Source organism: Paenibacillus sp. PastF-3, assembly GCF_029893135.1.
Lineage (GTDB): Bacteria > Bacillota > Bacilli > Paenibacillales > Paenibacillaceae > Paenibacillus_AQ > Paenibacillus_AQ nitricinens.
This window is the reverse complement of record NZ_JARXWM010000011.1, coordinates 173,014-219,349: the sequence shown is the minus strand read 5'-3', so window position 1 is coordinate 219,349 and position 46,336 is coordinate 173,014. Positions and strand designations below refer to the sequence as shown.

The window sequence follows — 46,336 nt, the reverse complement described above, 5'->3', positions numbered from 1 at the left end:
CTTGAAGACGACGAGGTAGATAGGTTGGAGGTGGAAGTGCAGTAATGCATGGAGCTGACCAATACTAATCGGTCGAGGGCTTATCCTATACTTAAGACGCAAATTCAATTCGGATTCAGTTTTCAGGCGACTCAAGCCTGAGCATTTACGCTGTAAATGCCCGTTTGGTGGCGATAGCGGAGGGGTTCCACGCGTACCCATCCCGAACACGACCGTTAAGCCCTCCAGCGCCGATGGTACTTGGACCGAAGGGTCCTGGGAGAGTAGGACGTTGCCAAGCGGATATTCCCTGATAGCTCAGTTGGTAGAGCACTCGACTGTTAATCGAGTTGTCACAGGTTCGAGCCCTGTTCGGGGAGCCATGCTCTCATAGCTCAGCAGGTAGAGTGCTTCCATGGTAAGGAAGAGGTCACCGGTTCGAATCCGGTTGAGAGCTCCACAGATTTGCAAGGCCCGTTGGTCAAGGGGTTAAGACACCTCCCTTTCACGGAGGTAACATGGGTTCGAATCCCATACGGGTCACCAACTTTTACTTGTACTTACCCTTAGAGGGTCCCATAGATATGGAGGCTTAGCTCAGCTGGGAGAGCATCTGCCTTACAAGCAGAGGGTCGGGGGTTCGATCCCCTCAGCCTCCACCATAATCTTCCTGAGAGATTGTGGGCAACATAGAGTTACCATCAATGGGGATTAGCCAAGTGGTAAGGCAACGGACTTTGACTCCGTCACTCATAGGTTCGAATCCTATATCCCCAGCCAAGTGCGAGCCATTAGCTCAGTTGGTAGAGCACCTGACTTTTAATCAGGGTGTCGAAGGTTCGAGTCCTTCATGGCTCACTTTTATTATTACATGCGCGTGTGGCGGAATGGCAGACGCACCAGACTTAGGATCTGGCGTTTCACGACGTGGGGGTTCAAGTCCCTTCACGCGCACCACTTATTGCGGACGTGGCTCAGCGGTAGAGCATCGCCTTGCCAAGGCGAGGGTCGCGGGTTCGATTCCCGTCGTCCGCTCCATAATTTTGCGCCCTTAGCTCAGCTGGATAGAGCGTTTGACTACGAATCAAAAGGCCGGGAGTTCGAATCTCTCAGGGCGCGCCATTTTTATTAAGCACTTATAGTATTATAACGGGATGTAGCTCAGCTTGGTAGAGCACCTGGTTTGGGACCAGGGGGTCGCATGTTCAAATCGTGTCATCCCGATTTTTCACCTTTGCGGGTGTAGTTCAATGGTAGAACTTCAGCCTTCCAAGCTGATAGCGTGGGTTCGATTCCCATCACCCGCTCCATAATTTTATAGTAACGGGATGTAGCTCAGCTTGGTAGAGCACCTGGTTTGGGACCAGGGGGTCGCATGTTCAAATCGTGTCATCCCGATACTCAGCTTAATTGCTCTTAGATAGCTCTTACTTCGGTAAGAGCTTTTTTTGTTATGTATAGAATTAAAACACGCATAAATTCATATAACATATGTTTTATCATTCTTCCAAAAGAAACTGTACTTCTGATGGAATGCCAATCCGTAGATAATAACTTTTACAGGATTCTTCTTGCTCAGGATTACTGCCTATGGATAGTAGCTTTACAGCAAAAACGTTAGCTTGACGCTCAAGCTTGCCAGGAGAGAAGTAAGAGCTTTCTTCCAGGAAAAAGCGGTTAATCCCCTTGTGAAGGCGATCATGACCTAATTCATGCGCACAAACGAAGCGCTGCCACTCAACTGGCAACTCATTATGAATGACGATAAATCTTCTTCTTAGTTTTCTGTAATATAATCCCTTTGTGCCTGTCCCAAGGTTCATGAAACGAATGTGAATACCTAGCGCTGAGGCTAGCTCGAATGGACAGTTGGTTTTATATTTTTTAATCAGATTATTAATCAGTTCATCCATATTCTTCACCTGCAGCATGTTAGTGTAGTTATTAAGTGTTGTTAGATTTATTTCTCTTGTTCATCTGTTTGGCTTCCCAGAATAATCCGGTTAGTACATCTTTTATCCTCTGCTTGTCATCCTTGTCTAATGGAATTCCATCAAACATCAGCTCTCCATCATCCTCCAACATTTTACGAAAGTCACGCTTATCCTTGCTTGTAGCCCACTCTGGGACAATCTCTTCGCTTGGAAGGGGATGTTCCTGTAAATAGCCTGCCTGATCCATTAACTCCTCGTAAGGGACGCCTGTAGCCTCAGCAATTTTGCGTAAAGTAGTTGGCTTAGGCACGCCTCTTAGACCATTTTCAATTCGTGAGATTTGTGAACCGCTAATCCCCGCTGCTGCTGCCAATTGATTAATCGTTAATCCCTTTGCTTCGCGAAGTCCCTTCATGTAATCCCCAAATTCTATTGTCATCTCAACCACTCCTTATAGAATGATGCTTATATTATTAATATAAGTCATTTTTGCCAATTGGTAAACAACAAAGCGCATGTTATTGCCAAAAGGCAAGATAATGGAGGGAAATCTATTCTATTTCGCCCAAAACAGACGAATACGGGGTTTTACGAGATTGGTAGAGAAGTGGTATATTATAGAAAAATACGAACAGAATACGAACACTAATATATTTTAGCACATTGCTTAGGAAACTTCCGCAATTTAATCTCATTCTGTCAAACCTAAAGGAGTGCATAAAATGATGAACTTATCCGCCTTACCAGAGTTGGACCGTCGCCGAACCCAGGTCGCTATAGAGAGCATGTTAGAGAAATACCGTATTTTTAAGACCGTTACATTTGAAGCTAAGGAAGCCAGTACTACTTATTCTTACACAGAAAGATTTCATGGCCCTACGAATACAGTTACTGATCAGACTGCTGCGTTAGCTTCTTATAATGTGGATGTACCGGCTGCTAGAAGAGCTTTTTGTTCAGCAATGGACTCTGTGGTAGAGAGACTCGATACGAGGGAACAGCAATTAGTAAGAGAGCGTTATATGAAAAGAGATGAAACATACGATTATACGATCTACAATCATGTGTTTGATCCACCGGTAAGTAAGGACACTTACGTGAAGATACGCACGAAGGCTTTTTACAAGATGGCTTTGGCTTTAACGGATCTCGGTCTACTGTCCCTTAACACCTTAATAACAGCACCTAGAGTGAAAAAAGAGAAGGTTAGTATTACCTAAGAAATATAGAGGGTTACTTAAGACTGTATCGTCCGAGCGGATGATGCGGTCTTTTTTTATGGATAGAACGATTCTCCGAAAAACCGCCCTATACCATCCCAAAGTTAGCGTAAACCTCGTCGGTCTACCGTCTCTGCAAGGCAAATAGGGGTGTATATTTATAACATGGCAAATGAAGCAAAAAGAACACCGCAAGAGCATGAATGCTCTGCTAATCGTTCAGCCCTACTGGTGATGTGAACAAATCTAGCGGTGAAAGATTCTTTTGGCATGGGCCTAGTGTAGAAGGGTATTATCCAACAGCGGATAGTATCCTTTTTTGTTCTTAAATTTAGTAGAGGGGGTGTCTTCTTAATGTTAATGCGATTGAAGGTTAACACCATCAAGGATTGGCGAATCGTCGCCCTTCAGAAAGGAATGGAGTGATGTCGGTACAACAATTACGAAAACACATTACGAGTACGCTGGAACGATATTTTCCAGATGTGCCTGTGTATGTGTATGGGGAGAAACCTCAGACGGCTTATTTTTACCCCGGACTGATTTCAGCGACATTGGATCGCCAGCGAGAAGGCAGATATTTAGCGGTATACCGTTTTGGTATCCGTTATGAGCAAGGCAGCCTGCTGGAAGCTGAGACAATGGCAGATAAGCTGAGTGAGGCAATGGCAGGGATGGAGCAGGATGGCGGAGCCTTTCGTGTAGCTAGGCAAGCTTGGGAAGCTGGAAAAGAGGGGCATGGGCCGCTTTTTACAACGGACTATATGGTGTATTTGCAAAGTGAGAAGCCTGACCCCATTAATATGGGTCAAATGATAGGAGGAGAAAGACTGAAATGAGCACAAAGATGAGTAGTGGAGATCGTTTTGGTAAAGAGCAGATTGTGAATTCATCGCTTTTTACGGCTAAGGAAAAGGATGTGCTGAACGTTATTTTGCAGAATGACAAAAGTTATACGATCGAAGAAGCGAAGCAATCTATGCGATTGTTTATTAATAAGGAGGTTTTGAACTAATGGCAGGCGGAACATGGACAACTCAAAACAAAGTGCGCCCAGGGGTGTACGTAAATGTAGCATCGAATCAAGGTGCCATCGGCAAAATGGGAGAACGCGGGATTACTGCTTTGGCACTTGCCTTATCTTGGGGAGAAGCTGGAGTGATCATGAAGATTACCCCGCAGGACGATGTGAAAAAGCTGCTAGGTGTTGATTTGGAGCATCCTACACTGTTACTAGTACGTGAAGCACTGAAACGGGCAGGAACCTTGCTGCTTTATCGATTGAATGAAGGGGTTAAAGCGGCGGTAACCAATAGCGGTCTTCAGGTAACTGCTAAATACGGCGGTGTGCGCGGAAACGATCTATCTGTTGTTATAGAGAAGAATATTGAGAATAATGCTCTTTTTGATGTGAAGACCTTGCTTAGTGGAACTGAACTGAATAAGCAAACGGTTGGAACGGCTGAAGAGTTGGTCGCTAACGATTATGTACAATTCCAGAAAAATGGCGCAGAAGGCTTGAAGCTAACCGCAGGGATGCCGCTTATTGGCGGAGCTAATGGTACGGTGACAAATGGTGCGCACAGCGATTTCTTATCTGCTCTTGAGGTACTTGAGTTCCAAACCGTTGGGTTAGTATCGCAGGATAGTACGCTTAAGGCGCTGTATAGCTCTTGGGTCAGACGACTGCGGGATACGGAAGGAAAGAAAGTTCAGGCTGTATTATCGGATTATGCTACTGCGGGTCATGAGGGTGTGATCAGCGTGAAGAATGGGGTAGTACTGAGTGACGGAACTACGATTGATAAGACCAATGCTGTGGCTTGGGTGGCCGGTGCTACGGCTGCTGCTGCGGTGAATCAATCGCTGACTTATCAGGGATATGACGACTCCGTTGACGCTGATGTGCGGTTTAGCCATTCTGAAACGACAGCAGCTTTGCTGCAAGGCGAACTGCTCTTTACTTACAGTGGAGGGCGAGCTGTGGTGGAACAGGATATTAACACGTTTACGGCATTCTCTCCGGATAAAGGCAAAGCGTTCTCCAAAAATCGTGTGCTGCGTGTGCTGGATGGGATTGCGAATGATCTGAAGCGTATTTTTGAGAACTACTACATTGGTAAAGTAGCCAATAATGAAGATGGACGGGCTCTGTTCTGGTCACAATGTGCGACTTATATGAATGATTTGCAGGATATGGGTGCGATTGAGGGCTTTAACGCGCAGACAGATGTTGTCGTTGTGGCTGGTGCGGATAGTGATAGTATCGTGCTGGATGTGGCTGTGAAACCGGTAGATTCCGTAGAAAAAGTATATATGAAAGTGAAGGTGGTTTAAGATGGCATTTTTAAAAGCTAGTGATACGATTTCCGGCCAGGAGGGCCGTGCGTATGCCGTGATTGGTACGCAAGCTGAAGAGATGTTCTATGTGAAGACGCTTGAAGCTACGGTAGAAAAAACAAAGGCAGAAGTGAAGACACTCGGTCGACGTGGTGTTCAGCATAAAGCGACTGGATGGTCGGGCAGCGGTTCGATGACGATTTTTTATATGACTAGTCGTTTCCGCCAGATGATGCTTGATTATATGAATACAGGTGTCGACCAGTATTTCGATATTGAGGTTACGAACGAAGACCCATCGTCCAGTGTGGGAGCCCAACGCATTATTTTAAAGGGCGTGAACCTTGATAGTGTCATCATGGCCTCCCTCGATACAGAGTCAGATGCGCTGGAAGAAGAAGTGAGCTTTACCTTTGAAGATGTGCAGATTGTGCAAGCTTTTGGCGCTCCGGCAGGCTCCGGAAATTAATAAAGACAACTAGATAGGAGCAAGTAAGGCCCGGGCGTGCAGTTAGCGGCGGGTCCCTTCTCTGTCTATTTTAGTAGTACTAGAAGAAACTAAATTATTTTAGGAGGAAGACAATGAGTGAATTAAGTTTGTTTTTTGCGCAAAATGTAGCATGTGACACGACCGAGGAGTTTGTGGTATCGCAGCGTTTTAAGGATAAGGAAGGGAATGCAGTAGCCTGGAAGTTACGCAGTATGAACGAGGATGAGAATCAGGAATGCCGTAAAGCGGCTACCCGTAAGGTCAAAGGGAAAAATGGAGTGTATACCTCCGAGATCGATCCGAATGATTATATGGCTAAGCTGATGACTTCAAGTGTGGTGCATCCGGATCTGAAAAATGCTGAATTGCAGCGTTCGTATGGTGTTCTTGGTGCCGAAACGCTGCTGCGTAAAATGCTGCTTCCAGGTGAATTCGCTGCGCTGGGTGAACGGGTACAGGCCTTGAATGGCTTCGGTACAGATATGAACGAGCTGGTGGATGAAGTAAAAAACTAATCAACGGGGGCGACAGTGAAGCCAACCTGGCTTACTACGCCCTCCACGAGCTGCACATTTTACCACATGAGCTGATGAAGCTGTCTACACGTGAACGCGCCGCAATTTATGCGATGATCGCTGTTCGGGTGGAGAAGGAGAAGCGGGATCAGGCGAGGAGTAAAGCAAGGAAGAGATGAGGGGGTGAATGAATGAAGATAGAAGCATCTAAAGCCGTAATGCTACCGATGAAATCCCTGGCAATCTGGAAGAATGTCAATAAACAATGTGTTCGTCTAAACAGTAATCTGGATATCATTAATCGTTTGGTCAAGGGAATGCAAGTGGTTATTAAGCGGTCAAATGATGAGATGAGCCGTTCTCTGAATCAAGTAAACCAGTCTTTGCAGGACATCAACGATACTCTATTTGAGGGCTTTAAACGTCTCCTTCCTAAAATTGTAGTTTCCAGGGATATAGTTATTGAGCAAAGCCAACAAGCTGGGCAATCACAACAGCTAGCTCTACGAACGCTAAGTATCTCCCCTAGTGAGCAAATGGGCAAGAAAGAAGAAGAAAAAGCGAAGAAGGTAAATTGGTGGAAGGGATTAAAAGCAAAAGAGAAAAAGAAAGAAGAGGAGAAAAAGCCCGAGACGAAGGCTGATCCAGTCCCTACTCCTAAAATTAATCTGAGAAAGGAACCGCCGACTCCACCATCTCCACCATACCCTGACTCAAAAATCATGAAATTTCTTAAGACAGCAGATGTGGTAAAACCATTTAACGCGGTTAAGTCTTTGGGGGAGAAAGCTGTAAAAGCTGCAGCAGAACCAGAAGATATCGCCAACTGGAATAAGCTGAATGACAATACAGACGCTGCGCTTAAGAAAATCGGTGAGAAAGCAATGGGAGCCTTGAGGCCAGTGATGGATACCTTGAACGAGGCGCTGACTTCAGGTCAATTGATGCCGATTATAGATGCTATGGCTAATGGGTTTCTCTTCATAGCGAATGTGATTGGTATGGTAGTTAATGGAATATTATGGTTGGTAGGAGTGGTGCAGGAGAACTGGTCCTGGATTAAACCGTTCCTAGAAGCGATAGCATTTGTCTATCTAGCAGCTATGATTGTGCAGGTGTATTCGCTTGCAGCAGCATGGATGGTAGCCAACTGGCCTATTTTAGTGGTCATTGCTGTTATTGCAGCACTTATTTATATTTTTCAACTGTTAGGTGTTTCTGCGGGCGATGTTGTTGGAGCTATAGCGGGGGCATTTGGGTGGTTAAAGGTCTATATACAGAATGTTATTATATATTGGCAAAATATATTTATCATATTTAAGGATTTCCTTCAGAACTTGTTCATAGATCCAGTATATGCCATTGATAAACTCTTTTATGACTTGGCTGTTAACTTCTTGGATCTTATGTATCAAATGGCGGTTGGTGCTGAAAACTTTGCAGGCGGTTTTATGAAGGTAGTAGCGGATGCTATTAATAAGATGTTACCAGGTGTTAAGAAGCTACTAGATTTCTTGAGCAATATACCAGGATTTGAAGGATTAGCTAATATAAAAATAGATTATATAACTCCTGAAGTACCCCGTGTTGTGAGCGGAATGATTAAAAATATGAAGGGCCAATTGGTTGCCCCAACAAGTAATAAAGCTGTAAAAAACACTGAGAAGAAAGAATTTTTAGAATATGAGGATACCGTTAATGCTTACACCCAAAAGGGAAAGGATTTCGCTGGGAAATTTGGTGATATGGGAAGGAAAGCGAAAGAATTAATAGAAAATCCCATCGGGAAAATTAATGGATCAAAAACCTCACAATCAGGACTATTAGCTAACCAAAGCAACAACCTCAACACCGTCAACCGAGTGAAACAACTCGACTCCATCAACGACACTGTAGACATCTCCAGTGATGATCTGAAAATGCTGCGTGAGCTTGCCGAGATTCAGGCGATCCAGAATTTTGTGGAGCTTACGCCGACGGTGCAGGTGACGACCGGGAATATTAACAATGCCGGAGACATTGATTCAATTATCAACAAGATCGGGCAAAAGCTGAACGAGGAGTTTGTCTCTACAGCGCAGGGGGTGTATACGTAGCATGGAAGAGTACGGGATTTTTCTTGGTTTTAATAATCAGGCGGATGCATTCCGGCTGCCAGTCAACCCGGAGACCTTGGAGATCAAGGAGAGCGGGGATGGAAAAAGCTATACCATTATCGATTTGGGTGAGATCAATACGATTGCTTATCCGAAGCTGACGGAGATCACCATCGAAAGTATCTTTCCGGCACAAAGGTATCCGTTCGTATTGGTACAAGAGGACGGGCTGAAGAGACCCTTTGAATATGTGGAGCTTATTAAGAAGTGGATGACGAGTCGCAGACCTATTCGTTTTGTATTCTCCGGGGTGAGCTATGCGGATGACACGAAAAAAGCTGAGGGGAAGCTAAACGACGCCAAGAAATGGTTAAAGGAATCATCGACTAGTGAGGATAAATCCATAGAGATTGATTTCGGTGTGAATATGGCTATGAGTATTGAAAGCTTCTCTTGGAAGCTCAGTGCAGGTACATCAGGGGATATTGAATATTCGTTATCTCTCAAAAAGTATGTATTTTATCAGGCGGTAGCTGTTAAAGTCGTCAAGGATGAAGTGAAGGTAGAACAGAAGCGGGCGAACGAAACTCCCAAACCTAAAACGTATATCATGAAATCTAAAGATAATCTATGGAAAATCGCTAAAGAAATCCTTGGAGATGGTAATAGGTGTTGGGAAATCCAGAAACTTAATGGCATTAAAGATAGTGAGCTGAGGAAGCTTCCAATCGGTAAGGTCATTAAGCTGCCGTAGGAGGATGTTATGGAACTGCTTGTGAAGAATAAGGAAGGTAATCTATGGGATATTTCTGGCATCGTCTCCGATATTTCTTGGAAAACGGCCCGCTCAGGAAAACCGGCAACGCTAGAGTTAACACTTGTGGACAGTGGAATCTATCAGCATCCTAAGTTCGGTATCAGCAACGGTGATATTATTCAGTTCAGCAAAGATAATGTGGATGTATTCTACGGGTTTGTGTTCAGTATTGATACAGGCTCGGATCAGGAGATTAAGCTGACTGCCTATGATCAGATGCGTTATTTGCTGGGCAATGGCAGTTATGTTTTGCAGGATGTTACGGCTAATGATGTTATAAAAAAAATAACGCAAGACTACGGCCTGCAGACAGGTGTGCTGGAGAATACAGAGTACCGAATTCCCTCATTAATTGAAGATGACAAAAAACTGCTGGACATCATTATGGGAGCGATCGGCAGTGAGCTTCAGTATAAGGGGCGGTTGATGGCCTTTTACGATGATTTTGGTAAGCTAACGCTGCGAAAACCGGAGTCTATGCTGCTTAATCTGGTGTTGGGAGCGGGGCATTATCTGTATGACTATTCGCTCAAAAAAAGTATTGATGATGATACGTACAACACGATCTTTTTATACAAGGATAATGAGAAGTCTGGTAAGCGTGATTTCTTTCCGGTTAGCGATAAGGATAATGTGAAACGCTGGGGTATCCTCCACTTGTATCAGAAGGCTGATGACAAAGCGAATGCTGCCCAAATTCAGGAGAAGGCAAATAATCTGCTGAAAATGCACAACCGTGAAAAGCTTAGTCTCTCCGTACAGGCGATTGGTGATATGCGCGTAAGGGCTGGTAATTTCATTTATGTCCTGCTTGATGAATTTAAGACTCAGGTGTTTCTGGTGGATCAATGCAGTCATAAGATTTCCGGTGGGGAGCATACGATGTCCCTCGATATAAAGGTGGTGTAGAGATGATGTTGGATATTATAAAAAAAGCAAGCTTAGGAGCCGTGGGAAATACAAATCCCGTGGCTTTTTCTTATGGGACGGTAACGGAGGCAGCTCCTTTGCAGATCCAGGTGGATCAACGTTTTATTTTATCGGGGAATGCGCTAGTACTGCCTGAATCGGTAATGGAAAGCAAAATCGAGCTAGAGGGTAGAGAAGTAGTAGTGCGTCGAGGACTTGCCTCTGGTGATCGGGTTCTGATGGTTCGGATGCAGGGTGGACAAAGCTATATTGTACTGGATCGGCTGGTGAGTCCGATATGATTCCTGCGATTGGAAAAGCTGGACCGATAACTGCTCTTCTTGAAGGCGAGGTCAACCTTGAGCGTGGGGAAAGCCCCAGTCTAACCTACCGAATGGATTGGGACAGAAGAAGGATTACTGGCCAAGCGGATGGACTTGAGGCCGTGCAGCAGGCAGCGGCCAAAATTCTGCGAACCGATAGATTTGAACATCTGATTTACAGTGCGGATTACGGAACAGAGTGGCAGCTGGTTCTGGGTAAGGATCGGCTGTTGGTCAGAGCTGAAATCAGACGTGTCATTAGTGAGGCCTTACTTCAGGATGAACGAATCCTTAGTTTAGAAAATATTGAGGTTTCTTTTAACGGGGATAATCTAACTTTTGATTGTAAGGTGGTCACACGTTATGGCAATTTTCAGCTGAGAAAGGAGTGGAATGAGGATGTATGAGGATCAGACGTATGAGGCTCTTTTGGAGCGAATGCTGGACCGGGTTCCGTCAGGTTTGGATAAACGCGAGGGCAGCATCATTTATGACGCGTTTGCTCCAGCAGCAGCAGAGCTTGCGCAGATGTACATTGAGCTGGATGTGAATAATAATCTGTATTTTGCAGATACGGCTACCGGAGAGTACTTGGAGAGAAGTATCGCCTGGTCAGGAATTGTAAGGCGTGAAGCGAGTAAGGCGCAGCTGAAGGGGATTTTTTATAAAGCGGATGGAGGATTTGTGGATGTTCCTCTAGGCAGCCGCTTCTCTCTCGATATGCTGAATTATATTGCCGTGGAGAAGTTATCTCTTGGAGTGTATCGGCTGGAAAGTGAAACTGCTGGAGAAGAAGGAAGTCGATACTTCGGCTCTTTGCTGCCAGTGGATTATATTTCAGACCTTGCGCGTGGGGAAATAGCTGCTCTATTGATTCCCGGAGAGAACGAAGAAACCGATGAATCGCTACGCCAACGTTATTTGGATTCAGCCAGGCGCCCAGCTACTAGCGGCAATAAATATCACTATATGGAGTGGGCGATGCAGGTTGTGGGGGTGGGAGGTGCACGTGTTTTTCCGTTATGGGACGGCCCTAAGACGGTGAAAGTGATTGTTGTGGATGCCGAGAAACTTCCTGCTTCTGAGCTGCTGGTGACTAAGGTTCAGCATTACATTGATCCGGTCTCTGGAGCGGGTGAGGGACAAGCCCCCGTAGGTGCAGTTGTAACAGTAGCATCGGCAACGGGAAAAAGTATTAGTATAAGCGCAAAAGTAACCCTTGCTTCAGGTTATGCACTGCAAGCTGTAAATGATGAATTCAAGGGGATTCTTGAGAGTTATCGCAAGGAGAAAGCTTTTTCAGCAACCTATATTAGCCAGTCTGTAGTCGGGGCACTATTGCTAGCTACTGAGGGAGTCGCGGATTACAGTGAGCTGAAGCTGAACGGTGGAGCGGGCAACGTAATGTTGAACGAAGAAGAAGTACCGTTGTTCGGCAATGTTTTACTGGAGGTGTAGCATGGGGTATCCAGAACAAATTGATATATTTCAAGACAAGCTAAATAAAAAAGCTAATGGTAGCAGCTATGTTATCGAAGAGAGATTATCGCTTGTAAATGGCGCTTACAGTGGTTTGCTTGCACATGACAACATTAATAACCAAACTATTGCGGTGTACACGGGGTCACAGTATTCCGGGATCGAGCTACGCAATTTCACTGTGTCTTTTCCGGATGAGGCGCCGTGGCGGCGGTTGATTAAGATTTTTGCCGATGTGCCCGAGGTATATGTAACTTATGAAACCCCCGGGGATACCGTTGAAGCGGATGATATTAATGGTTTGCAAGGTAGCCTTACAGCCGTACAAAGTGAACTAGAGCGTTATAAGAGCAAGGGTCAGATTGACGGAGGATCATTTAGAAGAGAGGTGTAAAATGGCTCAGACCATACAAATAAAGCGGGGTACTAAGGCTGAACTAACGAGTTATGGAGTCTTGAAGGCGGGTGAGCTTGGTTTTTGCAGTGATACTAAGGAAGTTTATATTGGTGACGGCACGTCTAATTCCATGGTCGGAAGGGCGCTATCGGGTCCAGAAGCTTCGCGTCCGGTTGCAGGAGCCGTTGGCCGTTTGTATTACGTGACTACGGGTACCAATAGCGGATATTTATATTTTGATGATGGGGCAGCTTGGCGGCGAGTGAACGCGCAGAAGCTTAGCGATCTGACAGGTACAATTGACGATATCGCTGATGGAGCAACTTATGGGAAGGTGCTTAAAGCGGATATTAGTGCGGGACATATCAACAAAGTATCAGATGGTACGAACGTAAAGACTGCGGCTGAGATTAAGACTCACATTGACGATGTGACCAAGCATCGGACGATCAATGATGCCGGGACTACGATTACAGACTTGTGGTCTGCACAGAAGATTAAAAATGAAATTGAGCTGGCCAAGCATAACATCGAACCGCAAGCGTCGGTAAAAGATCAGAACCTGCTGGCTCCACCTGCCAGTCCGGTTGAGGGGGATCGATATATTATTCCAGCAGGGGCAACCGGGGCATGGGCGGGGAAAACGAATCAAATTGTTGAGTACCAATCTGCTGCATGGGTATTTTATGTTCCTGCCGTAGGCTGGACCGCTTATGTCGATGATGAGCAGAAGATTTATAGCTGGAATGGCAGCGCATGGGTTCGCACGGGTGGTGCGTTACAGACCATTACAGCTGGAAACGGACTGATTGGTGGTGGTCAGGCCGATGCTGTGACGCTGAATATTGGTGCAGGCAACGGGATCACGGTTACTGCAGACGCGATTGCGGTTACAGCTGGAAAAGGGATCACTGTAGATGGAACCGGTGTAGCTGTAAGTGTGGATGGAAGCAGCATCATTTATGATGCTGCGAATGGCAATAAACTTACTGTAGCCAGTATTGATGGCGGAACATTCTAGGGGGCGGGACAATGGCTTTAAAGACATTGATTCAAATACGCCGCGGCTTGGAAAGTGCGATTGGCGCACTGGCTATTGGTGAACTTGGCTACTGTACAGACAGTGGCAAGCTGTACATTGGTTCTGCTGCTGGTAATGTCTTACTGGTAGCCGCGCAGAGTACCGGGGATATGCTGAAAAGCATTTACGATACGAATAACAATGGCAAGGTGGATTTCGCGCAACAAGCAGATAGCGTAGCTTGGGCGGGGGTGGAGGGTAAACCAGCGGTATTCCCACCGGCGGCGCATACACATGATTATTTGCCCAAAGGACCCCTAACCTGGAATCAACTGAAGGGGGTGTAGAGGATGAGTTACGGCAGCTCTTTATACAGCGAATTGCAATATTCCGCAGATAAAGATTCGAGCCATCCGGGTGAAGTCGAGGCACCTGATCTAATGCAGTATTTGCCGGATTATTATAAGGATGTCACCGAAATGGAGAAGCTTCAGGAGACCATCGGGATTGAAATTGGTGGACTGAAGGTTGGCACTATAGATGTTCTGGATCAGGCGTTTGTTGAAACAGCGACGGTGAGCCTTGGACGTTGGGAGGCTGAGCTTGGACTAAATATCGATTCATCCAAGTCATATGCCACACGCCGAGAGATGATTAAAGCGAAGCTGCGTGGAAATGGGACCACAACGCCGGAGATGATCCAGCGGACGGCGTCTGCTTTTTCAGGTGGAGTGGTTGAAGTTAAGGAAGTGCCTGAAGAGTACCGTTTTGAGATTCATTTTGTAAGTACGCTGGGCATTCCTCCTAATATGGCAGGGTTGATTCAAATTATTGAAGAGATTAAACCCGCGCACTTAGCTTATGAATTTGTGTTTAGCTATACCTGGTGGGACTCCGTTAAGGTTTTGACTTGGGAGAATGCTCACAGTAAAACATGGAACGAATTAAGAACTTATAGATAGGAGAGTGACACATGCAAACCACAGGAAATTTGGGATTAAAGAAGCCCGAGGGAACAGATATCGTTGATATCGCCGATCTGAACGGAAATATGGATATCTTGGATAATGCAGTGAATGGCAAAGTTGATAAGGTTACTGGTAAGCAGCTGTCTACGAATGATTACACCGCAGCTGAGAAAACGAAGCTGGCTGGTATTGCTGCGGGGGCGAATAATTACACGCACCCTAATCACACGGGGGATGTTACTAGTAACGGGGATGGAGTTACGGCTATTGCGGCTGGAGTGATTGTGAATGCTGACGTTAATGCTGCAGCCGGAATTGATGCTTCAAAGATCGGAACTGGCGTGGTATCGAACGCGGAGTTTGGGTATTTGGATGGGGTGACTAGTGGGATTCAGGGGCAGTTAAATAATAAGCTGCCAGCAGGTGGTGGTACAATGATCGGTGATATTTCTATGGACCCTCTCTATATCGATGCAAATTCTCCATCTCGACTTATTCGTTTCTCCTTCAGGAACACGCTTAATGTGCTGAAAGAGAAATTATTTGGTGTAAATGCAGCGGGAAAGCTAAACCTAACTGTACCGGGTGAGGGAGAGTATATTGTCCCCTTGGCTACTTCCGCAGACATTACCTACTATGTCCGTACAGATGGTAATGATAGTAATAACGGTCTTGCCAATACAGCGGCAGGGGCGTTTAAAACCATTGGTAAAGCTATTAGTTCGATTCCGTCGGTTGTAAATCATGCAGTGTATATCAATATCGCATCCGGAACATATGCTGAAACGTTAAATATGGGTGGTTTCAGCGGAGCGGGTAAAATATATATTAACAACGGAATTAGCGCCCTCAGTACAAGCTATAACATACAGTCGTTGCGAATAATTAATTGTGGTGTAGTTGTGTCTATCTCTGGATTAAACGCCCAAACAACAACGACAAACGCATTCATGGTTGAAAGTTGTCTTACCGTGGAGTTTTACTACTGCCAAGCTACAGCAGCCACAGTCACATATCACGGTTTTGTGGCGCACTCATCTAAGGTTTACACATACGCATGTCGGGCATCTAATAGATATGTTGGATTCTACGCAGGGCAAAATTCAAATTTCTTGGTTTGGAGTACGGACGGAACGGCTAATAAAGTGGCTTTAATGGGCGCTGAAGGTGGGCTTTTATCGTACAACGGGACTTATCCAACCGCTTCAACCCTCAAGGATATAGCCTATCAGAACAGCGGAAGTGTAACATCGGGAGTTCTTAACCCATGGGGAGATAATACGACGGGCAACCGCAGTGCGTTCAGGGCTTGGAATCAGAGTACGCAAACTGTTTCGGCGACGACATTCACAAAGCTAAGTTTCCCTAACTCAAATATGGACAATTTAGGAAACTATAACGTCTCCACAAGCAGGTTTGTGGCACCTCAAGGCGGCATTTACCTGATAGCGGGAGCGGTCAGCTTTTCAGGAATGCCCGTGGGTACTTATTTAACCTTATCCGCATTCATAAACGGTTCCAGAGGGGTGGACCTTGGAAGTTACACGCCTAACTCCAATCCCGGAACTATGTTCACTCAAGGCGCGTCAGCCGTATACTTGGCGGCTGGTCATTATGTGGAATTGTACACATATGTAACAAGCGCCGGAACAACAATAGCAACGGGCTTCGGGGAATTAAACCACTTCACAGTAACCAAAATAGCTTAAGGAGGGAATGACAGTGAATATAACACTAGCAATAATGTATCTATACCCTGATGCAGAACCAATGCGGGATTACATGGTGCAGGACAACGGACCGGAGCAAGTACTGCTATCCGGAGCCGAAGAAAAAGGCCGTGTCTGTTACGAGATCAAGCCTGTGGAAGAAGGAGAAGAAGCAATTGAGGGTGTACACTACCGTTACGGCATCGACTATAACCTACTAGTCGAGAGCGTAGATTACGACATTATTGAACGTGGCCCATACATCGCCGCCTGGAACCTAGACGTACCACAACCTACAGAAGCGGAACTCGAAGCAGCGTGGCAGGCGCATCTAGAAGCTGAAGCCAAAAAGCCGCCAGAGTTAAGCGAGGTCGAGCAACTGCGAGTAGAGAATACTGCTTTGCAGAATCGGCTTCAAGACGTAGAAGTCATTATGGCTGAATTACTCAGCATATAAACCCAAAAGGAGGTGAGTTGTAATCATGACAATCAATTCATTAACTGCCGCCAAAATTAGGTTGATGGCCAATGCCTGCATCACACGTTATGATCGTGAGGAAGGTCCGATAGAGAGCATTATCGCTTCATATAACATGCAGCCGGATAATGAGATTTTGGTAAAGGAGCAGATTATCGATAAACGATCAGATATACCATTTACTGAACATATTTTATCTGAGCAATCGTCGTCAGCTATATAACTAGCACGCATCCAAACAGGAGCGTGTTTTTTGTGCCCTCGGTGGTGCCGGGGGCTATTTTGCATCAACATTATTACAGAAAGGAGCGGACGAATGAAAGAGGGGGATATTGCGCAATTGGAGAAGCTGCTGCCGTTGGCGGATAAGTATGGGCTGGCATATATTGTTGCGTTTATTTTAATGATCGTGCTCATGGTATTATTGCGTGCGATTGTCAAAGGGAACCTTGTACCGCGAGAAATGCTGGATCGAGCAGAGGAGGATCGGGATCGTCTGCAAGCGATTTTGGATAAGGAGCGCTCGGAGTTTATGCAGCCCACACTGGACGTCTTAAAGAAACTGAAGATTGACCATACGGAAGACAGGGGGAGTTAGGAATGCTGTCACAATGGATTCGGCGGCTGCTTCTCCCCCGGCATGTTGATAAAGAGATGGAGCTCCGCAGAGCCTCTACCAGCGTTACGCTGACCATAAGTCATTATAAAAATGTCTCTCAGGAAATCCAGGAGGAGATTGATCGTAACCGATTCGCCAAATATTTAGTCTATGATCGAGGGGATCATGATGCACATGATTGATTTTTTATTATTGTTGCTATATAGCATTACTGCAGCCTGCGGATTATATATCATTTATCGCCACAGGCAATATTTTTACGAACGACTCCAAAAAGGTGTGGTCAGCGTGTTTATGCTGGCTATGCTTTTTTTCTTAATGGCCTATACATTCAATATGTTAATCATTCTACTTTTCCGTTTGGTAGCTCTACTAGGAGTGGACTCGGCAGCATGGCTAATTTGGCTGAACTATAGCTGGGCTATTGCCCAATTCGGTACAACTGGTGGGATCATCATACTCGCAATATTGACGCGTTCCGGGAAATATGACCAATTTATTTATCTGAAAAAGATAGAAAGAAAAGAGGATCATCATGCTGACTCTAACGCAGGTAAAAAATAAATCAGCCTCCCGCCTAACGGGCCTACACCCCGTAGTCCGTTCCGCTGCTACTGCTCTAATCGAACGTTGCTACAAACTCAACATCCCCATTCTCATTACACAGGGACTTCGCACAATTGCCGAGCAGGATGCTCTTTACGCACAAGGACGCACCAAACCCGGAGCGATTGTCACCAATGCGCGGGGTGGGTATAGCTATCATAATTTTGGGTTGGCCGTAGACTTTGCTCTTTTGTTACCCAGTGGATCGAATGTGTCATGGGATATGTGCCGGGACGGCAATAACAATCAGATCGCAGATTGGCAGGAGGTTGCGAAAGAGGCGAAGGCGCTGGGCTTTGAGTGGGGTGGCGATTGGACGAGCTTTAAGGACTACCCACATTTTCAAATGACGTTTGGCTTAACGCTCACACAGTTACGTGCAGGGGGCAAGCCCTCTACATCCGCAGTGGAGGCCGCGTACAAGATCATCAATCGGAAGGTGGAGGAAGAATTGAAGAGCGAGGTTATTGCTGTCGTAAAGGTTAACGGGGTTAAGGTTGCAGATGGAGTGCTTGAAAAAGGGGTCACCTACGTTCCTGTACGTGTTATTGCAGAAGCGCTAGGTGCACAGGTAGGTTATAATTCCGCCACTCGAACGGTTGAGATTACAAGTACCCACTAAGGAGGGTTATATCATGGAAACTAGAGAGATTTTAGATGATGTTATAGCATTCGCTTCTATATTAGCTGTATTCGTGCTGGCACTTGTGCAATTGGTCAAAAATAGCATTAACATCCCGCGTAATGCAGTCCCAATTATCGGATTGGTTATAGGTTTGCTCATCGGAGCGGCAGCGTATCCTTTTACCGAACTGGATATCGTCATTCGCCTTTGGGCTGGGGGATTGGCTGGTTTATCTGCGACGGGGTTATTTGAGCTAGTCTTTAAGAATCGTCCGGGGACGACGAAAGAGTAGATGGATATTAGGTTCAAATCATAAAAAAGGGCTGTTCCAAAAAGTCTGAATAGACCTAAGGAAGAGCCCCATTGTTTCCATCACAAGATTACATAGTTAAGCTTCAGAACGAAAGCGTATTACCCGGAAGTAAAGAGTACAGTCCTGCAAAACCTTCTCCTTCTAATATAGAAGTAACATGATCGATATGCGATTTGGGAGCATGAACGAGTACCGTCCGGCGGCTGGGAAGCGTTTGGAGCATGTCTCGAATGTCTGGCAAGCCTTGATGGACTTTATAGCGTATGAGTGAAACTTTACATCTCGTGTTGCTAGATTGCTCTACCATAGATTGTTTAACGAGACGGTGTCCGAGGCTACCCGCTGCCAAATGTCCCGTAAAAATCACATGGTTGTCAGGAGAAGAAGAGAGCTGATGAAAGTACTCTTGTGCTTTTGCCGACTGCATCATCCCATCATTGGTAAATACGATTGCGCCCTTGAGATTCAATAATGCCTTTGCGCGGTCGTCTGGGTTAGATACAATACACAAGTTCTTTCTATTAAAAAGCATATCTACGCGCTGAATAGCGTCCTCTTTCAGCCATTCGGCCTTATCGCTCAAACCTCTTAACGGTGCTACGAGCTCTTCTTCGACGATCAGCTGCTCATCGGGGAAGCACTCGCTTGCCCATACGATCAATTCCTGGCTTCTGCCATGGAGAGGTACCGGAAGGAGGATTGAACCCCCTTTTTGCAGAGTGCTACAGATAGCTGACTCTAATTGCTGTAACTTTACAAGCTGCTCATCAGGATCCGCGCCGTAGGCGGCATCGATAATGGATAGATCGACGGCATCTTTAGCTCCGGCTTCCACAATCGTTGGTGAATCTGCCATGAGCAGCAGCGACTCCTTCGTATAATCCCCTGAGAAAAATACGATTGTTCCATCCCATTCGAGGATCAGCCAAACCGAACCTGCTAAATGTCCGCTTCGCCCCCATTGTACTCGAAGATTAGGTGCAACCCTCAGCCAAGTCTGAGGGGGGATATGCTCCTCCAAATACATGAACTGAATAGATTGCTTATCTATTTCTCCATAAGGTAATGATGCGGACTGAGCAGCCACATATTTATCCCAAGCTTCGAAATAATCGGGTAGCTGTTTAACGGTAGCTTTCGTTGTCCATACCTTACCTGAATATCCGTACTTATATAGTAGGGGAAGGGCTATGGAATGATCCTCATGCGCATGAGACAGAAATACGGCCTGCAAATGAGGAATGATATCTGTATCTAGCAGGGGGTATTCACCTGGGCCTTCTTTTTTGACACCACAATCGAGTAGAATCCCAGCTTTCCCACCCTTGTTCTGCAAAAGATAGGAGGAACGGCCATGCTCTCCGGCCCCTCCCCAAATCGTTAGTGTGCTCATTGTTGTCTCCGCTTTCTATCTGGGCTTAAATATTCTAAGACTAGTAGTAATATAGTGGTAACGCCTACAGAGATTACGGCCATGGCCATCCCCATCGCTACTGCACCTTGTTCAAACTGGGCAAAAATATAGGTCGCCGATGTCTGCATTGAAGGTGGAAGAATGAGTAAGGAGGCTACCAGTTCCCGATTGGAAATGGTAAAGGTCATCATCCAGCCAGCCACCATCCCCGGAAGGATGAGAGGGAGCAGGATACGGCGGAACACATAAAGCTTGCTTCCACCAAATACTTGTCCCGCTTGCATGAGGGAAGAATCGATCTGCCCGTAGCTTGCTTTTACATATTGAACGGTATAGGGGATGAACAGCACAACATAGGTTAGCACAACCATCCAGTAGGTATTATAGAGCGGGATAGGCATCCAGCGAGCATTCCAAAGCAGAATTAATCCCACTACGATTACAATTCCAGGAACAGTGTTGGGAAGCAAACTGAACAGATCTGTAATTTTCTGCTTGAATGTAGCTCCTTTTCCTACGGTTAAAGCAAACCAAGTCCCAAGAATAACCGCGATACTAGAAGCAACGATAGCTAATGTGAAGCTATTTAATAAGGCTTCAAGACCTTGAGAACCGGGTGATAGCAGCTCGGCATAATGTTTGAAGGTTAAATTGCTCCAAGATACGCCTTCTCCGCGCAGCTTCAATAATGAGGCTGTAATGATCGAGAAATAAGGAATGCCGATAGATGATAGAAGTAATAAAATAACATACCCCCAACTAAGAACCCCTACGATTCCCGTGCTCTTATAACGTTTAGTGCGCGTCCCTTTTCCTCCAATTAGGCGGTAAGAGAAACGGCTGCTAATTAGAGTCTGGATGTACCACATGACTAGACAAACTCCGAGCAACAAGGACGCTAGTGAAGTAGCTTTTCCAAAATCTATCGGCCAGCTAGAGATATACTTATGGATCTCAGAGGTCAGAACGTAAAAGCCGATCCTACGACCAAAGGTCGCAGGGGTACCAAATTCGGCAATCGTTTTGACGAAGATGAGAAGAGCTCCAAGCCCATAGCTGGATAATAGCAAGGGAATGATTACTCTTTTAAATCTGTAAAAGAACGGAGCACCATGAACAGAGGCTGCTTCCTCCAGATTGCCCCCGATCTGCAAAAGTGCATTACGCAGCAGTAAATACAGGAAGGGGAATAAATGCAGGCTCATGATCAGCACCATCCCTCCATAGCTAAAGAAGTACGGAGTCAGCACGGAGGATACAGGTAGAAATTGCTCCATATACCCACCTGTCTGCATAAACAACATCCAACCCATAGAACCAATGTATGGTGGTGTCATAAACGGGATTAACAGCACGACATCGAGCCAGTTATGATGCCCTAAGTCCGTCTTAGCCATAATCCAAGCCAGAGGTAGTGCAAATAGCGTAGTTAGTAGAATGACGCTTACCCCAAGCCCGATAGAATTCAGCAGTACCTCTACCAGATCATGACTACCCATAATAGTTCGTAGTGGCGCGGCTATATCCAGCTGCTCATTCGGATAAATACTGGTCCAGAAGATGAGCAGGAGTGGCAGCAGTACAAGCACTGTCAGTATAAATAAAGCAAGTCCGCCGCTCACCCATTTAAATGAGCGCAAAGAGTTAATATTCATTACGCTTATTTAAAAATTTGTGTGAATGTTGAGGAAACTCCATCACTGTGTTCGTTCATCCATTCCCATTTCACATCAAATGTCTTAATTTCTTCGAGATTTGCACGATTCTCTGCTTTCACATCGGTTCTGCCTGGCAGCAAGTAAGCTTTGGCAACAAGCGCTTGAGCTTCATCGGATAGAAGATAGTCGATAAAAGCTTTAGCATTATCTACATTCGGGCTTGTCTTAATAATCGCAGCTGGACGAGGGCTGATTACGGTTCCTTCAGCAGGGTAGACGATATCTACAGGCTCTCCGTCAGCTTTTGCTTTATAAGCCATATAATCTACACCTGCGGCAACGACGGATTTAGCACCGGTAATCACCGGATCAAGTGCCTCTTGATTGGCGCCCGCCATCGCTACTTCATTGCTTTTATATTGTTTAAAAAGATCCCAGCCACTGTCCCCTTTAGCACTTAAATACCCAGTCATGAAATCAAGAGCCGAGCCTGATAGCGAAGGGTCTGGAATATTGACGGTTCCTTTCCATTCCGCTTTGGTGAGGTCATCCCATGAGGTCGGTGGTGTGCTAACTTTTTTGGTATTGTAGACAATCCCTAGTGCGGATGCGCTATAGCTGAAATAATTTCCATCTGCTGTGTCTGACCAATCGCTAACGAGCTTATCTGCATTAACCGCCTCTTTATATGGAAGTAATAATCCATCTTTCTTCATCCCTTGCATGGACGGAAGGGAAGCTAGAACGACAACATCGACAACTGGGTTGGACTTCTCAGCTTCCATACGGGCTAATATTTTTCCGGTTGTGCCTTGGAACATTTCGACCTTAACACCGGTTTTGGCTTCAAAGCCTGCTTTAATTTTATTGGCTAGACCCTCAGGACCTGCACTGTAGACAACAAGATTGCCACTCAGAGATTTCTCTGTTGGTTGTGGTGCTTCAGTTTGAGCTGTAGTGTTAGCATTTGAAGTTGGGTTACTTGCGTTAGCTGCAGGCGTGTTAGAGGAGCTACAGCCAACTAAACTCGCACCGATTATAGTTGTTAGAAGAAGTGTGCTAAGTCCTTTAGTGTTATTCATTGCTTTCAATTTGAATGCCTCCCAAATATTTTTTTGTGCATCTTGCTGCATGGAACAGCATTAAACATAGCTATTCCATGCAGTGGACGCTTAATTCAGATGATGGATCTGATGCTGAGAAGCATAGATCTGGATCGTTTCTCCAACAGGTAAACGTTGATCATGATAAGCGGTCCAAGTGATTCCATTCTCCATGTCCAGAATGACTTCATAACGGTCACCCATATAGCTCACATGTCGAATAGTCCCTGTAAAAGGTAGAGAGGAAGCATCCTCCTGAGACCAACGTAAATGTTCCGGACGAAGCATTTGCTTATCAGGAACGATCCAGTTGGATTTTCCAATAAAATGAGCTACAAAGGGATGATTTGGTTTCTGATAAATCTCCTCAGGAGAGCCTGTTTGTAAAATCGTGCCGCCCTGCATAACGACCACTTCATCTGACATAGACATCGCCTCGGTTTGATCATGGGTAACATATAAAGCGGTAATGCCCATGTTCCTCACCAAGGAGGTTAACTCCAGCCTCATTTCATCTCGCAAGACCGCATCCAGTGCACTTAAAGGCTCATCGAACAATACGAGCTGGGGTCTAGTAACTACGGCTCTGGCAAAAGCAACCCGCTGCTGTTGTCCACCGGACAGCTGATGGGGAAAGCGTAGCTCGAGTCCTTCCAGCTTTACAGAACGAAGGGCTTGCTGAACCCTAATCCGTAAATCTTTCTTCTGCTTAGAGGCTCGAAGTCCGAAGGCGACATTCTCGAAGACAGTCAGATGCGGCCAGAGTGCGAAATCTTGAAAGACCATGCCAAAGTTGCGGCTATGGATCGGGCGACTAATTCTTTTGTTGCCTGAGAAAATAAACTCCTCATCCATTAGGATTTCTCCCGCATCCGGTGTTTCTAGCCCAGCAATCAGACGGAGTAGTGTCGTCTTTCCACAACCTGAAGGACCGAGTAATGTCGTAAAGCTTCCAGCGGGAATCTTCAGATCTGCCGCCTTCAAAGCATGCACATCTCCGAATTTCTTTTCCAAACTGTGGATTGTAATTTCCTTCATCTCTATCTACCTGCCTGTTCTTAAGCTTGTTCTTAGTGTAAAGGTAAAGAATTCCCGCTATATTTGCTGAATGTAACTGTGATATTAACTTTTTTGCCGATTTATTTTAACATTCATAGAATTCTTCTATGGTACCGTTTAGGGAATAGGCGAGGGAGTGGAGAAAAATGAACCTTAATTTAATCAAGCTGGAAATCGTAGAACTGCTAAATAAACATAAGAAAATAACTACAGTAGCCGATAAACTCGGACTGAAGCAGCCCACTGTTACGTACCATTTGAAGAATTTAGAGCAGCAATTGGGGGAGAAGTTATTTGAATCCAGAATGGATAAAATGATTCTTACGGAGAGTGGAAAAGCGTTTCTTCATTATGCGACTAAAATCAATGCACTAGCTGCAGAAGCGGAGCGGGTTGTAAAAGAGTTCAGTCAGGCGGGTCGCGGAACGCTTAAGATTGGTGCGAGCTACGTTCCAGCTACTTATATTCTTCCGAAAATATTGGGGCTGTTTGGAGAACAACATCCAGGGATTACGATCTCTTTATCGGTTAAGCCTTCCCCTGTAATCAAAGAAATGCTGGCTAGCCATGAGATTGACCTTGGTATTTTGTCTACAGAATCTTTTTATCTGCCTGATTTGCATACTCAAGCCTTGTGTGAGGACGAACTCGTGCTTGTATTTGCGCCATCTCATGAATTTGCTTCGTTTTCTAATCTAAACCCGGCTATGATTGCTTCAGCGAGTTTTATATTACATGACAAGGAATCAAGTACACGCCAACTGACGGATAAATGGTTTGAGCGGGAGGGGAATGAGCCGAGGACCTATATTTTACTGGATTCACTGGAGGCCATAAAGCAATCGCTTATGAGTGGAAGGTATGTTTCGTTTATATCGCGTCTTGCTGTGGAGGATGAAGTAGCCAGAGGAAGATTGCTAATGCGCACCATTCCAGATTATAATTTTCAAAGACATATTTATTATTCGTATAACCGTGATCGTCATTATTCTCCGCTTATTGGCCTGTTCATCGATCAGATTCGAACGCTCCGTATTTAAATACACATAATGAAGGTATGCTAGAGCCATTATATATAAGAAAGAATACATAAAATATAAGGACTGTATAAATTGAGAAATTGGTGTATAATCTTAGATGCTGTGTCGCTTTACAGCGCAAAATAGTTGGAGATTTTCACGCAGTTTTATTGTATGATATGAGGAAAGCTTTAATAGGCGATTTTTAGACAGACAATAATTAACACATTGATCCGGAAGAGAATGGGGGGAGCAGCATGACCGAACTTACGACTACCGTCAGCAAAAGCAACTCTAACAATCTGCTGCGACGGGACGTACGGTTCTTGGGGAACATTTTAGGAGAGGTCTTGGTTCACCAAGGCGGTAACGAACTACTAGAGATCGTGGAGAAAATTCGCGAAACCAGTAAATCGCTGCGCTCACTATTTTTACCTGAACTGCACAGTGAATTTAAGGAGTTAATCAATTCTTTGGATCCAGAGAACCGTCATCAGGTAATAAGAGCGTTTGCTATTTATTTTCAGCTCGTGAATATTGCCGAACAGAACCATCGGATTCGCCGCAAACGTGACTATGAACGTTCAGCTGGGGAGACAGTCCAACCCGGTTCTATAGAAAGCGCGATTAAAGAGCTTCGTGAACGTGATTTCTCTCATGAGGAAGTTAACGAGATTATTGCAGGATTATCTCTGGAACTTGTAATGACGGCACATCCAACGGAAGCTATGCGCCGTGCTATTCTCGATATTCATAAGCGGATATCTGATGATGTTATGGGTCTGGATAACCCTACCTTAACCTTCCGGGAGCGTGAACAGCTCCGTGAGAAGCTATTAAATGAAGTGATTACGCTATGGCAAACGGATGAACTGCGTGACCGTAAGCCTACCGTACTAGATGAAGTACGTAATGGGATGTACTATTTCCATGAGACGATCTTCCATGTATTGCCCGATGTTTATCAGGAACTTGAACGTTGTCTCAGTAAATACTACCCAGGGCAGAATTGGCATGTACCAACCTACTTGCGTTTTGGCTCATGGATTGGTGGAGACCGTGACGGTAACCCTTCGGTAACTTCTACAGTTACTTCACAGACCTTGCGCATGCAGCGTAAGCTGGCGATTCGGGAATATCAACGGATTATGCGTGAACTCATGAAATATCTAAGCTTTAGCACAAGTATTGTTAAGGTGACGCCTGAGCTAGCCGCATCCATTGAAGCTGATCGTGAGATCATTAATCTTGGCAAGATGGAAGAATGGCGCAATGACAATGAACCTTACCGTATTAAACTTAGCTATATGATCTCCAAGACACAAAATGTTCTGGATGATGAGAAAAAAGATACTCCTGAGCGTTATTCTACACCTGAAGAGTTTATCGATGATTTGAACGTGATTGACCGCAGCTTACGGCATCACTATGCCGATTATGTGGCCGACACTTATATTAAGAAATTGATCCGCCAAGTGGAGCTGTTCGGTTTCCATACGGCGACACTTGATGTGCGTCAGCACAGTCAAGAACATGAGAATGCCATGACTGAAATTCTGGCGAAAATGAATATTACACCGGACTACTCCAAACTGTCTGAGAATGAGAAGATTGAGCTGCTGGAGAAGCTGTTGAATGATCCACGTCCAATCACTTCTTCTTATCAGACGTATAGTGAGGGAACTGAGGAATGTCTTGCTGTGTACCGGACGATCTTTGCTTCGCAAGAAGAGTACGGCAAACAGTGTATCACCAGTTACCTGATCAGTATGGCAGAAGCGGCAAGCGACATTCTGGAGGTTATGGTCTTCTCCAAAGAGGTAGGACTATTCCGCAAAGATAACGACGGTACTGTCGTATGCACGCTGCAAGCTGTGCCACTTTTTGAAACGATTGATGATTTGCATGAAGCCCCACAAATTATGAATAGATTGCTCAGCATGCCTATCTACCGTGATGCAGTAAGAGCAATGAATGATTTGCAGGAAATCATGCTTGGATATTCAGATAGTAACAAAGATGGCGGTGTGGTCACTGCGAACTGGGAACTGCGTGTTGCTCTGAAAGAGATTACAGCTACAGCCGATAAGTTCGGAATCAAGCTGAAGTTCTTCCACGGACGTGGTGGAGCGCTCGGACGTGGTGGCATGCCGCTTAACCGCAGCATTCTTGCTCAGCCAGCCTCAACGATTGGTGGCGGGATTAAGATCACAGAGCAGGGAGAAGTTATCTCCTCCCGCTATTCAATGCAAGGGATTGCTTACCGCAGTCTAGAGCAAGCGACATCTGCGCTTGTGACTGCAGCGATTAATGCAAGAATTCCGCAAGCGGATCTATATGAAGAGAAGTGGGATGAGATTGTTGCCCGTATCTCTGAAGTTTCGCTTCACAAATATCAGGATTTGATTTTCCGTGATCCGGACTTCCTGACGTACTTCAAAGAATCAACACCTCTGCCTGAGGTTGGAGAGCTTAACATTGGTTCACGTCCTTCTAAACGGAAGAACAGTGACCGCTTTGAAGACTTGCGTGCCATTCCGTGGGTATTTGCATGGACACAAAGCCGTTATTTGCTTCCTGCATGGTATGCTGCTGGAACCGGACTGCAGAGTTTCTATGAGGGTAAGGAAAAGAATCTGAAGATTATGCAGCATATGTATGAGAACTTCTCATTCTTTACTACACTGATAGATACGCTGCAAATGGCTATCTCAAAAGCAGACTTGATCATTGCTAAGGAATACGCCAGCATGGGCAAGAACGAGGAAGCGCGTCAACGGATCTTTGGCCAGATTGAAGATGAATTCAAACTGACCTCTGAGCTGATCCTGAAGATTACTGGCCAGCAGGATATTCTGGATAACGTCCCTGTGATTCAGGAGTCGATCAGACTCCGCAATCCTTACGTTGATCCACTTAGCTACTTGCAGGTTCAGTTGCTATCTGAGCTTAGAGCGCTCCGTGAAGTCGATGGAGACGATAGCGAGTTGCTCCGCGAAGTATTGCTTACCATCAATGGCATTGCCGCTGGTCTTCGGAATACCGGCTGATATAGTCTTAACACAAAAAGTCCGCCCTTTATTAGGGTGGACTTTTTGTGCTTGTATAGGAATTATGCAGTATCCGGCAGATTCTAAAAGATTACTTTCATGGATTCATGGAAATGCACGGTCATCATCTGACCAATATTCTTCATAGAAGCATTATAGACCGAAATAAAGCGATGCACTATGACACACGCGTTATGGACTTTGCCAGGAATGTGTGCAAAGGATACACAAAAGGAGCGCCGGAGCCCGTGTTTGTTTGCTTCTTTATAGGAATTACTGTCTGCTCGCACACATTAACATTTTTAAGTTTCATATTTCTCTGCTTTAGGGTCAAAATGCTGAATTAAAGGGAATTATTACCCGTAAATCGGTATTATAAGGTCATTTCGATAAAATATAGGGAATTGTTCCCTTTATATCAGCTGAACTTGGTGTAATTAATTGAATTTGGCCAATATACAGGGAGAAATTCCTTATAACTTGGTCATAAAACAGCTGTGACCTAATTTATAGGGAGGTTTTCCCTATAACTCGTTCCATTAAAATGAAATCCTCAACCTACATTGGAGTCCATACACGCCAAATCACCGAAAACCCTGCGGAAAGTACAACAATGTCTGCTCCATATGCGACAAATTTAAACTAACAGAAGCCTATTCAACCGACGGGATGATTTTGTTGCCTAATACGAGTTACTTTGCTCATAAAACTAAATATTGTGCTGCGAAGTGATTCTTTTGTCCTGAAAAATATTGTGGTGCTTTGCCCAATATTGATCTTTCTTGCACCACCCATGTAACCGAGATGTAGGCAGAGGGAAATGATAAGAATAATAAATTCGGGTGAAAGAGGGCATGGAGAAGAATTTTGGAACTGTAGGAGCGAATGCGATCGCCTTTATCCTCAGATTTCGACCGCTATATGCGGTTTATAATCAGGAAATCAGAGGATAACAGCGACCGAAAGTCCAACATTCTTAGGAATGTCATTGTATTCACCCTATCTTTTATTCCTAGAAATTAACTCAGTTTACAGAGAAGGTTACAATACAATCCTTGATTTTTACACAAACTTGAATTACGATTTAATTGCTTGTACCGTGGATATTTGAAAATAAATACCAAGGGCGGCAAGTCTGGGGGAGTTAACAGGTGGAGAATTTGGAAGGCAGATTGACAAAGCTCGCCTTAAAAGGCGACCAAAGAGCATTTGCCGAGCTTGTGGAACTATATAAAGACAAAATATATCATCTGGCGTACCGGATGCTGAACAATCGCCATGAGGCGGAGGATATTGTTCAGGAGACCTTTTTGCGCGTGTATAGAAACTTGGATCGGTATGATGACAAACAGAAGTTCTCTACCTGGATTTATCGGATTGGAACGAACCTCTGTATTGATAGATTACGCAAACGGAAACCAACCTATTCGCTCGATGCAGATATGAACGATCAGGAGGGCCTTGACGGCTATTCGTTGATTCCAAGTGATAATGTAACACCTGAGACCGAATTACTGCTCTCTGAGACGCAGGGGCTAATCTATGAGGCCATTGACAGTCTGCCTGTGAAATACAGGTCTGTGATGATTCTTAGATACCTGCAGGATTTGTCGCTTCAGGAAATAAGTGATGTGCTCGACATGCCTGTAACCACGATTAAGACGCGTGTACACAGAGGTCGTGAGTTTTTACGTAAAAAATTAGGCCCTAAAATGTAAAAATAGATTTTTTTTATGAAACATCTTTGGGAGAGCGACGTATGTAAGTTAAGCAAGTCTTATGTGTCCTGACCCTTTGTCTTAGGATAATTAAATAGCACTCATGAAAGGATTGGCTCCTATGGAATGCAAACTGGCCGTCTCTATGATGCACGACTACTTGGATGACGACTTGCCCGATCAGCAGCAGAGGGAATTGAAGGAGCATCTTCTATCCTGTCCAGATTGCCGTGCAAAGTTTAAAGAATTAGAACAGACAGATATGTTGATGTTCTCCCTAATGCATCAGAATCCTGTTGCCTCAGATGATCTTGTGAGCCGGATAATGAGTTCATTGCCAAAGACCAAGAAAGAAAATGCTTTTGTTACCTGGATCAAGAGACACCCTGCACTTACAGCGGCATCTCTGTTTCTAGTCGTAATGCTGATGAGCTCCGTAACCTTTTGGAGTCCAGATAGACAACTTGTAGTTAGAGGTGCAGATCTGGATCAAGTGGTCATCAAAGGGGATACTGTAATCGTACCTTCCGGCAAGATTATTACCGGTGACCTTACCATAGAGAATGGTAAAGCACAGGTATATGGGGAAGTGAACGGAAACGTAACAGTCATTGACGGTTCTCTGTATCAGGCTTCAACAGCTCATATTTCCGGGCAAGTCAAAAGCATAGACCAAGCGGTAAGTTGGCTCTGGTATAAAGTGACGAACATGTTCTCTGAAGTTGCCTACCGTTAAAGAAAGCGACAGTGGTTACCTTGAGCTGGAATATTATTTTGCGCCTCTTTTTCCGGAAAGATGGCGCTTTTTTGTTGCCTAAAATTAGAAAATTTAGAAAATGGGTGAGGGGCTAAACTTGCAACTGGAGCCTGAACGTTATAACCTAGATATTGATACAGATCTAACAGACATTTTACATAAACCCAGCTAATATGAAATGACGGGGGTTTTAGGCAATGAGTTATTTTACAGACTTAACATGGAAAGATTCCATTAAAGATATTGTTGATATACTGATCGTCAGCTACATTATTTATAAAGTGCTTAATATGGTCCGCGGAACTCGAGCGATTCAGCTGCTGAAGGGGATTCTGGTCCTGGTTTTGATTTGGGCTGTGAGTACCATCCTAGACCTCTATACGCTCAAATGGCTGATGAATCAAATGTTTACATTCGGGGTACTGGCGGTCTTTATCATCTTTCAGCCAGAACTACGAAGGGGACTGGAGCAGCTTGGACGAGGTAGGTTTTTCGGACGGGCTGGGGAAAGTGATGAAGAACTCAGTAAATTAATTGGCGAAGTGATTAAAGCCGTAAATTATTTATCACATAGAAAAATAGGGGCATTAATCGTATTCGAGCGAGAGACAGGCCTCAATGAATATACGGAGTCGGGTATCGCCATGCGTTCTCTGGTCAGCTCTGAGCTGCTGATTAACATCTTTATACCTAACACCCCTTTGCATGACGGAGCCCTTATTATGCAAGGGAACCAGATCGCCGCGGCTGCATGTTATTTACCTTTGTCTGAGAACCCCTTTATTAGCAAGGAACTGGGGACAAGACATCGTGCGGCTATCGGGATTAGTGAGGTTGCGGACTCTGTGTCTGTCATTGTCTCGGAGGAGACAGGACAGATTTCTCTGGCCATCAATGGTCAAATTGTAAGGGACATTAAGGAAGAATCAATGATTTCGAAGCTCCATCAAGAGCTGAGTGTAAGTTCATCACTGAAGGAGAAAGGTTCAACTTTCTGGAAACGGAAGGGGGACAAAAATCATGGATAAGTGGATGAACAATAACAATTTCAATAAGATTCTTGCCCTTGTGTTTGGGATTATTCTGTTTACAATGGTGCGTGTCGACACAGCACCTGTTGGACAGACCACGGTCGATACTAAGTCGAAGATTATTGAGAATGTAAAGATCGAAGAGATCGGTCTAGATAAAGATAAATATGTGCTGGAATACAAGGATGTAGATAGTGTCAGTATGGAGGTTAAGGGGAAGAACTCCGATATCTCCTTTCAGTTCTCGGACGACTATAAAGTGACCCTTGATCTAAGTAAGGTTGAGCCTGGAGATAATACGCTGCCACTCTCGTATTCATTACCTAGAGGTGTAACTCTTGTAAGAATGACTCCTAAAGAGGTCAACGTACATGTAGAGCTGCGAAATACAAAGTCTTTTCCCGTAACTTTGGTTACCAAGGGAGAACCAGCAGCGGGGTATCAATTAGGTACCCCAGTCTTGCAGCCTACGGATACTGTTGAGGTTACGCTGCCAGATAATGAGTTAAGCAAAGTGGTGAAGGTACAAGGCACTATTGAGCTAAATGGCGAGAACGAAACCTTTAAAGAGAAGAAATTGAAGCTGCATGCTTATGATAACGAAGGAAAAGAAGTGAAGGATGCCGTCATTGAGCCGGCTACCGTTTCGGTGGAATTGCCAATTACCTTGCCTTTTAAGAGCTTACCGCTGGATATCGGCTTTACCGGACAACTTCCGGGTTCTCTTGTCTTATCAAATGTGACACCTGAGCTGGAATCAGTCGTGGTATATGGTCAAGCCAATGCATTAGCTGCATTATCTACCTATGAAGCAACTGTCGATCTTAGCGCTATAGATTCTGCAGGAACGAAGCAGCTGAAGGTAGAACTGAAACCTCCGGCAGGAACTGAGAAAGTAATGCCTGAAACCGTGAGCGTTTCATTAACGATTTCAGAAATTGCTGAACGGACGGTTGAAGCGGTACCCATCAAGTTACAGGGTGTCGGTGATGAGTTAGAAGGAAGTATTGTTAATCCAACAAGCAAGGATATAGCCCTTACCTTAACAGGTGCACCTACTTTGCTAAATCAATTAAATAAAGACGATATAGGTGTTGTGGCTGATGTGACTGGCCTTACTGCCGGAACTCACGAGGTTTCTTTACGGGTATCACTGCCTAAATTCATCGCACTGGCTAATTCAAGTGTGCCGCTTACGGTAACTGTTCAGTTGCTGTCACCTGCAACGCCGGTGCCTACGCCTCATCCAGACACGGGTAGTGTACCTACTCCTGAGCCAAGCTCTGAACCTGTTATAGGCGATGAGGAGGCCACTGAGAAGCCTACCCATAGCGGAGAAGTTGGAGCTACAGCGACGCCTGTCCCCACGGATAGCAGTCCAGAGAATAATGGCACAGCTAACACAAGTACGAATTCCGAAAATCCTGTAGGTACAGGGGGCACGTAACCTTTTATTGAAATACGTCTTTTAGGATATGTCCCAAAGGTACACCAAAATAGTATTCAAATCATAGGATAGAACATTAAGCTAATGTAGCGTATTCAAAGGAGAAAAATAATGGGGAAGTATTTTGGAACTGACGGTGTGCGGGGAGTAGCAAACCGTGAATTAACTGCAGAAATGGCTTATAGCATTGGTCGCTGTGGAGGATATGTACTAGCGGGTAACGTGCATAAACCAAAGGTTGTCATTGGGATGGATACACGTATTTCCGGACCATTGCTTGAATCGGCTCTTATTGCTGGATTGCTGTCTATTGGGGCAGATGTAATCCGTATAGGTGTAGTGAGTACACCTGCTGTTGCCTATATTACGAGATTATTAAAGGCAGATGCGGGGGTCATGATTTCGGCATCACATAATCCGGTTGAGGATAATGGCATTAAGTTCTTTGGCGGAGATGGATTCAAGCTTACGGATGAAACTGAGCTGCGTATTGAAGAACTAATGGATGCTGAGGTAGATGAATTGCCTCGTCCTATCGGCTCTGGTTTAGGTATGGTTACGGTTGATAATGACGCCAAGTACCTCTATCTGGAGTATTTGAAGACAACCATTTCTCAGGATTTCAAGGGAATTAAGGTTGTACTCGACTGTGCTCACGGCGCAGCGTATGAACTTGCACCAAGATTGTTCAGAGAGCTGGGCGCTGAGGTTATTTCTATTGGTGCTGAGCCTGATGGATTGAATATTAATGCTGGATTTGGTTCGACACATCCAGAGACTTTGCGTGAGGAAGTATTACGTCATGGAGCGGATTTGGGACTTGCTTTTGACGGAGATGCTGACCGATTGATTGCGATCGATAATAAAGGTGATGAAGTGGACGGAGACTTTATTCTCTGTATTTGTGGAGATGCAATGAACCGTGCTGGTAAGCTGAAAGATAGCACAATTGTATCAACGGTTATGAGTAATATCGGATTCTACAAAGCTACCGAGAAATTATCCCTGAACACTGCTAAAACAGCTGTAGGCGACCGGTATGTGATGGAAGAAATGCGCCGTGGCGGTTTTAATCTAGGTGGAGAACAATCTGGACATGTTATCTTTCTTGATTTTAATACAACAGGTGATGGTATTCTGACGGCTATCCAGCTGGTAGATACACTTAAAGCTTCTGGTAAACAGCTTAGCGAGGTTAAGGGCATGATGACGAAATACCCGCAGGTGCTGGTCAATGTTCGTGTACAAGATAAGACGAATTATCCTAACAACCAGGCTATCGAAGCAGCTATCGCTGAAGTAGAAGGCAAGCTAGGCGACAATGGTCGTGTGCTTGTACGTCCGTCCGGTACGGAGTCTCTGATTCGCGTCATGGCAGAGGGCCCTGATAAGGCAGATCTAGATCTTTATGTGAATCAAATTGTAGAAGTTGTTCAACGTGAATTGGTATAATTCATTACTATAACTTTATAGCCGGTGTGATGAACGAGATCGTTTCGGGATCATTACACCGGGGTTTATTATTTTTGGATGAATCGTCTGAACAGGGATTTGTGAAATTTAGGTTGGTGCAGCATTGCCAAAGTACTACAAGGTGCATATAATAGATTAAGTGTCATTCTAGAAGGAAAGCGGGGATTGTGAGGTTTGCAATAGCAAGCGCCAGAGCTTGGTCGAGCGCGGGGGAGAAGGGAAAGCTGCTACATGGTTATGTAGACAAAGGCTTGAACGGATCACGGCAGACGTAAGCTGACGAGGTGGAGGTGTTCGAAATGTTCGGCGGGGACCTCCCGGTGATGCACCAGAGCCGTAAATGGAGACGGAAAATGGAAGGGCGACCTTTCACACAACGTTTTCATGGGTGCATAAGAAATATAAAAATTCATGTGTGCGCGCATCGTAAAGAAACACGGTAGTTTTGCCACGGCAGAGAAGAAGGCTGTGCATTTCATGAACATAAGATGTAAGTGACAGTTTATTTTGTTGATCCAAAATACAACAGAATATTTGCTTTTTCTCAAAAACATGCCGCACGGCACGTTTCTTTCCTTATGCCGCCACATTACGATAACTCGGACGGGGGAAATTATAATGTGTGGTATTGTAGGATATATTGGTAATCAGAATTCGCAGGGGATCTTGGTTGAAGGATTGAAGAAGCTGGAGTATCGGGGATATGATTCCGCTGGTATTGCTGTATTCACCGGCGAAGGACTGCAAGTAGTGAAAGCACAAGGCCGTTTGGCGAATCTGCAGTCGAAGCTGGAAGGCAGCCCACTGGCAGGTAGCGCAGGTATCGGACACACACGCTGGGCAACTCACGGTAAACCATCCGATGAGAATTCCCATCCACATACGGATAACAGCATGAAGTTCTCGGTTGTTCACAACGGCATTGTCGAAAACTATCTGGATCTGAAGGAAGAGCTGATCGCTGGCGGATGCCACTTTGTCTCCGAAACAGATACAGAAGTTATTTCACATCTGATTGCTCGCGAATATGATGGGGATATCGTGAAAGCTGTGCAAAAAGCGATTACCTTTATGCGCGGTGCATTTGCATTAGGCGTCCTGACTGAATATGAACCAGATAAATTGGTCGCTGTGCGTCAAGCAAGCCCGCTCATCATCGGTCTTGGCGAAGGAGAAAACTTTATCGGGTCAGATATTCCTGCACTGCTTGAATATACCCGTAACGTATATATTTTGAACGACGGCGAAATGGCAGTCTTGACAAGAGATGCTGTCGAACTGATGACAATTGAAGGCAATTTTATTTCTCGGGAAATGATTACTGTCGATTGGGATGAAGTTACCGCAGAAAAAGGCGGCTACGAGCATTTCATGTTGAAAGAAATCCACGAGCAGCCTAAGGCTTATCGCGACACTATGCGGGGGCGTATTAATGCCGAAGGAAACAAGGTTGTCTTGCCTGAACTAAACATGACTGAAGAACAAATCAAGAACATTCGTAACATCCAAGTTGTTGCTTGCGGAACAGCTTACAACGCTGGCGTGGTAGGACGCTCTTTGATTGAATCTTTGGTTCGTATTCCAGTAGAGAATGACATCGCTTCGGAATATCGTTACCGTTCACCAATCGTGACGCCAGAAACTTTGGTTATCGTTGTCAGCCAATCCGGTGAGACTGCAGATACTTTGGCAGCTCTACGTGAAGCTCAAGCTAACGGTGCACATGTATTGGCGATCACTAACGTAGTGGGCAGCTCTATCGCTCGTGAAGCGAATGATGTTTTGGTGACCTTGGCAGGTCCAGAAATTGCTGTAGCGTCGACCAAAGCTTACACTTCACAATTGATTGCCTTCGGATTGTTTGCTCTATACTTGGCTGAGGTACGTGGTACACAAACTGAGGCACAAGTGGCTAAAATTCTAGCAGCTATGCAAGCTCTACCAGAGCAAGTGGAAGAGATTCTTGCTCAAAAAGAAGCGATCAAGGGTTATGCAGAACAAATTTCTGAGCACAAGAACCTGTTCTTCATCGGCCGTGGCGTAGACTACGCAGTTGCTCAAGAAGGTTCCTTGAAGCTGAAAGAAATCTCTTATATTCACTCCGAAGCTTATGCTGCAGGTGAATTGAAGCATGGTACGTTGGCTCTGATTGAGGAAGGCGTTCCGGTTATTGCCCTGGCAACTCAGGAAGCTGTGCTTGAGAAGACTGTCAGCAACATCAAAGAAGTGAAAGCTCGCGGCGCAGACGTGCTTGCAATCACTCACCAAGAGCATTTGACTGACCTGCTTAGATCAGTGGATCAAGTGTTTGTTATTCCTAAGACATTGCCAATGCTGACAGCAGCGTTGTCTGTAGTACCTCTGCAATTATTGTCTTATTATGCTTCTCTTGCGCTGGGTCATGACGTGGATAAACCACGTAACTTGGCGAAGAGCGTTACTGTGGAGTAGGTTATAACCTTTCCCCAAAAATCGTGTCTGGTGACATTAAAGTTGGTGCCTAGACATTATTGTAGGTGCTTAAACATTAAAGTTAGTGTCTTTACAAAATAGTTGGTCCTAGAAGTTGAATAGGCCCATTGAATATCGACAAAAAAAGTCCCGATGATGTCTTAAATCATCGGGACTTTTTTTATGATTGGTTGAGCAATGAAACCTTATCCTAGTTCTGAATTCACTTTTGTATGAACGATTAAGTTATCGAGGGAACGATAGTTAAATGTTGGAATTTATTCATCGCTTGTTTTCGTACGCTTCCCTTAACTAACGGGCAGGATTGCTCAATAACCCTCGCGAATAGATTACATATGGAGTTATTTACGAAATTCGTGAATAAGATGTTATCAGAAATCATATTGGAGGAAAAATGAAAAATAAAGACATTATAATAAACCGAGTAAAAAAGCTAGATGAAAAATTTCTTGGTAGCTTAGAAGAAATCGCTGAAAAATTCGAAGTGCAGCATGACAAATTTATTCAAGATACTGATGGAGAAAATTTTTTGCAGATTATATTACGTGCTCACTTATATATTGAATATGAAATGAAAGAATTAATCAAAATAAGGCTAATGCACCCCGGGGAGCTTGGCGATCAACTTAAATTTTCTAGTATGTTTAGGATTTTATTAGCAACGGGAATAATTCCACTAGAATTAAAGGCTCCTATAAATTGTATTAATAAATTTAGAAACAATTACGCCCATAATCTAAATTATCAGTTTAATGAAGAAGAATTTGATAAATTAGTTAATACATTTTCTGAGGAATTCAAGGTGGATTTTCTTAGGAAATATAGTAATGAGGATTTATCAGTAAAACTAAAAGAGATTTTAATTAGACAGTGGTTGATTTTAATAGAATTAAGATTACTTGATAATGTAATAGGAAGAGAATTAGAGGATATATTTAGTTGATTCAAAAAGAATATGACTTCTGATAACAAAGCATTCACACTGCGGGCCATAAGGCCCTTGGTCTGCCAGAAGGTAATACAGGGAAGTGGATTCAGCAGATAATCACGCGAGGCTAAGTCTTCGACCCGGGCGCAAGCGCCCTTAAGCCTCTCGGTTTCGTGAAAATGCAATAACGATATCAGAAAGTTGAGTAATTAATATTTGGGGGAATCACAGTGGAGACATTTCAGTCTTACATGTTATTACTAGTATACATATTTTTATCATGTATTATTATGGCATTGATCTTGCAGGTTATTAACAAAAAACGGAAAATTAAATCAATAGAACTTCTTGCTAAGCTAATAGGATACATTTTACTTATAACATTTTGTTTGTTTTTCATTGGATTGATATCTTATACATTTCTTACAACAGTCTATGTATCATATGCAGTAGTTTATAAATTAATAAACTTTATTACAAAAAACAAGTCAGTTTCTATATATATATCAATAACATCAGTTTTAATTTTTTATGCATATATTCCACATGTTTTGGGATATTACATTTTCAAACTTTTAAATTTAACATCTTCAACAAAAACGAGAGTTGCAGAAGTATATAGGATGATTGTTGAATTAATTCGAGTTAAATTAATTATATATTGTTTTGCTTTTCTTATTGTACTCATAACATCAATCGAAACTTATATGGATTTACATATTATTAAGAACGATGCATGGAATGAAGTAAGACCATTTGTATTACAAGCAGTTGTAACCTTTATTGCTTATGATAGATTTCATAAAGCTTTTTGGGATGAATTCACTAAAATTAAAGTTGATTTAACAAGGATTTATAAGGGATTTAAAACAGCAGTTAAGACTGAACAATCTAAAGACGTTAGCAAGCAACTCGAAGAAGACTCGACCATCTGATAACACCGTATTCACGCTTCAGGGCATTCGTCACTCGGTCCGGCAGAAGGATTTCGGGAAAGCAGAAGCAATTGGGCACATACGACTTCGTCGGATGTCATGAATACAGAATCGTTATATTAAATAATTTAACTATTTGCGATGTAGAGGAAACTTGTAAATCTAACTGAGCAAGGACAGCCTCCTTTTAGGGCTTAAGCTAGTGGGGATTTATGAATGTGAGAACGTTACTGATATGGGCTTTTAATAAGTTATTGAGCTAAGGGAAACGATAGTTTAGTCAGTAAAAAAGAAGAAAGCAGCCGAGTGACATATCATTCATGAGATGCACGCATTGCCTAATACATAAGTTACTGCAATCCAGAGCGATACCAATGGATATAAAAATGATGATTCCCAACGAATTTAGAGGTCATTATAAATGACGTGTTCTCACGTTACCTTTTAAGCATTTATCATTGTAGCTCGTGCTTTGTATATTATTTCGGAAACAAGACAATAAAGAAAATATAAGATGTTACTAGCTTTTTAATGGAGTTTATACTATATACAATCTTGTAAAAATTGGATGAAAATTGTATGATTTATGTAATAAATTAAAATTATCTGATGGCTTCGCCTTATATGGCGAAGCCATCAGTTGTATATAGGTATCTAATATATTAATTAATATATTACTTTGTTCTTGGAGGTGTGAGAATGTCAAAGCGGGGCTCTCGAATGGAACAACTTCAGAAGAATTATATTAAAAAGGGCAGAGGGTTCGGAAGTGGAGCAGACTACCAACCATTTATACAAGCCCATGATAATAAGATCGCTTCAGAAGGCTGGATTACCCGTCATAAGGGCTGGAAGACTGGAAGGACACATCATACACTCTCGGAACATGAACGCAAATATTTGTATTACTGTGAGTGGCTCGACGGGGTAGTGGATATTAGAGAGCAGTGGCCATTATTACCTATTAAAAAAACAATTGAGATCGCAAAAAAGTTAGGGATTGAACACGCGAATCTTGATGGTACTCCAGTAATTATGACCACCGATTTTAGACTTACATTATCTTCTCCAAAATGTGAACTAGACGTCATTCGGACAATTAAGCCTACAAATAAATTAGATAAAAGAACACTTGAATTATTTGAAATCGAGCGTTTGTATTTCGCAGAAGAGGGGATTGACTGGTGTATAGTTACTGAGGAAAAAATCCCTGATATTCTTGTCAAAAACGTTGAATGGATGGCGGGCGCAAAATACTTACAGACTAGACAGGGTATCAATGAAGAATTGTTATTTTTGGTTTCGGAGCCGCTCTTTCAATTGTTCAGCAATGACGCTGGAGAAACCTCGATATCCAATTTATGTCTTCGTGCTGACAAACTATTCGGCTTGCAAACAGGCACCTCAATGTTTATTCTTCAACACAATCTTGCAAATAAGAGATGGGGGACCGAAATTGAGAAAAATGTTATTAAAGAGGGAAGACCGCTGATCATATCAGATCTGACTGGGACACAACATTCGAGTCGCTTTGCATAATGAAGGGAGTGAGGGTTTCGTGGGCATTGTTGTTAACTCTGTGATTGAAAGATTAACCGAAGACTATGAAACTGAAGACCTCTTGCGAGTTCTGTGGATTGATGGAGAGTTGAAAAATCTAGTATTGATGAGCATTAAGGATTTTAAAAAGAAAAGAATGCCTATTATTATTAACCATGCTGTTCTATTAGAAGAGATAGCAGAGGGGAAAAGCAGGATTATCGAGTTCGATGAGGATATAGAACTTTTATCGCCTGATGAAGATTACTTGGAAAAGTATCGAGAAAATCGAAATCGTCGTTGGGAACTTATAAAAGAAATCGCGCAAAGAGAACCTGATATTTATTTATCCAAAAGTAGAGGGCAGCTTCTAAGGGAAACATACCTGATGACAGGAAAACCGGTTAAAGTAATAAAGGATTACTTACTAAAATATTGGTTCCATGGAAAGTCTATAAATGGCTTATTGGATAATTACCTGTTCTGTGGAGGGCCTGGAAAGGGGCGAGTATACAAGCATAAGCCAGGTCCTTATTCGAAGAATAGGTATATTGTGACTGAGACTGATATTGAGATTTTCAAATCTTCAATACGTTTATTTCATATACGACAAGGAATGAATATTTCAACGACACATGAAAGAATGTGCGAGACTTTCTATAAACGTGGGTTTTACAGAAAATATGGTGTGCGAGTACCAATTATTGACCCCGACCGGTCGCCTAGCTTACGTCAGTTTCGTTACTGGTACACAAACAACACCTCTGCATTTGGCCGTGAAGAGAATAAACGAGGAAAGCGAAGAGCAATGATGAATGTTCGTCCGCTAGTTGGCAATGCATCAGAGAGAGCGCACTGTGTAGGGGCAGTTTATGAAGTTGATGCAACGCGGTCTGATATCATACTGGTTTCCTTCGACCGTAAGACTATATTAGGAAAGCCAACCTTATATGTGGTAATAGATGTTTTTAGTAGGCTTATCGTGGGGTATTATGTCAGTTTGGCATCTGAATCTTGGTTCGAAGCTATGGTAGCTGTAGATCATGCAGCAACTAATAAAGTTGAATTTTGTGCTCGCTACGGTATTCGGATTAAAGAAGAAGAGTGGCCATGCCAGGCTCTGCCTCAGAGTCTAGTTGGGGACAGAGGAGAGCTTAAGGCCCAAATGTCAGAAAGGTTTGTAAACCTGAATGTCGACGTTTTAAATGCTCCTTCCTACCGTGGAGATTTGAAACCTTACGTAGAATCTCATTTCCACATTACGAATGAAACGATCAGACAATTGTTAACTGGATCTACGGAGGCAAAACAAATGGTTAGAGGAGATTATGATCCTGCACGCGAATCTGCATGGACAATAGAAGAGTTTAACCGATTCTTGATCATATATTTCTTAACCTACAATAAAAGTGCACTAAGCAGAGATTATATTCCTACTAAAGAGATGTTTGCTGAGCAGGTAGAGTTGACCCCTCTAAAAGTCTGGAATTGGGATAAGGGAAGAAGACTACTCCATGAAAAAACAAGGGATGAACTTCGACATAATTTGTTGCCCCGTGGAATTGGCAAGGTAACTCGATTTGGTATCCAATATAAAAATTTATTCTATACCTCTCAGCTAGGGCTTGATGAAGGATGGTTTGAAGGAAACGGTTTAGGGATAGATGGGGTGCGCGAAGTAGAAATCAGCTATGATCCGAGAAACTGCAGTAGTATTTTAATCAAGCGTGGAAAAAAGCTTGTAACATGTTTACTTACCGGTAGATTAAAGGAATTTGAAGGCCTCCACTTTGATGAGGTTGACAAATTATTTGAATATCGTGACAACCAGATTAAGGAGCAAGAGAAGAATGAAAAGCAACACAAAGCAGAACTTCATGCATTTGCAGGTGAACTTGATAAATTGGCCACAAAGGTTACAAAAGGAGTAACTCAAGATACTAGCCTTTATTCCAGGAAACAAAATATGCGTGAAACACGTGCAACTGATAGTAAAGTTTGGGGGTCGATATCTGCAATAACCCACGTAGAAGGTTCAAAAATTGCCGATGGACTTTCGCCAACAAACGCGGAGGTTATACCTTTTCCTGATAAGGAATCAGAAGTGGAAAGAATGACACTTGTAGATGGTGATATCGATATCCAAATGCTGTTTTCGAGAAAAAGTAAGGAAAGGAGGAGAAAAGATGAGCCAACTATATGAAGGAGGTTTTTCAGGCTTTAATGGTTTACATGTAACAGCAGCATATAAAGAGCAAGTGAATCCTAGAAATCGTGGGAATCCCTTTATTGAAGCACTACCAGAACGTGAGGGGATTGAGTCTTTTATTGATTCACTTACTTCAGAACCTCCTAGAAGTCCAGAGTTTAATCAGTTGCCTGTAGAGGATAGACTTGAACTTGTGCAGCAGATTAGGCCCGATTTTTGGGTCCCATTCCCGTCACATTATGATAAGTATAGGAACTTATACTCGATGATAAAGCTGGGATACCAATCACGTAATCCGCTTCAAGCGATGTATAATCGGCAGTTTGCGATCGGAATAGATAATATCTTTAAGGCAGGGGTGGATAAAGACGGAAGGAACTTAGCCGGTAATATTCATACATCACAGAGTTTAGTGGAGATCGCTATTAATGGTTTTGGTAAATCACAAATATATGAACGAATACTAAATCGGCTCTTTCCAAAGGTTATTCATCATAGTCAATATTATGGAAGAACTCTTCCAACAACTCAACTGGTTTGGTTAAAAGTCGAGTGCCCGTATAATAAGTCTGTGGGTACATTTGTTAAAAGCTTTTATGCAGAGGTAGATAGGGCCTTGGGTACCGCTATTTATGATAAGTGGGGCGAAAAGCCAGGCACCATTGACAAACAAGTCATGCGGATGATTCAAGTAGCAGCACAGGTCAATCTAGGAGTACTGATTATCGACGAAATCCAAAAAATTCAGAAGGCGTATTCAGGCGGGGAGGAGAATTTGATTGATTTTATTACACAACTTGTCAACACGCTAGGTATTCCAACAATACTAATAGGTTCATATAAAGCTTTGTATCTATTCAAGGATTCATTGGCAAATACTCGCAGAGGGATTCCGAATGGGTTCGCTGAGAATATATCAGGTCATATGTTAGCAGATAGTTGGGAATGGGAGCACTTTATAGAAAACCTATGGGATCAACAGTATACTCGATCTTATACAGATCTTTCGTCTAAATTAAAAGAGGCGATGTACCATTACTCTATGGGTATTCCTGATTTTGCAGTAAAATTATTTATGCATGTCCAATCAAAGGCAATAGTACATGGTGGTCCTGAAAAAATTACGGTAAGACAAATTAGTGAAGTAGCAGCAACTAGTTTAGGTCTAGTACAACCTATTTTTTTAAAGATTCGTTCAGGAGATTACTCGGCTTATAAAGAATTAGACGAGGTAAAGCCTGATTGGGCGCCGCTAAATGGCTATATTAAGGATGTGTCTCATCGAATAAGTATTCACGGTAGTGTTGCTGAGGATCATGCACGGGTTCTTCAAAAAAAGATGAAAGATGAAATTCTAAAGCAACTAACTGACTTTGCAATGCAATTCGGTCGACCATCAACATTGGTAGAAGCCATTGTGAACCAGGTTTACGATGCTAGTGAAGGTATGGGAGATACTTCGCTAATGTATGCGCAAATTGCTAAGTTGCTTTTAGAAAAAAATGAACTCCAAACTAAAAATGAAAATGTGACTAATCGGCTTCCCAAAAAATCAAAAACTCACCTTAATACTTCTGTAAAATCTACAGACGATATCCGTTATATTGTTGCTGAAGGGCATAAAAAGGGACAAACTTCGGAAGAGGCACTTGAGCAAAAAGGTTATATCAGGGAAGTAGATGAACTATTTAACTTTATCTCTTAAATGAGGTGGAATGTATGAAGCGTTTAATTTACTTTCCCATACCTTTACCAGATGAAGACTTCAGAAGCCTTATATTTCGCTACCATGTTCGTTCTGGTAATAGTGAAATCATACAAAGTAAATATGATTTGTTCGGTGTCCGTTCCTACAAGCACACCTTCTTCCCCAGAGGGTTACAAATTCTACTTGAAAGATTGCCTCTCGGTCACACTTTTACACTAGATCAATTCATATACGATCATTCTTGGTATGGTTTATACCAGGCATTCTTCACAAAAAAACGTCATATTTCAATGCTTAATGTAATTAAGAATGGCTCCGCCAATCAAAGAAATGTTAAAGGTCAACCTAACACAACCTATGATTCGGTTATCTCAACAGAAGTCAGATATTGTCCTCAATGTGTATACAATGACTATGAACAATTTGGTGAGGTTTATATACACCGAAAGCATCAAGTATCATTCTTAGAGTGCTGTCCTTCTCACAGTGTTCGTTTAGTTTCTAAATGTCATGTATGTAATTGTCAATACGGATCAAATGAGTCAGGCCAACTGTTACGAGAACCTTATTGTAAAAATGGACATGCCTTGTTGGTGGAGACGGTTGATGATAATGAATCAGGAAATAAACTTCAGTCCGCGTTGATGGATGATTTACTTTATGTACGTGATCATTGTAAAGACCTTTCAGTTCAAGAAATCAAAATAAAGTTTTATGAACAGTTGTTTGCCAAAGACTATGTAACTTTACGAGGTAGTATTCAAAAGAAACAGTTATTACATGATTTTGTGAAATGGTTAGCTGAACAGAAGGACATTATTATTTTTAATTTAAAATCATTAGAAAGTATGTATTTTAAAAATTCTTTGTTGAAAACAGATTCTATGACCCAATTTATCAAGTTTTACTTGTTACTTGCCACATTTTTGAGTGGTTCACTAAAAAAACTATTATCTGAACGAAAACCGTATGCATTACCTATTCCTTTCGGTAATGGTCCTTGGTCATGTTATTATCCTATGTGTTCGTACAAAGATATCCCCAAAATAAGTAAATGTACACGAAGTGTTATTAACGGACGAACCGGTGTGTTTTTAATTCGATATTACTGCCCGAGTTGTGGACGGCAGAATATAATTCGGGGATCTCATTCTGGTATCATATCTACTTGGACCAAGAGCAGCACTGAGGTGGATGGCTCAACAATACCTAGTGAAGTTGTCATAGCTTATGAACAGATCGCAGTTGGTGTTGGTGTAACAACTTCTAGTTTAAATCGGCGCATGAAAATGGAAGAAATACTAGCCGACAATCTTTTCCATAGTCGCTCAGAAATAAGAAACATAGATCAATCGCTATATTGTTGGTTAATGAGTAATGATAAAGAATGGTTAGAACAAGTCTTGCCTGATAGGATACCGAGAGATAAGGTGAAACTTGATTTCGAAGCTTTGGATAAGCAGTTACTGCTCAAGATTCAAATAGCGGTATCTAGGATAGACCCTGAATACAAGTCTCCCATTAGAAGAGGAACAATAATAAATCTTTTAGATCCTTCTGATGGTAATCAAGTTCGTCATTATCTTCATCAACTGCCATTATCTATGAAGGAGATAGATAAGGAAGTAGAGAATACGAAGGTTTTTTTGATTCGGAGTATTCCAAGGCATTATTCAAAAATTACGAATGGTGGAACTGCTACAATGACAGTAAATGAATTCAAACGTAAGGCATCGGTCTCTTACCATTTGCACGGGGATAAAGAAGTGGACAATCATATACGTATGTTCTTGCAAAAGAAAGGTGCTTTAATCGATACATGAACAGACTATGATCATTTATAGTAGGGAAGAATATTAAAGGAGGTGATTCCTTTGATATTTTTCCCTACTATTTATCCAGATGAGTTACTCTATAGTGCGTTTGCTCGATACCATCGAAATTCCGGAAATGAAAGCATCAGACAAACCATGAAAGA

General features: G+C 43.3%; 45 protein-coding genes, 12 tRNA genes and 2 rRNA genes (1 of these 59 cut by a window edge). 53 read left to right on the top strand and 6 right to left on the bottom strand.

Annotated features, from left to right (window positions below; genetic code table 11):
- From M2444_RS21620 to M2444_RS21555, 14 genes are all read left to right on the top strand, one after another.
- Nucleotides 1-88: ribosomal RNA gene (locus M2444_RS21620) — 23S ribosomal RNA — on the top strand; the annotation flags it as partial.
- Nucleotides 89-163: 75 nt separating this feature from the next.
- A 5S ribosomal RNA gene (rrf, locus tag M2444_RS21615) occupies nt 164-280 on the top strand.
- Between the two features lie 6 nt (nt 281-286).
- Nucleotides 287-362, top strand: a tRNA-Asn gene (locus M2444_RS21610).
- Nucleotide 363: 1 nt separating this feature from the next.
- Nucleotides 364-439, top strand: a tRNA-Thr gene (locus tag M2444_RS21605).
- A gap of 11 nt (nt 440-450) precedes the next feature.
- Nucleotides 451-525, top strand: a tRNA-Glu gene (locus M2444_RS21600).
- Between the two features lie 40 nt (nt 526-565).
- Nucleotides 566-641: transfer RNA gene (locus M2444_RS21595), tRNA-Val, on the top strand.
- Nucleotides 642-684: 43 nt separating this feature from the next.
- A tRNA-Gln gene (locus tag M2444_RS21590) sits at nt 685-759 on the top strand.
- Between the two features lie 5 nt (nt 760-764).
- Nucleotides 765-837: transfer RNA gene (locus tag M2444_RS21585), tRNA-Lys, on the top strand.
- Nucleotides 838-852: 15 nt separating this feature from the next.
- A tRNA-Leu gene (locus tag M2444_RS21580) sits at nt 853-936 on the top strand.
- 6 nt (nt 937-942) lie between these two features.
- Nucleotides 943-1,017 (top strand) — tRNA-Gly (locus M2444_RS21575).
- Nucleotides 1,018-1,024: 7 nt separating this feature from the next.
- A tRNA-Arg gene (locus M2444_RS21570) sits at nt 1,025-1,101 on the top strand.
- 28 nt (nt 1,102-1,129) lie between these two features.
- Nucleotides 1,130-1,203 (top strand) — tRNA-Pro (locus M2444_RS21565).
- Nucleotides 1,204-1,215: 12 nt separating this feature from the next.
- A tRNA-Gly gene (locus M2444_RS21560) sits at nt 1,216-1,289 on the top strand.
- Between the two features lie 14 nt (nt 1,290-1,303).
- A tRNA-Pro gene (locus tag M2444_RS21555) sits at nt 1,304-1,377 on the top strand.
- Nucleotides 1,378-1,478: 101 nt separating this feature from the next.
- Here the strand turns inward: M2444_RS21555 and M2444_RS21550 are convergent.
- Both M2444_RS21550 and M2444_RS21545 read right to left on the bottom strand, forming a co-directional pair.
- On the bottom strand, nt 1,479-1,892 hold the full coding sequence (locus M2444_RS21550; protein WP_094871793.1) for an ImmA/IrrE family metallo-endopeptidase: 414 nt from the start codon (nt 1,890-1,892) through the stop codon (nt 1,479-1,481).
- A 31-nt stretch (nt 1,893-1,923) separates the two neighbouring features.
- Nucleotides 1,924-2,352, bottom strand: coding sequence for a helix-turn-helix domain-containing protein (locus M2444_RS21545; RefSeq protein WP_094876700.1), 429 nt, complete (start codon nt 2,350-2,352; stop codon nt 1,924-1,926).
- Between the two features lie 286 nt (nt 2,353-2,638).
- On the opposite strand from M2444_RS21545, the gene M2444_RS21540 reads away from it, so the two are divergent.
- The 24 genes from M2444_RS21540 to M2444_RS21425 all read left to right on the top strand — a co-directional run bounded on the left by M2444_RS21540 (nt 2,639) and on the right by M2444_RS21425 (nt 18,817).
- Nucleotides 2,639-3,133, top strand: a complete 495-nt coding sequence (locus M2444_RS21540; RefSeq protein WP_373455893.1) for an ArpU family phage packaging/lysis transcriptional regulator — start codon at nt 2,639-2,641, stop codon at nt 3,131-3,133.
- A 425-nt stretch (nt 3,134-3,558) separates the two neighbouring features.
- Nucleotides 3,559-3,972 (top strand): phage tail terminator family protein, encoded by a 414-nt coding sequence (locus M2444_RS21535; protein ID WP_280787998.1) that lies wholly within the window; start codon nt 3,559-3,561, stop codon nt 3,970-3,972.
- Nucleotides 3,969-4,148: a hypothetical protein gene (locus tag M2444_RS21530; protein ID WP_280787997.1), complete on the top strand. Its 180-nt coding sequence runs from the start codon at nt 3,969-3,971 to the stop codon at nt 4,146-4,148. The genes M2444_RS21535 and M2444_RS21530 overlap by 4 nt, the downstream gene beginning before the upstream one ends.
- A complete protein-coding gene (locus M2444_RS21525; RefSeq protein ID WP_280787996.1) occupies nt 4,148-5,470 on the top strand; it encodes a phage tail sheath family protein in 1,323 nt (440 codons plus the stop codon). The genes M2444_RS21530 and M2444_RS21525 overlap by 1 nt, the downstream gene beginning before the upstream one ends.
- 1 nt (nt 5,471) lies before the next feature.
- Entirely contained in the window at nt 5,472-5,942 is a 471-nt protein-coding gene (locus M2444_RS21520) for a phage tail tube protein (RefSeq protein WP_042192125.1), read from the top strand.
- Nucleotides 5,943-6,055: 113 nt separating this feature from the next.
- Nucleotides 6,056-6,478, top strand: a complete 423-nt coding sequence (locus M2444_RS21515) for a phage tail assembly chaperone (RefSeq protein ID WP_280787995.1) — start codon at nt 6,056-6,058, stop codon at nt 6,476-6,478.
- A gap of 191 nt (nt 6,479-6,669) precedes the next feature.
- Nucleotides 6,670-8,574, top strand: a complete 1,905-nt coding sequence (locus M2444_RS21510; protein ID WP_280787994.1) for a phage tail tape measure protein — start codon at nt 6,670-6,672, stop codon at nt 8,572-8,574.
- A gap of 1 nt (nt 8,575) precedes the next feature.
- Nucleotides 8,576-9,328: a LysM peptidoglycan-binding domain-containing protein gene (locus M2444_RS21505; RefSeq protein ID WP_280787993.1), complete on the top strand. Its 753-nt coding sequence runs from the start codon at nt 8,576-8,578 to the stop codon at nt 9,326-9,328.
- A 9-nt stretch (nt 9,329-9,337) separates the two neighbouring features.
- On the top strand, nt 9,338-10,300 hold the full coding sequence (locus M2444_RS21500) for an XkdQ/YqbQ family protein (RefSeq protein WP_094876694.1): 963 nt from the start codon (nt 9,338-9,340) through the stop codon (nt 10,298-10,300).
- A gap of 5 nt (nt 10,301-10,305) precedes the next feature.
- Complete coding sequence (locus tag M2444_RS21495; protein WP_060625196.1) at nt 10,306-10,602, top strand: DUF2577 domain-containing protein; 297 nt, start codon at nt 10,306-10,308, stop codon at nt 10,600-10,602.
- On the top strand, nt 10,599-11,030 hold the full coding sequence (locus M2444_RS21490) for a DUF2634 domain-containing protein (RefSeq protein WP_094876693.1): 432 nt from the start codon (nt 10,599-10,601) through the stop codon (nt 11,028-11,030). Before M2444_RS21495 ends, M2444_RS21490 begins: the two co-directional genes overlap by 4 nt.
- Complete coding sequence (locus M2444_RS21485) at nt 11,023-12,081, top strand: baseplate J/gp47 family protein (RefSeq protein ID WP_094876692.1); 1,059 nt, start codon at nt 11,023-11,025, stop codon at nt 12,079-12,081. Before M2444_RS21490 ends, M2444_RS21485 begins: the two co-directional genes overlap by 8 nt.
- Nucleotide 12,082: 1 nt before the next feature.
- Nucleotides 12,083-12,496, top strand: a complete 414-nt coding sequence (locus tag M2444_RS21480) for a phosphoglucomutase (protein ID WP_094876691.1) — start codon at nt 12,083-12,085, stop codon at nt 12,494-12,496.
- A 1-nt stretch (nt 12,497) separates the two neighbouring features.
- Nucleotides 12,498-13,520: a DUF2793 domain-containing protein gene (locus tag M2444_RS21475; protein WP_280787992.1), complete on the top strand. Its 1,023-nt coding sequence runs from the start codon at nt 12,498-12,500 to the stop codon at nt 13,518-13,520.
- Between the two features lie 11 nt (nt 13,521-13,531).
- Nucleotides 13,532-13,867, top strand: a complete 336-nt coding sequence (locus M2444_RS21470; RefSeq protein ID WP_280787991.1) for a hyaluronate lyase N-terminal domain-containing protein — start codon at nt 13,532-13,534, stop codon at nt 13,865-13,867.
- Nucleotides 13,868-13,870: 3 nt separating this feature from the next.
- Complete coding sequence (locus tag M2444_RS21465; protein ID WP_280787990.1) at nt 13,871-14,482, top strand: putative phage tail protein; 612 nt, start codon at nt 13,871-13,873, stop codon at nt 14,480-14,482.
- 11 nt (nt 14,483-14,493) lie between these two features.
- A complete protein-coding gene (locus M2444_RS21460; protein WP_280787989.1) occupies nt 14,494-16,197 on the top strand; it encodes a hypothetical protein in 1,704 nt (567 codons plus the stop codon).
- Between the two features lie 13 nt (nt 16,198-16,210).
- Complete coding sequence (locus tag M2444_RS21455) at nt 16,211-16,654, top strand: XkdW family protein (protein ID WP_280787988.1); 444 nt, start codon at nt 16,211-16,213, stop codon at nt 16,652-16,654.
- Nucleotides 16,655-16,679: 25 nt separating this feature from the next.
- Nucleotides 16,680-16,898 carry a hypothetical protein gene (locus M2444_RS21450; RefSeq protein ID WP_280787987.1) on the top strand — a complete coding sequence of 73 codons (219 nt, stop codon included), beginning with the start codon at nt 16,680-16,682 and terminating at the stop codon, nt 16,896-16,898.
- Between the two features lie 93 nt (nt 16,899-16,991).
- A complete protein-coding gene (locus M2444_RS21445; RefSeq protein ID WP_280787986.1) occupies nt 16,992-17,273 on the top strand; it encodes a hypothetical protein in 282 nt (93 codons plus the stop codon).
- Between the two features lie 2 nt (nt 17,274-17,275).
- Nucleotides 17,276-17,476, top strand: a complete 201-nt coding sequence (locus M2444_RS21440; protein ID WP_036681274.1) for a hypothetical protein — start codon at nt 17,276-17,278, stop codon at nt 17,474-17,476.
- Nucleotides 17,469-17,858, top strand: a complete 390-nt coding sequence (locus tag M2444_RS21435; protein WP_280787985.1) for a hypothetical protein — start codon at nt 17,469-17,471, stop codon at nt 17,856-17,858. Before M2444_RS21440 ends, M2444_RS21435 begins: the two co-directional genes overlap by 8 nt.
- Nucleotides 17,830-18,522 carry a M15 family metallopeptidase gene (locus M2444_RS21430; protein WP_280787984.1) on the top strand — a complete coding sequence of 231 codons (693 nt, stop codon included), beginning with the start codon at nt 17,830-17,832 and terminating at the stop codon, nt 18,520-18,522. The genes M2444_RS21435 and M2444_RS21430 overlap by 29 nt, the downstream gene beginning before the upstream one ends.
- Nucleotides 18,523-18,535: 13 nt before the next feature.
- The gene (locus M2444_RS21425; RefSeq protein ID WP_280787983.1) at nt 18,536-18,817 is read left to right on the top strand and encodes a holin; all 282 of its coding nucleotides are present in this window, start codon (nt 18,536-18,538) and stop codon (nt 18,815-18,817) included.
- A 103-nt stretch (nt 18,818-18,920) separates the two neighbouring features.
- On the opposite strand, the gene M2444_RS21420 is transcribed toward M2444_RS21425, so the two are convergent.
- From M2444_RS21420 to M2444_RS21405, 4 genes are all read right to left on the bottom strand, one after another.
- Nucleotides 18,921-20,231: an MBL fold metallo-hydrolase gene (locus tag M2444_RS21420; protein WP_280787982.1), complete on the bottom strand. Its 1,311-nt coding sequence runs from the start codon at nt 20,229-20,231 to the stop codon at nt 18,921-18,923.
- Nucleotides 20,228-21,907: an ABC transporter permease gene (locus tag M2444_RS21415; RefSeq protein WP_094871754.1), complete on the bottom strand. Its 1,680-nt coding sequence runs from the start codon at nt 21,905-21,907 to the stop codon at nt 20,228-20,230. Before M2444_RS21415 ends, M2444_RS21420 begins: the two co-directional genes overlap by 4 nt.
- Before the next feature lie 5 nt (nt 21,908-21,912).
- A complete protein-coding gene (locus M2444_RS21410; RefSeq protein WP_280788004.1) occupies nt 21,913-22,992 on the bottom strand; it encodes an ABC transporter substrate-binding protein in 1,080 nt (359 codons plus the stop codon).
- Nucleotides 22,993-23,082: 90 nt separating this feature from the next.
- A complete protein-coding gene (locus M2444_RS21405; protein ID WP_094871751.1) occupies nt 23,083-24,051 on the bottom strand; it encodes an ABC transporter ATP-binding protein in 969 nt (322 codons plus the stop codon).
- A gap of 167 nt (nt 24,052-24,218) precedes the next feature.
- On the opposite strand from M2444_RS21405, the gene M2444_RS21400 reads away from it, so the two are divergent.
- The 15 genes from M2444_RS21400 to M2444_RS21330 form a co-directional block, all read left to right on the top strand.
- Nucleotides 24,219-25,112 (top strand): LysR family transcriptional regulator, encoded by an 894-nt coding sequence (locus M2444_RS21400; RefSeq protein WP_094871749.1) that lies wholly within the window; start codon nt 24,219-24,221, stop codon nt 25,110-25,112.
- 236 nt (nt 25,113-25,348) lie between these two features.
- A complete protein-coding gene (gene ppc / locus M2444_RS21395) occupies nt 25,349-28,141 on the top strand; it encodes a phosphoenolpyruvate carboxylase (RefSeq protein WP_280787981.1) in 2,793 nt (930 codons plus the stop codon).
- Between the two features lie 1,151 nt (nt 28,142-29,292).
- Entirely contained in the window at nt 29,293-29,859 is a 567-nt protein-coding gene (gene sigW / locus M2444_RS21390) for an RNA polymerase sigma factor SigW (protein WP_042192081.1), read from the top strand.
- A 121-nt stretch (nt 29,860-29,980) separates the two neighbouring features.
- Nucleotides 29,981-30,595 (top strand): zf-HC2 domain-containing protein, encoded by a 615-nt coding sequence (locus tag M2444_RS21385; protein WP_042192079.1) that lies wholly within the window; start codon nt 29,981-29,983, stop codon nt 30,593-30,595.
- Nucleotides 30,596-30,813: 218 nt separating this feature from the next.
- Nucleotides 30,814-31,644: a diadenylate cyclase CdaA gene (gene cdaA / locus M2444_RS21380; protein ID WP_060625814.1), complete on the top strand. Its 831-nt coding sequence runs from the start codon at nt 30,814-30,816 to the stop codon at nt 31,642-31,644.
- Nucleotides 31,637-33,094 (top strand): CdaR family protein, encoded by a 1,458-nt coding sequence (locus tag M2444_RS21375; RefSeq protein ID WP_094871746.1) that lies wholly within the window; start codon nt 31,637-31,639, stop codon nt 33,092-33,094. Before cdaA ends, M2444_RS21375 begins: the two co-directional genes overlap by 8 nt.
- A 111-nt stretch (nt 33,095-33,205) precedes the next feature.
- Nucleotides 33,206-34,546, top strand: coding sequence for a phosphoglucosamine mutase (glmM, locus tag M2444_RS21370; protein ID WP_094871744.1), 1,341 nt, complete (start codon nt 33,206-33,208; stop codon nt 34,544-34,546).
- Between the two features lie 639 nt (nt 34,547-35,185).
- Nucleotides 35,186-37,018: a glutamine--fructose-6-phosphate transaminase (isomerizing) gene (glmS, locus tag M2444_RS21365; protein WP_094871743.1), complete on the top strand. Its 1,833-nt coding sequence runs from the start codon at nt 35,186-35,188 to the stop codon at nt 37,016-37,018.
- A 415-nt stretch (nt 37,019-37,433) separates the two neighbouring features.
- The gene (locus M2444_RS21360) at nt 37,434-37,982 is read left to right on the top strand and encodes a hypothetical protein (RefSeq protein WP_280787980.1); all 549 of its coding nucleotides are present in this window, start codon (nt 37,434-37,436) and stop codon (nt 37,980-37,982) included.
- Nucleotides 37,983-38,197: 215 nt separating this feature from the next.
- On the top strand, nt 38,198-38,902 hold the full coding sequence (locus M2444_RS21355; RefSeq protein ID WP_280787979.1) for a hypothetical protein: 705 nt from the start codon (nt 38,198-38,200) through the stop codon (nt 38,900-38,902).
- A gap of 699 nt (nt 38,903-39,601) precedes the next feature.
- Nucleotides 39,602-40,441, top strand: coding sequence for a TnsA endonuclease N-terminal domain-containing protein (locus tag M2444_RS21350; RefSeq protein ID WP_280787978.1), 840 nt, complete (start codon nt 39,602-39,604; stop codon nt 40,439-40,441).
- A 19-nt stretch (nt 40,442-40,460) separates the two neighbouring features.
- The gene (locus tag M2444_RS21345; RefSeq protein ID WP_280787977.1) at nt 40,461-42,644 is read left to right on the top strand and encodes a Mu transposase C-terminal domain-containing protein; all 2,184 of its coding nucleotides are present in this window, start codon (nt 40,461-40,463) and stop codon (nt 42,642-42,644) included.
- On the top strand, nt 42,628-44,355 hold the full coding sequence (locus M2444_RS21340) for an AAA family ATPase (protein WP_280787976.1): 1,728 nt from the start codon (nt 42,628-42,630) through the stop codon (nt 44,353-44,355). Before M2444_RS21345 ends, M2444_RS21340 begins: the two co-directional genes overlap by 17 nt.
- Nucleotides 44,356-44,369: 14 nt before the next feature.
- Nucleotides 44,370-46,181: a TnsD family Tn7-like transposition protein gene (locus M2444_RS21335; protein ID WP_280787975.1), complete on the top strand. Its 1,812-nt coding sequence runs from the start codon at nt 44,370-44,372 to the stop codon at nt 46,179-46,181.
- Nucleotides 46,182-46,232: 51 nt separating this feature from the next.
- Nucleotides 46,233-46,336, top strand: partial view of a TnsD family Tn7-like transposition protein gene (locus M2444_RS21330; protein ID WP_280787974.1) — the 5' portion only. The gene runs 1,168 nt beyond the window's last position; 104 of the gene's 1,272 nt are visible here — the first part of the coding sequence; it begins with the start codon at nt 46,233-46,235; its stop codon lies off the right edge, out of view.

Excerpts from the sequence above, each read along its gene's own strand:
- M2444_RS21550 (WP_094871793.1), bottom strand. The coding sequence starts at position 1,892 with ATGGATGAACTGATTAATAATCTGATTAAAAAATATAAAACCAACTGT.
- M2444_RS21545 (WP_094876700.1), bottom strand. The coding sequence starts at position 2,352 with ATGACAATAGAATTTGGGGATTACATGAAGGGACTTCGCGAAGCAAAG.
- M2444_RS21540 (WP_373455893.1), top strand. The coding sequence starts at position 2,639 with ATGAACTTATCCGCCTTACCAGAGTTGGACCGTCGCCGAACCCAGGTC.
- M2444_RS21535 (WP_280787998.1), top strand. The coding sequence starts at position 3,559 with ATGTCGGTACAACAATTACGAAAACACATTACGAGTACGCTGGAACGA.
- M2444_RS21530 (WP_280787997.1), top strand. The coding sequence starts at position 3,969 with ATGAGCACAAAGATGAGTAGTGGAGATCGTTTTGGTAAAGAGCAGATT.
- M2444_RS21525 (WP_280787996.1), top strand. The coding sequence starts at position 4,148 with ATGGCAGGCGGAACATGGACAACTCAAAACAAAGTGCGCCCAGGGGTG.
- M2444_RS21520 (WP_042192125.1), top strand. The coding sequence starts at position 5,472 with ATGGCATTTTTAAAAGCTAGTGATACGATTTCCGGCCAGGAGGGCCGT.
- M2444_RS21515 (WP_280787995.1), top strand. The coding sequence starts at position 6,056 with ATGAGTGAATTAAGTTTGTTTTTTGCGCAAAATGTAGCATGTGACACG.
- M2444_RS21510 (WP_280787994.1), top strand. The coding sequence starts at position 6,670 with ATGAAGATAGAAGCATCTAAAGCCGTAATGCTACCGATGAAATCCCTG.
- M2444_RS21505 (WP_280787993.1), top strand. The coding sequence starts at position 8,576 with ATGGAAGAGTACGGGATTTTTCTTGGTTTTAATAATCAGGCGGATGCA.
- M2444_RS21500 (WP_094876694.1), top strand. The coding sequence starts at position 9,338 with ATGGAACTGCTTGTGAAGAATAAGGAAGGTAATCTATGGGATATTTCT.
- M2444_RS21495 (WP_060625196.1), top strand. The coding sequence starts at position 10,306 with ATGTTGGATATTATAAAAAAAGCAAGCTTAGGAGCCGTGGGAAATACA.
- M2444_RS21490 (WP_094876693.1), top strand. The coding sequence starts at position 10,599 with ATGATTCCTGCGATTGGAAAAGCTGGACCGATAACTGCTCTTCTTGAA.
- M2444_RS21485 (WP_094876692.1), top strand. The coding sequence starts at position 11,023 with ATGTATGAGGATCAGACGTATGAGGCTCTTTTGGAGCGAATGCTGGAC.
- M2444_RS21480 (WP_094876691.1), top strand. The coding sequence starts at position 12,083 with ATGGGGTATCCAGAACAAATTGATATATTTCAAGACAAGCTAAATAAA.
- M2444_RS21475 (WP_280787992.1), top strand. The coding sequence starts at position 12,498 with ATGGCTCAGACCATACAAATAAAGCGGGGTACTAAGGCTGAACTAACG.
- M2444_RS21470 (WP_280787991.1), top strand. The coding sequence starts at position 13,532 with ATGGCTTTAAAGACATTGATTCAAATACGCCGCGGCTTGGAAAGTGCG.
- M2444_RS21465 (WP_280787990.1), top strand. The coding sequence starts at position 13,871 with ATGAGTTACGGCAGCTCTTTATACAGCGAATTGCAATATTCCGCAGAT.
- M2444_RS21460 (WP_280787989.1), top strand. The coding sequence starts at position 14,494 with ATGCAAACCACAGGAAATTTGGGATTAAAGAAGCCCGAGGGAACAGAT.
- M2444_RS21450 (WP_280787987.1), top strand. The coding sequence starts at position 16,680 with ATGACAATCAATTCATTAACTGCCGCCAAAATTAGGTTGATGGCCAAT.
- M2444_RS21445 (WP_280787986.1), top strand. The coding sequence starts at position 16,992 with ATGAAAGAGGGGGATATTGCGCAATTGGAGAAGCTGCTGCCGTTGGCG.
- M2444_RS21440 (WP_036681274.1), top strand. The coding sequence starts at position 17,276 with ATGCTGTCACAATGGATTCGGCGGCTGCTTCTCCCCCGGCATGTTGAT.
- M2444_RS21435 (WP_280787985.1), top strand. The coding sequence starts at position 17,469 with ATGATTGATTTTTTATTATTGTTGCTATATAGCATTACTGCAGCCTGC.
- M2444_RS21430 (WP_280787984.1), top strand. The coding sequence starts at position 17,830 with ATGCTGACTCTAACGCAGGTAAAAAATAAATCAGCCTCCCGCCTAACG.
- M2444_RS21425 (WP_280787983.1), top strand. The coding sequence starts at position 18,536 with ATGGAAACTAGAGAGATTTTAGATGATGTTATAGCATTCGCTTCTATA.
- M2444_RS21420 (WP_280787982.1), bottom strand. The coding sequence starts at position 20,231 with ATGAGCACACTAACGATTTGGGGAGGGGCCGGAGAGCATGGCCGTTCC.
- M2444_RS21415 (WP_094871754.1), bottom strand. The coding sequence starts at position 21,907 with ATGAATATTAACTCTTTGCGCTCATTTAAATGGGTGAGCGGCGGACTT.
- M2444_RS21410 (WP_280788004.1), bottom strand. The coding sequence starts at position 22,992 with ATGAATAACACTAAAGGACTTAGCACACTTCTTCTAACAACTATAATC.
- M2444_RS21405 (WP_094871751.1), bottom strand. The coding sequence starts at position 24,051 with ATGAAGGAAATTACAATCCACAGTTTGGAAAAGAAATTCGGAGATGTG.
- M2444_RS21400 (WP_094871749.1), top strand. The coding sequence starts at position 24,219 with ATGAACCTTAATTTAATCAAGCTGGAAATCGTAGAACTGCTAAATAAA.
- ppc (WP_280787981.1), top strand. The coding sequence starts at position 25,349 with ATGACCGAACTTACGACTACCGTCAGCAAAAGCAACTCTAACAATCTG.
- M2444_RS21385 (WP_042192079.1), top strand. The coding sequence starts at position 29,981 with ATGGAATGCAAACTGGCCGTCTCTATGATGCACGACTACTTGGATGAC.
- cdaA (WP_060625814.1), top strand. The coding sequence starts at position 30,814 with ATGAGTTATTTTACAGACTTAACATGGAAAGATTCCATTAAAGATATT.
- M2444_RS21375 (WP_094871746.1), top strand. The coding sequence starts at position 31,637 with ATGGATAAGTGGATGAACAATAACAATTTCAATAAGATTCTTGCCCTT.
- glmM (WP_094871744.1), top strand. The coding sequence starts at position 33,206 with ATGGGGAAGTATTTTGGAACTGACGGTGTGCGGGGAGTAGCAAACCGT.
- glmS (WP_094871743.1), top strand. The coding sequence starts at position 35,186 with ATGTGTGGTATTGTAGGATATATTGGTAATCAGAATTCGCAGGGGATC.
- M2444_RS21360 (WP_280787980.1), top strand. The coding sequence starts at position 37,434 with ATGAAAAATAAAGACATTATAATAAACCGAGTAAAAAAGCTAGATGAA.
- M2444_RS21350 (WP_280787978.1), top strand. The coding sequence starts at position 39,602 with ATGTCAAAGCGGGGCTCTCGAATGGAACAACTTCAGAAGAATTATATT.
- M2444_RS21340 (WP_280787976.1), top strand. The coding sequence starts at position 42,628 with ATGAGCCAACTATATGAAGGAGGTTTTTCAGGCTTTAATGGTTTACAT.
- M2444_RS21335 (WP_280787975.1), top strand. The coding sequence starts at position 44,370 with ATGAAGCGTTTAATTTACTTTCCCATACCTTTACCAGATGAAGACTTC.